This is a genomic window from Pseudomonas sp. TWI628 (assembly GCF_039673865.1).
In the GTDB taxonomy this organism is placed as follows: Bacteria; Pseudomonadota; Gammaproteobacteria; order Pseudomonadales; family Pseudomonadaceae; genus Aquipseudomonas.
In genome coordinates this window covers 56438-113350 of record NZ_JBDJMM010000017.1, presented here as the reverse complement: position 1 = coordinate 113350, position 56913 = coordinate 56438, and the positions used below count along the sequence as shown (strand labels likewise).

49 protein-coding genes, 2 tRNA genes, 1 pseudogene and 1 riboswitch (2 of these 53 only partly in view) are annotated in these 56913 nt (G+C 63.7%); of the genes and pseudogenes, 20 read left to right on the top strand and 32 right to left on the bottom strand.

All coding sequences use genetic code 11. The features are described from left to right. The 7 genes from ABE528_RS15235 to ABE528_RS15205 form a co-directional block, all read left to right on the top strand. Positions 1–644, top strand: partial view of an SDR family oxidoreductase gene (locus tag ABE528_RS15235; protein WP_152954240.1) — the 3' portion only. The gene continues 115 nt to the left of window position 1, outside the view; the window shows 644 of its 759 coding nt (coding positions 116–759); its start codon lies beyond the left edge, outside the window; its stop codon occupies positions 642–644. Between the two features lie 24 nt (positions 645–668). Next, complete coding sequence (locus ABE528_RS15230; RefSeq protein ID WP_346653380.1) at positions 669–1619, top strand: 2-hydroxyacid dehydrogenase; 951 nt, start codon at positions 669–671, stop codon at positions 1617–1619. Positions 1620–1883: 264 nt separating this feature from the next. Continuing rightward, positions 1884–2231, top strand: coding sequence for a hypothetical protein (locus tag ABE528_RS15225; RefSeq protein ID WP_152954242.1), 348 nt, complete (start codon positions 1884–1886; stop codon positions 2229–2231). Beyond that, positions 2228–3151 (top strand): hypothetical protein, encoded by a 924-nt coding sequence (locus ABE528_RS15220; protein WP_152954243.1) that lies wholly within the window; start codon positions 2228–2230, stop codon positions 3149–3151. The genes ABE528_RS15225 and ABE528_RS15220 overlap by 4 nt, the downstream gene beginning before the upstream one ends. Next, positions 3148–6333 carry a T6SS effector BTH_I2691 family protein gene (locus tag ABE528_RS15215; RefSeq protein WP_346653379.1) on the top strand — a complete coding sequence of 1062 codons (3186 nt, stop codon included), beginning with the start codon at positions 3148–3150 and terminating at the stop codon, positions 6331–6333. Before ABE528_RS15220 ends, ABE528_RS15215 begins: the two co-directional genes overlap by 4 nt. After that, complete coding sequence (locus ABE528_RS15210; protein ID WP_256669016.1) at positions 6333–7136, top strand: DUF6708 domain-containing protein; 804 nt, start codon at positions 6333–6335, stop codon at positions 7134–7136. Before ABE528_RS15215 ends, ABE528_RS15210 begins: the two co-directional genes overlap by 1 nt. Beyond that, on the top strand, positions 7133–7390 hold the full coding sequence (locus ABE528_RS15205; RefSeq protein WP_152954245.1) for a PAAR domain-containing protein: 258 nt from the start codon (positions 7133–7135) through the stop codon (positions 7388–7390). The genes ABE528_RS15210 and ABE528_RS15205 overlap by 4 nt, the downstream gene beginning before the upstream one ends. Before the next feature lie 124 nt (positions 7391–7514). Here ABE528_RS15205 and nirD read toward each other — a convergent pair whose 3' ends face one another. The 3 genes from nirD to ABE528_RS15190 form a co-directional block, all read right to left on the bottom strand. Beyond that, on the bottom strand, positions 7515–7877 hold the full coding sequence (nirD, locus tag ABE528_RS15200) for a nitrite reductase small subunit NirD (RefSeq protein WP_152954246.1): 363 nt from the start codon (positions 7875–7877) through the stop codon (positions 7515–7517). Beyond that, positions 7877–10426, bottom strand: coding sequence for a nitrite reductase large subunit NirB (gene nirB, locus ABE528_RS15195; RefSeq protein WP_346653378.1), 2550 nt, complete (start codon positions 10424–10426; stop codon positions 7877–7879). The genes nirD and nirB overlap by 1 nt, the downstream gene beginning before the upstream one ends. Before the next feature lie 304 nt (positions 10427–10730). Continuing rightward, positions 10731–14741, bottom strand: coding sequence for a bifunctional nitrate reductase/sulfite reductase flavoprotein subunit alpha (locus ABE528_RS15190; RefSeq protein ID WP_346653377.1), 4011 nt, complete (start codon positions 14739–14741; stop codon positions 10731–10733). A 337-nt stretch (positions 14742–15078) separates the two neighbouring features. On the opposite strand from ABE528_RS15190, the gene map reads away from it, so the two are divergent. Continuing rightward, complete coding sequence (gene map, locus ABE528_RS15185; protein WP_346653376.1) at positions 15079–15855, top strand: type I methionyl aminopeptidase; 777 nt, start codon at positions 15079–15081, stop codon at positions 15853–15855. A 79-nt stretch (positions 15856–15934) separates the two neighbouring features. Here map and ABE528_RS15180 read toward each other — a convergent pair. Both ABE528_RS15180 and ABE528_RS15175 read right to left on the bottom strand, forming a co-directional pair. Then, a tRNA-Asp gene (locus ABE528_RS15180) sits at positions 15935–16011 on the bottom strand. A 13-nt stretch (positions 16012–16024) separates the two neighbouring features. After that, positions 16025–16100: transfer RNA gene (locus ABE528_RS15175), tRNA-Val, on the bottom strand. A gap of 216 nt (positions 16101–16316) precedes the next feature. Between ABE528_RS15175 and rdgC the strand changes: the two genes are divergently transcribed. The 3 genes from rdgC (at position 16317) to sugE (ending at position 18749) form a co-directional block, all read left to right on the top strand. Beyond that, positions 16317–17237: a recombination-associated protein RdgC gene (gene rdgC, locus ABE528_RS15170; RefSeq protein WP_152954156.1), complete on the top strand. Its 921-nt coding sequence runs from the start codon at positions 16317–16319 to the stop codon at positions 17235–17237. Positions 17238–17370: 133 nt separating this feature from the next. Further along, positions 17371–18336, top strand: a complete 966-nt coding sequence (locus ABE528_RS15165; protein ID WP_152954155.1) for a bile acid:sodium symporter family protein — start codon at positions 17371–17373, stop codon at positions 18334–18336. A 95-nt stretch (positions 18337–18431) separates the two neighbouring features. After that, positions 18432–18749, top strand: coding sequence for a quaternary ammonium compound efflux SMR transporter SugE (gene sugE / locus ABE528_RS15160; RefSeq protein ID WP_346653375.1), 318 nt, complete (start codon positions 18432–18434; stop codon positions 18747–18749). A 10-nt stretch (positions 18750–18759) separates the two neighbouring features. Here sugE and ABE528_RS15155 read toward each other — a convergent pair whose 3' ends face one another. Further along, positions 18760–20637, bottom strand: a complete 1878-nt coding sequence (locus tag ABE528_RS15155; protein WP_152954153.1) for an MFS transporter — start codon at positions 20635–20637, stop codon at positions 18760–18762. Positions 20638–20903: 266 nt separating this feature from the next. On the opposite strand from ABE528_RS15155, the gene ABE528_RS15150 reads away from it, so the two are divergent. Next, positions 20904–22823, top strand: a complete 1920-nt coding sequence (locus tag ABE528_RS15150; RefSeq protein WP_346653374.1) for a methyl-accepting chemotaxis protein — start codon at positions 20904–20906, stop codon at positions 22821–22823. A 93-nt stretch (positions 22824–22916) separates the two neighbouring features. Here ABE528_RS15150 and ABE528_RS15145 read toward each other — a convergent pair whose 3' ends face one another. The 3 genes from ABE528_RS15145 to ABE528_RS15135 form a co-directional block, all read right to left on the bottom strand. Beyond that, complete coding sequence (locus tag ABE528_RS15145) at positions 22917–23750, bottom strand: amidohydrolase family protein (RefSeq protein ID WP_152954151.1); 834 nt, start codon at positions 23748–23750, stop codon at positions 22917–22919. A gap of 21 nt (positions 23751–23771) precedes the next feature. After that, positions 23772–25046 (bottom strand): MFS transporter, encoded by a 1275-nt coding sequence (locus tag ABE528_RS15140; protein ID WP_152954150.1) that lies wholly within the window; start codon positions 25044–25046, stop codon positions 23772–23774. 102 nt (positions 25047–25148) lie between these two features. Further along, positions 25149–25880, bottom strand: coding sequence for a GntR family transcriptional regulator (locus ABE528_RS15135; protein WP_152954149.1), 732 nt, complete (start codon positions 25878–25880; stop codon positions 25149–25151). A gap of 149 nt (positions 25881–26029) precedes the next feature. Between ABE528_RS15135 and ABE528_RS15130 the strand changes: the two genes are divergently transcribed. Then, complete coding sequence (locus ABE528_RS15130; RefSeq protein ID WP_346653372.1) at positions 26030–27208, top strand: MFS transporter; 1179 nt, start codon at positions 26030–26032, stop codon at positions 27206–27208. A 111-nt stretch (positions 27209–27319) separates the two neighbouring features. Further along, positions 27320–30796: a hybrid sensor histidine kinase/response regulator gene (locus ABE528_RS15125; RefSeq protein WP_152954147.1), complete on the top strand. Its 3477-nt coding sequence runs from the start codon at positions 27320–27322 to the stop codon at positions 30794–30796. Here ABE528_RS15125 and rmuC read toward each other — a convergent pair. Both rmuC and ABE528_RS15115 read right to left on the bottom strand, forming a co-directional pair. Next, a complete protein-coding gene (gene rmuC / locus ABE528_RS15120) occupies positions 30768–32141 on the bottom strand; it encodes a DNA recombination protein RmuC (protein WP_178120022.1) in 1374 nt (457 codons plus the stop codon). The two genes, ABE528_RS15125 and rmuC, sit on opposite strands and share 29 nt — an antisense overlap. 172 nt (positions 32142–32313) lie before the next feature. Next, a pseudogene (locus ABE528_RS15115) lies at positions 32314–32655 on the bottom strand (sel1 repeat family protein); the annotation flags it as partial. Between the two features lie 953 nt (positions 32656–33608). On the opposite strand from ABE528_RS15115, the gene ABE528_RS15110 reads away from it, so the two are divergent. The 3 genes from ABE528_RS15110 to ABE528_RS15100 all read left to right on the top strand — a co-directional run bounded on the left by ABE528_RS15110 (position 33609) and on the right by ABE528_RS15100 (position 35976). Next, complete coding sequence (locus ABE528_RS15110; protein WP_152954144.1) at positions 33609–33833, top strand: hypothetical protein; 225 nt, start codon at positions 33609–33611, stop codon at positions 33831–33833. A gap of 248 nt (positions 33834–34081) precedes the next feature. Beyond that, entirely contained in the window at positions 34082–34564 is a 483-nt protein-coding gene (locus ABE528_RS15105; protein WP_152954143.1) for a hypothetical protein, read from the top strand. 146 nt (positions 34565–34710) lie between these two features. Beyond that, complete coding sequence (locus ABE528_RS15100; RefSeq protein ID WP_152954142.1) at positions 34711–35976, top strand: outer membrane protein transport protein; 1266 nt, start codon at positions 34711–34713, stop codon at positions 35974–35976. A gap of 116 nt (positions 35977–36092) precedes the next feature. Here ABE528_RS15100 and ABE528_RS15095 read toward each other — a convergent pair whose 3' ends face one another. The 15 genes from ABE528_RS15095 to cobO all read right to left on the bottom strand — a co-directional run bounded on the left by ABE528_RS15095 (position 36093) and on the right by cobO (position 48598). Continuing rightward, the gene (locus ABE528_RS15095; RefSeq protein ID WP_346653371.1) at positions 36093–36644 is read right to left on the bottom strand and encodes a glutathione peroxidase; all 552 of its coding nucleotides are present in this window, start codon (positions 36642–36644) and stop codon (positions 36093–36095) included. 46 nt (positions 36645–36690) lie between these two features. Next, entirely contained in the window at positions 36691–36813 is a 123-nt protein-coding gene (locus tag ABE528_RS15090) for a hypothetical protein (RefSeq protein ID WP_256592168.1), read from the bottom strand. Next, positions 36810–38003: an MFS transporter gene (locus ABE528_RS15085; RefSeq protein WP_346653397.1), complete on the bottom strand. Its 1194-nt coding sequence runs from the start codon at positions 38001–38003 to the stop codon at positions 36810–36812. Before ABE528_RS15085 ends, ABE528_RS15090 begins: the two co-directional genes overlap by 4 nt. Positions 38004–38075: 72 nt before the next feature. Beyond that, the gene (locus tag ABE528_RS15080) at positions 38076–38480 is read right to left on the bottom strand and encodes a MarR family winged helix-turn-helix transcriptional regulator (RefSeq protein WP_152954139.1); all 405 of its coding nucleotides are present in this window, start codon (positions 38478–38480) and stop codon (positions 38076–38078) included. A 42-nt stretch (positions 38481–38522) separates the two neighbouring features. Further along, positions 38523–39635 carry a cellulase family glycosylhydrolase gene (locus ABE528_RS15075; RefSeq protein ID WP_346653396.1) on the bottom strand — a complete coding sequence of 371 codons (1113 nt, stop codon included), beginning with the start codon at positions 39633–39635 and terminating at the stop codon, positions 38523–38525. A gap of 212 nt (positions 39636–39847) precedes the next feature. Continuing rightward, entirely contained in the window at positions 39848–40576 is a 729-nt protein-coding gene (locus tag ABE528_RS15070) for an adenosylcobinamide-GDP ribazoletransferase (RefSeq protein ID WP_346653370.1), read from the bottom strand. A 1-nt stretch (position 40577) separates the two neighbouring features. Beyond that, a complete protein-coding gene (cobC, locus tag ABE528_RS15065) occupies positions 40578–41135 on the bottom strand; it encodes an alpha-ribazole phosphatase family protein (protein ID WP_152954136.1) in 558 nt (185 codons plus the stop codon). Further along, on the bottom strand, positions 41132–42187 hold the full coding sequence (gene cobT, locus ABE528_RS15060) for a nicotinate-nucleotide--dimethylbenzimidazole phosphoribosyltransferase (protein ID WP_152954135.1): 1056 nt from the start codon (positions 42185–42187) through the stop codon (positions 41132–41134). The genes cobC and cobT overlap by 4 nt, the downstream gene beginning before the upstream one ends. Continuing rightward, positions 42184–42705, bottom strand: a complete 522-nt coding sequence (gene cobU, locus ABE528_RS15055; protein WP_152954134.1) for a bifunctional adenosylcobinamide kinase/adenosylcobinamide-phosphate guanylyltransferase — start codon at positions 42703–42705, stop codon at positions 42184–42186. Before cobU ends, cobT begins: the two co-directional genes overlap by 4 nt. A gap of 1 nt (position 42706) precedes the next feature. Next, positions 42707–44161 carry a cobyric acid synthase gene (locus tag ABE528_RS15050; protein ID WP_346653369.1) on the bottom strand — a complete coding sequence of 485 codons (1455 nt, stop codon included), beginning with the start codon at positions 44159–44161 and terminating at the stop codon, positions 42707–42709. Further along, entirely contained in the window at positions 44158–45150 is a 993-nt protein-coding gene (gene cobD / locus ABE528_RS15045) for a threonine-phosphate decarboxylase CobD (protein ID WP_346653368.1), read from the bottom strand. The genes ABE528_RS15050 and cobD overlap by 4 nt, the downstream gene beginning before the upstream one ends. Then, positions 45143–46051, bottom strand: coding sequence for an adenosylcobinamide-phosphate synthase CbiB (gene cbiB, locus ABE528_RS15040; protein WP_152954131.1), 909 nt, complete (start codon positions 46049–46051; stop codon positions 45143–45145). Before cbiB ends, cobD begins: the two co-directional genes overlap by 8 nt. Continuing rightward, positions 46048–46698 (bottom strand): 5,6-dimethylbenzimidazole synthase, encoded by a 651-nt coding sequence (bluB, locus tag ABE528_RS15035; protein ID WP_152954130.1) that lies wholly within the window; start codon positions 46696–46698, stop codon positions 46048–46050. Before bluB ends, cbiB begins: the two co-directional genes overlap by 4 nt. Next, the gene (locus ABE528_RS15030; RefSeq protein WP_346653367.1) at positions 46695–47990 is read right to left on the bottom strand and encodes a cobyrinate a,c-diamide synthase; all 1296 of its coding nucleotides are present in this window, start codon (positions 47988–47990) and stop codon (positions 46695–46697) included. Before ABE528_RS15030 ends, bluB begins: the two co-directional genes overlap by 4 nt. After that, complete coding sequence (gene cobO, locus ABE528_RS15025; RefSeq protein WP_152954129.1) at positions 47987–48598, bottom strand: cob(I)yrinic acid a,c-diamide adenosyltransferase; 612 nt, start codon at positions 48596–48598, stop codon at positions 47987–47989. The genes ABE528_RS15030 and cobO overlap by 4 nt, the downstream gene beginning before the upstream one ends. Positions 48599–48716: 118 nt before the next feature. Continuing rightward, positions 48717–48938, bottom strand: a riboswitch (cobalamin riboswitch). Positions 48939–49104: 166 nt separating this feature from the next. Here cobO and ABE528_RS15020 point away from each other — a divergent pair. Then, the gene (locus ABE528_RS15020) at positions 49105–49683 is read left to right on the top strand and encodes a hypothetical protein (protein ID WP_152954128.1); all 579 of its coding nucleotides are present in this window, start codon (positions 49105–49107) and stop codon (positions 49681–49683) included. A 2-nt stretch (positions 49684–49685) separates the two neighbouring features. On the opposite strand, the gene ABE528_RS15015 is transcribed toward ABE528_RS15020, so the two are convergent. Further along, positions 49686–50744 carry a tartrate dehydrogenase gene (locus ABE528_RS15015; RefSeq protein ID WP_346653366.1) on the bottom strand — a complete coding sequence of 353 codons (1059 nt, stop codon included), beginning with the start codon at positions 50742–50744 and terminating at the stop codon, positions 49686–49688. 124 nt (positions 50745–50868) lie between these two features. On the opposite strand from ABE528_RS15015, the gene ABE528_RS15010 reads away from it, so the two are divergent. Next, positions 50869–51786: a LysR family transcriptional regulator gene (locus ABE528_RS15010; protein ID WP_346653365.1), complete on the top strand. Its 918-nt coding sequence runs from the start codon at positions 50869–50871 to the stop codon at positions 51784–51786. A 44-nt stretch (positions 51787–51830) separates the two neighbouring features. Here the strand turns inward: ABE528_RS15010 and ABE528_RS15005 are convergent, their stop codons facing one another. From ABE528_RS15005 to ABE528_RS14985, 5 genes are all read right to left on the bottom strand, one after another. Further along, on the bottom strand, positions 51831–52364 hold the full coding sequence (locus ABE528_RS15005; RefSeq protein ID WP_152954124.1) for an NlpC/P60 family protein: 534 nt from the start codon (positions 52362–52364) through the stop codon (positions 51831–51833). A gap of 135 nt (positions 52365–52499) precedes the next feature. After that, positions 52500–53138, bottom strand: coding sequence for a C40 family peptidase (locus ABE528_RS15000; protein ID WP_152954123.1), 639 nt, complete (start codon positions 53136–53138; stop codon positions 52500–52502). A 127-nt stretch (positions 53139–53265) separates the two neighbouring features. Further along, positions 53266–53973 carry a DnaA regulatory inactivator Hda gene (gene hda / locus ABE528_RS14995; protein WP_152954122.1) on the bottom strand — a complete coding sequence of 236 codons (708 nt, stop codon included), beginning with the start codon at positions 53971–53973 and terminating at the stop codon, positions 53266–53268. 153 nt (positions 53974–54126) lie between these two features. Further along, on the bottom strand, positions 54127–55200 hold the full coding sequence (locus ABE528_RS14990) for an AI-2E family transporter (protein ID WP_152954121.1): 1074 nt from the start codon (positions 55198–55200) through the stop codon (positions 54127–54129). 12 nt (positions 55201–55212) lie between these two features. Next, positions 55213–56283, bottom strand: a complete 1071-nt coding sequence (locus tag ABE528_RS14985) for a DUF2066 domain-containing protein (protein ID WP_346653364.1) — start codon at positions 56281–56283, stop codon at positions 55213–55215. A 446-nt stretch (positions 56284–56729) separates the two neighbouring features. Here ABE528_RS14985 and purM point away from each other — a divergent pair, with 446 nt between their 5' ends. Further along, positions 56730–56913, top strand: partial view of a phosphoribosylformylglycinamidine cyclo-ligase gene (purM, locus tag ABE528_RS14980; RefSeq protein ID WP_152954119.1) — the 5' portion only. 875 nt of this gene lie beyond the right edge of the window; only the first 184 of its 1059 coding nucleotides appear in the window; the start codon lies at positions 56730–56732; the stop codon falls past the right edge of the window.

Genomic DNA, 56913 nt, shown 5'->3' with positions numbered 1-56913 from the left:
CCGACCCCCTGCAAGCCGTCGTCGAACAGGCGCTGGCAGCGGGCGGTGAAGCCCTGGCCGTAGCCACCGACGTGCGCGATGAGCAGAGCGTCGCGCAGCTGTTCGCCACCATCGAGGAGGTGCATGGCCGCCTCGATGTGATCTTCAACAATGCCGGTATCAATGCCCCCGCCGTGCCGGTAGACGAGCTGCCGCTGGAGAACTGGCGCAACGTCATCGCCACCAACGTCGACGGCGTGTTCCTGTGCGCCCGCGCCGCCTTCGGCCTGATGCGCCGCCAGCAGCCGCAAGGCGGGCGGATCATCAACAACGGCTCGATCTCGGCGCACACCCCGCGCCCGTTCACCGCGCCCTACACCGCCAGCAAGCACGCGGTACTGGGCCTGACCAAGGCGCTGGCGCTGGATGGCCGCCCCTACAACATCGTCTGCAGCCAGGTGGATATCGGCAACGCCCTGACCGAGCTGTCCGAACGCATGACCCGTGGTGTGCGCCAGGCCAACGGCGAGATCGCCGCCGAACCGATGCTCGACGTGCGCCATGTGGCCGACGCGGTGCGCTACATCGCCGCGCTGCCACTGGATGCCAACGTACTGAACATGACCGTGATGGCCAGCAACATGCCGTTCGTTGGCCGTGGCTGAACCCTGTTCCTGATGGAGTGACCGATGAAACCTGAAGTCCTGCAACTGAGCCCGATCCTCATCCCGCAAATCCGTGAGCAGCTGGAACAGCTGTTCACCGTGCACCGCTACTACGAACAGGCCGACAAGGACGCCTATGTCAGCCAGCATGCCGACAACATCCGCGGGGTGATCACCGGTGGCCACACCGGCATCAGCCAGGCGCTGATGGCGCGCCTGCCCAACCTCGAAGTGATCGCTGTCAATGGCGTCGGCACCGATGCGGTGGACCTCGCCTATGCCCGCGATCGTGGCATTCAGGTGACCGCGACCATCGGCGCCCTCACCGAAGATGTCGCCGACCTCGCCATCGGCTTGTTGATTGGCTTGTGCCGGGGCATTTGCACCGGTGACCGCTTCGTCCGCGCCGGCCATTGGGCCACCAGCGCCACACCGCTGGCACCGTTGCCGCTGGCCCGCCAGGTGTCGGGCATGCGCGTGGGCATCGTTGGCATGGGCCGGGTCGGCCGCGCCGTAGCGCAGCGGGCGGCGGCGTTCGGTTGCCCGATTCGCTACACCGATTTGCAGGCGCTGGAAGTGCCTTATGGTTTCGAGGCGGATCTGCTGCAACTGGCCAAGGGCAGCGATGCGCTGATCCTGGCGGCGGCGGCCGACAAGGGCGAAGCGCTGGTCAACCGCGAGGTGCTGCAGGCGTTGGGAGCCCAGGGGTATCTGATCAACATCGCACGCGGCAAGCTGGTGGATGAGCCGGCGCTGATTGCCGCGCTGGAGGCCGGCGAGATCGCTGGCGCGGCGCTGGATGTGTTTGCCGATGAACCACGGGCGCCCGAGGCCTTGTTCGAGCGTGAGGATGTGGTGCTGCAACCGCATCGCGCCAGTGCCACGGTGCAGACCCGCACGCGCATGGGTGAGATGGTGGTGGCCAGCCTGGTGGATGTGTTTGCCGGGCGCAAGCCGCAGGGGTTGGTGGTCTGATTTGAAACTGGAATAAGAACGGCGAATGGCAAGCTGAATGCCACTCACCGTTCCACTTTTTGCCGCACAAACTTACATTAAGTTACTTCTAGCCAAAACATCTCAAAAGTCATTTGGCGAAAAATCCTACAAGGTTTTAGGAAGAGCGAAGCTCCTCTGAGAATTGATTCCTCGTTAGTGTTCAGGTGCAAATCATATGCATCTGTTCGCTAACCAACCGTTGGCCGGCATAGCCGTGCGATGACGGGTGAAAGAGGAACTTCAATGCTCAACAAGTTTGATTCAAACAGCAAGAAGCCGGCTACGGCAAATGCCACCCAAGAGATAAACGAGCACAATACCAGGCCCATCCTCAAACCCTCGGCATGGGGCTCCAGTCCCACATCTCACTCCCCAGACAGCCAATCCGAATTCGCTGAGCCGCATGAGAGCAACCCGGTCGCCCCTGACTTCAAACTACGCGGCACTTTCCAGAGCCCGTTGCTGAACAGCGCCGTGCCCATGGCGGTGACGTGCGGGATCTACAGCTACCGCCTGCAATTGCTGACCAACGAAGTGCTGGAGTCGCTCAAGCACAATGCCTGCGATGGGTGTGAGGAAAAAGGCCGATGAACAGTAAAGCCTTGGTCGAGCTCATCAACGAGCATCACCGCTCCGGGCAGCACAGCTATGTGCTGCTGGACCCGCTGGCAGCCCCGAAAGACAGCGAACATTCATTACTCAAAAACCTGAAGTCGGTATTGGGCGACTGTGCGATGACACGGGTGGTTAGGCCTAATATGCCCCATGCACCTGAATCGCATCCAGTGCTCGTGTGCCTTGGCTCACCAGGCAGCTTGCCTGACGCGGCGCTGCTGGAGCTGACAACAAAGGCTGCCGAACACGACATGCACCGGCGCAAGCGCCAGGTCTGTGGCTGGCTGCTCAGCGAAGCCGCGCCCTCTGCCATTGCATCTCACGTGACCGCGCTGTGCCGTTTGCCCGAAGCATCCGGAGCGACGTCGTTTCACCCTGTTTACGAACCGCTGCGACTGGAACTGCTGGCAGCGTTGTTCGAGCGTGCGGAACAGGGACCGTGGTGGCCGATCGAGCGCTGGGTGTTCGTGACCAGTGGCGGCAGCCTGGCGAGCCTGAGAGGTCAGCCTCGCAACCGGCGTAGTCTGCCTGCGGGCGCCATCGGTGTGCAGCAGGACGCCGCGCTGATCGAGGCCGTGTTAGCGATATGGAAAGCGTCCCTCCTGTTTACCAGTGCTACCAAAGTCTCAACGTTGCCTCCTTTCGCTGCTGTGCGTGCCTCCAATCACATCAATAGTGCGCGCGGGCTCGGCTTGAGCGCTGAGCAGGACATCCAGGCACTTGCCCTGCATCTGCTTTGCCTGCACCCACAGCTGCACACCCTCCAGGCCGTGCGCGACATGATCGATGCGGCCATTCATCGGCAATGCCCGCTGAGCGCCCAGCTGGCGCGCTACTCCGATTCGAACTGGCAGCGCCTGGTTGCCACCCTCCCCTGTCACGAGGCCTACCCATGAGCTTCAGCCAGAACATTGCCAACCTGATCACCGAAACCGACTTCCTCCTCACCCCCTGCAAAGCCTGCCAGCGCCAGGGCCTGCCCATCCTCCCCCTGCGCCACGCCGTGGTTCCCGATACCCGCCCCGGCAGCGACCCCGCAACGCAAACCCGGAGGGGCCTGCGCACGTTACGCAGTGGTTACCTCTATGTGCTGCTCGACCAGCGCATCTGGCACGCCTACGAGGTCACCGCGCAAGGCCACTTGCGCCGCATCAATCCCTACGAGCCTAATCCTGGCCCACCAGCGTCGCTGCCCGAGCGCTGCGTGCATGAGGACCACGACATCCCCTCGTCCTTCCTCAACATCGACACCGAGACTTACGGCTCGGCCTGGCTGGCGTTCTCCAGTGATCCCTGGCCGGTCAGCGTGCTGCAGGCTTACAAGAGCGGCCAGTATCCTGCGCATCGCTTCGAGGGCCTGGACCTGATCCAGGCGCGCAAGCACCCCGAACTGCTGGGCCTGGCCATGACCCCGGATAACCTCCAGGTTGACCGCCAGGTGTTCGAATACGCCCAGCAACTGAACGGCCCGTTCGACAGCGCCCATGGCTTTCACAGCCGTTTCCTGCGCAAGACCGCCCTGCGCGGTTACCTGGTCAATGCCATGGCCCGGTACCAGCTGGAAAACGGCGTGCTGGCGGTGGTGCTCGACGATACCGTCGGCCTGATCCAGGAGTACAACCACCAGCGCCTGAACTGGGTGGTCAAGCGCCAGGCCTGGCGCGAAGACCCGCTGCGCGCCTATCAGCTGCAGACGTCGCAGATCCTGCAGATCATCCGAGCTACCCAGCGCGAATGGGCGGCGCAGAAAGTGTTCACGTTCGAAGCACAGACCGGTGATGGGCCGCCTGTGTTCGCCGATCCCGAAAAGCAGCGCCAGCCGGTGGTCGAGATGCGCCAGCAAGAGAGCGACGAAAAGCTCGAGGAGCGCTATGACGAACCCCGGCGTGCGGCGTTCCAGGCGGAGTATGAACAAGAGGAAGCCCGCTTCCAGGCCTACATCGACCGGCATGCCAGCACCTACGCGCAACTCTGTGAGAGCGCTGCCTTCGCCCTCATCGAAAGGCACGACTACGACGGCCGGGACCGCGAGTCGGGCATCGCCTACAGCAAGACCATCGCCGCCTGCCTGGCTGGTGGCATCACTGAAGCGCCGTCCATCAATCCTGAGCCAGCTTCCAACACCAGCGAAGCATTGTGGCTGAACTGGCTTCAGGACCCGAATAGCCCACCCTACCGGGCGCTCCTTCTTCGCGACGGGCCACTGATGGCAGCGCTGCTGCCAAGCTTTTCGTCGACCGAACCGACCAACTGGAACGACAGCGAAAAGTTCTACAGCGCCTTGAGCAAGTTCATCTCCAGTGAAGACGCCGGCCTGAAGATGCGTGATTCGCTCAAGCAGGCCATCACTGAACTGCAGGGCGCAGTCAACGCCGCCAGCATGCGCCTGCAAGTGCACCTCAACCCCGGCATTCAGCAGGCCGTACGGCATCTGAACAGTGCCGGCCAACGGGTTTACAACGGCGTGCACCTGATCGAACTGCAGGTGCAGATGAAGTTGGGTGAGTACTACGCCCTACAGAGCGCGCACCTGCGTGAACTGCAGAACAGGGCCAGCGAGAAACTGGCCAAGGCGCGGGAAGGCATGATGCTGTCTCTCGACGAACTGCAAGCCGGCGTACAGAACGGAGCGCGCAAGGTCAAACCGATCATCCAGACCGGGCTGCTGAGCCTGGCCGTGCTCGACCCGAAAGTGGCGCACCAGGTAATCCCGGTCAGCGTCTGGGTCGAAGGCACGGCGTATGAACTGCATGAGCGGTTGGCAAGGGAGGTCAAACTGAACGTCAACCAGTTGAACGATGCCGCGAAGATGGCGCTAGTGGAACTCAAGGTAGCAACGGGGACGCTGGAGCTGGATGCGCGAAAAAAACTGGATGGCATGAAGATCAGCGCTGGGCAGGCTTCTCAGTTGCTGCGTGATAGTTTCAGCGGACTACGAGGAACGGGAAAAGGCTCGGAGGTGCTGCTCTCGCTGGGCGGCCTTTATTTACTAAACGACAGCGCTGGCAAGAACCTGAAAAAAGCAGAAGAAGAGATTGGCTCTAAGTCCCCCGAAGCCTTGGTAGCGTTGTATGGCTCAATGATAGGTATCGCTGGCAGCGGCATAGAATTAATTGGACTTTTCATACCACACAGAGCAAGTACAACCAATAACTTGGCCACTGGCCGTACAATTGCAAAATTCGGAGCCATGATTAACGCTGCCGCAGGTCTTTTCGAGTCGATTTATCTTATGATGGCTACAAAACGCAAACATGGTGATGGTGATAGCAAAGCTGCTTTGGGATACGGACTCGCTGCAGCCTTAACCATTGGAGGAGTCGCCAGTGGGATACGAGCTGTATTTAGCCCGCTGTTAATTGGTGCAGTAGGCGCGACTATTATGCTTAGCGCAATTACATACAAGATCACCAAGTGGGCTGAAAAAATGGAATCAACACGACTGGAGCAATGGGCCAAACGCTGCTTTTTCGGAATCGCTAACGAGTCACCACGAATTCATTGGAATTCACCAAACCATGCCGACATCGCCTTTGCTGAGTTAAACGCAGCCACCTTGGACCTAACCGGCGGGTTAGCATTCAAAACTGAAAGAGCAGATCCTGCAACCAGTTCAAAAATAGGCGGACTTGTTAACCTAGAAACGAAGCGAAGCATAAAATTTCAGTTCACGCTTCCGTATTTCTCAGAATTGAGCTCCAGCTATCATTGGGCACTTGTATTTCATCGCCATGGAGATGGCTTGCCACCCAACTATATAGGTGGCGAGGTTATCGCAACGGATCGATTTTCGCCACCACCAGTGAGATCCAGAACCTCTATATTTTCCGCAATGACAACTTCAAAAAAAACCAAAACGCCTGATTATCTTGCGGATACTTTGAAGGTAACCCAAAAGCGCCGCAAAGTAACCCAGAGCGAAGAAGAATACAATTTCGAGGTCTTCGGCGGGACTATAGAACTCACACCAGATATTGGAAGACACAACATCACAAGTGCTTCACTATTGATAGCTTACTGGCCAGACCGAAACATACCCGATGCGTATGCCGAAATTGCATTGCAGGGTGAAGCATAATGACCCAACGACATCGCGCCATTGGCTGGAAGTATGATCTCCCAGCCACAAACGCTCCTAGCCTCTTGAACCTAGACATAGCTAATCTGGATCCGCCACCAAACCGTATCGACGACATTACAATTGAAATATCCAGGCCCCCTATGGAGCTCAGAGGATTCTCCTTCATAATGGGATCCCTAACATTAATAGCAACATCTGGCGTCACAGCAGCGTCATTATATTATAGTTTTTTTGTAGCAACCAAAACCGACATATCATTCGTAGCGATATTCTTAGCAGCCTGCATCGCAGCCTTCATCTTATTGACTCCATACATCCGCATGGACATTGAGCAGCCTCGAAATGAGCCAGTTCGCTTTAATAGGAAGCGTCGAAAGGTCTACTTCTACCAATACAGAACGGACCTATTGCATCCCTTCAGCATAAAGCGCTGGGGAGTAAAGCCCATCGCGTACGACTGGGATGATCTTACTGCTGAAGCTTACCGCTTGTATGCACCCATGGGATATGGCGGATTAATGGAGAAAGTCATGATATCCGTTTGCAAGCCTGGTACAAACGAAGTAATAGACCGCGTACTCTTTGCTGACAACATAGAGACTGGCGAACAATACTGGGCAATCGTCAGGCACTTCATGCAGAAGGGGCCCGAAGCCCTCCCCGATTTCGTCCACCCACCTTGGGACTGGAATGAGGGCATTTATTCCAATCCTTTCGATCAACGCGCTCCCAAGGTCCAGTGGCCCACCGAAATGGACCTGGAATCCCGCACCGCCCCCGCCCCAGGAGAACAACCATGAAACCTGTGGTGCTCGTCGGCCACTCCCATGCCTGCCCGATCCACGGCAAAGGCGTCGTGGAAACCGGCAGCCCCAACTACACCTTCAACGGCAAGGCCGTGGCCAGGGTCGGTGACCGGACAAGTTGCGGGGCAGTGATCGTCAGCGGCTCGGCGGGCTACCAGATCGAAGGCAAGGCCGTGGCGCGCCAGGGAGATCGAACTGACCATGGTGGGTATCTGGAGGAAGGCGATATTGGCTGGCAACTTGAATGATCTGGCGGGCCATACATAAAGGGGGCCGCTTTGCGGCCCATCGACGCGGCTCGTCGCCACCACAAGCGCGGCTCTCACAGGTCCTCCATCGTTTTCAAAAAGCGGTGGAGGACCTCCCGATACATCAGGCCACCGCCAGCTCCACCGCCTCCCCATTCATCCGCACCGGCCACACCCGCAGCCGCTGCCCGGCATCCTCCAGGCACGCCCCGCTCTGCAGGCTGAAGTGCTGCTTGTACAACGGCGCCGCCACCACCAATTCCCCTTGCAAGCTACCGACCAGCCCTCGCCCGATGATATTGGCCCCCGAGCGCGGATCGCGGTTGTCCACCGCATACAGGCTCTGCTCCAGTTCGGGCAGGTAGAAAAGCGCCACCTGCGCGCCATCCAGCCACACCACCACGCCAGAGTCGGCCACCAGGTCATCGGCCTGGCACACCGCCTTCCAGCTCTCTTGGGGTTTCACAGCAGCATTGGACAGGTTCATCAGACAGCCTCCTCGACGGTTGGGATCAGGTGCAGCGGTGCAGCCGGCCGGCGTTGTTCGCGCTCGCGCACGAAGTGCACGTCCGGGTCGGCGCGCTTGTCGTTGACGAAGGTGCGGAAGCGCTTGAGCTTCTCGGGGTCGTTGAGGGCGTTGGCCCATTCGCATTCATACTGGTCGACCACATGCTGCATCTGCGCCTCCAGCTCGGCCGCCAGGCCCAGGCTGTCATCAAGGATCACCTGCTTGAGGTAGTCCAGGCCGCCTTCCAGGCTTTCGCGCCAGACCGAGGTGCGCTGCAGCTTGTCGGCGGTGCGGATGTAGAACATCAGCACGCGGTCGATCTGGCGCACCAGGGTTTCGTCGTCCAGGTCGGTGGCGAACAGCTCGGCGTGGCGCGGGCGCATGCCGCCGTTGCCGCAGATGTACAGGTTCCAGCCTTTGTCGGTGGCGATCACGCCGATGTCCTTGCTCTGCGCCTCGGCGCACTCGCGGGTGCAGCCGGATACCGCAAACTTGAGCTTGTGCGGGCTGCGCAGGCCCTTGTAGCGGTCCTCCAGGCGCAGGGCCATGCCGACGCTGTCCTGCACGCCGTAGCGGCACCAGGTGCTACCCACGCACGACTTCACCGTGCGCGTCGACTTGCCGTAGGCGTGGCCGGTTTCGAAACCGGCTTCGATCAGCTCGCCCCAGATCAGCGGCAGCTCGTGCAGCTGGGCGCCGAACAGGTCGATGCGCTGGCCGCCGGTGATCTTGGTGTAGAGGTCGTACTTTTTCGCCACCTGGCCGATCACGATCAGCTTGTCGGGGGTGATCTCGCCGCCGGGAATGCGTGGCACCACCGAATAGGTGCCATTCTTCTGCATGTTGGCCATGAAGGTGTCGTTGGTGTCCTGCAGCGGCACCAGCGCCGGGTCCGTGATCGGCTGGTTCCAGCACGAGGCAAGGATCGAGCCCACCGCCGGCTTGCAGATGTCGCAGCCGACATGGCCCTTGCCGTGGCGTTCGAGCAGTTCGTTGAAGCTACGGATACCCTCGACCCGCACCAGCCCGTAGAGCTCCTGACGGGTGTAGGCGAAGTGCTCGCACAGGCTCTTGTCGACGGTCACCCCACGGGCGGTGAGTTCGTGCTCGAACACCTGCTTGAGCAGTGCCGCGCAACCGCCGCAGCCGGTGGCGGCCTTGGTGCAGCCTTTGACCGCAGCGAGGTCGCCGCAGCCACTGTCGATGGCCGCACACACCGCGCCCTTGCTGACGTTATGGCACGAGCAGATGGTTGCGCTGTCGGGCAGCGCATCGGCGCCGAGCGCAGGCGCGCCGCCACTCTGCGGCAGGATCAGTGCTGCCGGGTCGGCCGGCAGGGCGATGCCGTTCTGGGCGTACTGCAGCAGGGTGTCGTAGTAGCTGTTGTCGCCCACCAGCACCGCGCCGAGCACGTGCTTGCCGCTGGCATCCACCACCAGCCGGCGGTAGGCGCTGTTGGCCTCGTCGATGAAGCGGTAGCTACGCGAACCCGGCGTGGCGCCGTGGGCATCGCCGATGGAGCCGACATCCACGCCCAACAGCTTGAGCTTGGTCGACATGTCGGCACCGGTGAATTCGCTGGCAGCTTCGCCCATCAGCAGCGCTGCCAGGTTGCGCGCCATGCTGTAGCCCGGGGCGACCAGGCCGAACACGCTGCCATTCCACGAGGCGCATTCACCGATGGCGAAGATGCGCGGGTCGCTGCTACGACAGTGGTTATCGATTACCACGCCACCGCGAGCGGCGATCTGCAGGCCGCTGGCACGGCCCAAAGCGTCTTGCGGGCGGATACCGGCGGAGAACACGATCAGGTCGGTTTCCAGGTGTTCGCCGCCGTCGAAATTCATGCGGTAGCGGTAGGCTTCACCCGCGCTGATCGACTGGGTGGCGCGCGACAGGTGCACGCCGACGCCCAGCGCTTCGATTTGCGCCTTGAGCGCGGCGCCGCCCTCGCCGTCCAGTTGCACCGGCATCAGCCGTGGGGCGAATTCCACCACGTGGGCTTCCAGGCCGAGGCACTTCAGGGCGTTGGCGGCTTCCAGGCCGAGCAGGCCGCCACCGACCACCACGCCACGGCGCGCGTGGCCGGCAGCGGCGCGAATGGCATCGAGGTCGTCGAGGGTGCGGTAGACCAGGCGGGCATTGCCGCTGGAGCCTTCGATTGGTGGCACGAACGGGTAGGAGCCGGTAGCCAGGATCAGCTGGTCGTAGCCGTAGCGCCCCTCGGCAGTCACCACCTCGCAGCGTTCGCGGTCGACTTCCAGCACCGCTTCGCCCAGGTGCAGGTGCACGCCGCTGTCGCCGTAGTAGGCCTGCCCGCACAGGGCCAAGGTCTCGGCGCAGCTGCCGGCGAAATACTCCGACAGGTGCACGCGGTCGTAGGCACGTTGAGGTTCTTCGCCGAACACGTGCAGCTCGAAGCGCTCAAGGGCGCCGCGTTCGACCAGTTGCTCGACGCAATGGTGGCCGACCATGCCGTTGCCGACGATGACCAGTCGCTCTCGTTGCCCGCTCGCTGTTGCCTTCATAAGCCGATCCTCGATCAAAAAAAAAGCGCCTGGAGCCGAAGCTCCAGGCGCCTTTGCCTGTATTCATCACGGTGGGTGGCCCGGGTTGATCGCCGTTGATCAGTGGGCTTTGTTGTATCAGGGTTAAAGCAGGGACTGTGCCAATCCAGTTTCCTGTAAAGGCCTCTTCGCGGGTAAAACCGCTCCCACAAGGGCCTCCACTGCCTTCAACTTTGCACAGTACCTGTGGGAGCGGGTTCACCCGCGAAGAGGCCGGCACAACAAATGCACATTTCAAGTGCAGAGCTCACCATCCTGGAGCACATCAGTACACATCGCGCCGATAGCGCTTGGCCTTGCCCAACGCCTCGACATAGGCCTCCGCATCCACCCCGCCATGCACGGCAATCACCTCACGCAACGCCGCATCGACATCCTTGGCCATGCGCTGGGCATCACCACAGACATAGAAGTACGCGCCCGCCTCCAGCCACTGCCACAACTGCGCGCCCTGCTCGAGCATGCGCTGCTGCACATAGACCTTCTCGGCCTGGTCCCGCGAGAACGCCGTGTCCAGGCGCAAATGCCCGCTCGCCTGCCAGGCCTCCAGCTGTGCCTGGTAATAAAAGTCCGTGGCCGCAAACTGCTCGCCGAAGAACAGCCAGTTACCGCCGGTGGCACCGCGTGCCTCGCGCTCTTCGAGGAAGGCACGGAACGGCGCGATGCCGGTGCCGGGGCCGACCATGATCACTGGCAGATTGTCGTCCTCAGGCAGGCGAAAGTGCTTCGACACTTGCGGGAAGATTGCCACCCTCAACGCCTGCGCACGGTCCGCAAGGAACGTTGAACACACCCCTTTGCGCTCGCCATAGCGCACGGTGGCGACGGTGAGGTGGACCTGGTCCGGATGCGCCAACGGGCTGGAGCTGATCGAATACAGACGCGGCTGCAACGGCTTGAGCAGGTCGAGCCAGGTAGCCAGCGGCAACTGCTGAGGGAACGCACGCAGCACATCGACCAGTTGCCGGCCCCACAGCCAATCCTGCAGTTCGGCCTTGCACTCGGGCTGCAGCAGACGCCGCAGGTCGGCGGCATGGGCGCTGAACACCTGCAGTTGCTGCGGGTTGACCTTGGCGATTTCCAGGTGCGTTTCCAGGGCCTCGGCCAGTGGCATCGCCTGCTGCCCCTTCAACGCAACCCATTCCTTGCCATCGAGCTGCATCAGCGCCAGCAGCTCCTCGACCAACGCCGGGCAGTTGCGCGGCCATACGCCCAAGGCATCGCCGGCGGCATAGGTGAAACCGCTGCCGGACAGGCCAAACACCAGCTGGCGGGTTTCCTTGTTGGCACCCGGGCCGTTGAGCAGGTGATTTTCCAGCAGCGGGGCCGACCACGGTTGCTGCTTGCTGTAGCTCGCGACCGGCGCCGGTGCACTGACCGGTGCTGGCGAGCCGGTGCTGCCGAGCTCCGGCAGCAGGGCTTCGAGCCACCCGGCGAAGGCCTCATCGAAATCCGGTTCGCAATCGACCCGCTGCAGCAAACGGCGCCCTCCCAGTTCGGCCAGGCGCTGGTCGAGCTTGCGGCCAAAGCCGCAGAACTGGTCGTAGCTGGAGTCCCCCAAGGCCAGCACGGCATAGGGCAGCTCCGCGCAGCAAGCGCCCTCCTCGCCTTGCAGCGCCTGCCAGAACGCCGTGGCGCTGTCGGGCGCGTCACCGTCACCGAAGGTGCTGGTAATCAGCACCACACTGGCGGCGCCTTGCAGCTGGCTGGGGCTTACCGCGTCCATGCAACTGAGCTGCACGTCGAGACCAGCGCCGCGCAGGCGCTGGGCACAACGTTCGGCAAGCGCTTCGCCATTGCCCGTCTGCGAGGCCCACAGCACCTGGTGGCGCGGCGCGGCGATGGCCGGGGCAGCGGCTGGCTGCGCAAACAAGCCCGCCAGCAAACCATCGACAAACAGCCGCCGTGAAGCAGCCAATGGCGCGCTGGCCGGCAGGCTGGGTACGCCCTCGGCACGCGCCTGATCAAGGCCGAGCAGGAAGCCCTGCAGGTAATGACGCTCGTCATCGGCCAGCACCGGGGCTGGCAAAGTGTCCAGGCCAAGCAGGCGGGACAGGGTCGCGGTCGGCATGCGGGCAGGCTCCGGCAGAGGGGTGTTCAGCTCAAGGGCATCGATGCGCTCGCCAGCGACCCGCTCCAGGGCCACGGCGCAATGCTTGAACGCCGGCTGCAGCGACAGCGGGTCGACCGCATCGCAGGTCACGGCATTGATCGCCAATTGCTCGCCGACCAGGTCATTCCAGTGGAACGGGGCAAAGCAGTTGCCGGGCATGACCCGGTCGCTGATGCGCGCCGGCAACAGCGCCTGGCCGCGACGTGAGCGGATGGCGACCTGATCCTTGTCGGCGATGCCCAGGCGCGCAGCATCATCAGGGTGGATTTCAATGAAGGGCCCGGGCTCCAGCTTGTTCAGCGCCGGCACCTTGCCGGTCTTGGTCAGGGTGTGCCACTGGTGCTGCACGCGGCCGGTGTTGAGCACCAGCGGGTAGTCGGCGTCTGGCAGCTCGGGCGCCGGCAGCCAGGGCCGGGCGAAGAAGCGCGCCTTGCCACTGGCGGTAGGGAACGCCAGGGCAGGCGCATGGCCCTCGGCATCGCGCAACAGGTGCTGGCTGCTGCCGTCGTTCAGGTAACGCAGCGGGCTGCGGTCGTCATCGCGACCCGGCGCGCTGGGCCATTGCCGTGGGCTGAGGCGCAATTGCTGATAGCCGATGCCGCGCAAGTCGTAGCCGGTGGCCGGGTTCCAGAAGCGCCGGATCTCGTCGTACACCGCCTCAGCGTCGGGATAATCGAACGCCTCGGCGTAGCCCATGGCGCAGGCAACCCGAGCGATGATCTGCCAGTCCGCCAGGCTTTGGCCGGGCGCCTGGACCGCCTGCGGCATCAACGTCAGGTTGCGCTCGCTGTTGATCATCACACCCTCGCCTTCGGCCCACAGCGCGGCGGGCAGGAGAATATCGGCGTAGCGGTTGGTCTCGGTGTCGAGGAAGGCGTCCTGGGTGATCACCAGTTCGGCCTGGCGCAGGCCGTCGATCACCTGCTGACGGTTGGCGACGCTGGCCACCGGGTTGCTGCAGATCACCCAGCAGGCTTTCACCTCGCCCGCCTTCATCTGCTCGAACAGCGCGATCGTGCCCTCGCCGCCTTCGCTGCGCAGGCTGCCCGGTTGCAAGTGCCATTGCTCCTCGACGAAGGCGCGGTCTGCCGCCACCAGCGCAGAGCGCTGGCCCGGCAGGCCCGGGCCCATGTAGCCCATCTCGCGGCCGCCCATGGCATTGGGCTGGCCGGTCAGCGAAAACGGCCCGCTGCCGGGGCGGCAGATGGCGCCCGTAGCCAGGTGCAAGTTGCACAGGGCGTTGCTGTGCCAAGTGCCGTGGACGCTCTGGTTGAGGCCCATGGTCCAGCAACTCATCCACTCCCCGGCCGTGCCGATCCATTCGGCTGCCTGGCGGATGTCGGCTTCGCTCAGGCCGGTGATGGCGGCCACGCGCTCCGGGTTGTAATCGTCGAGGAAGGCCGGCAGTTCGTCCCAACCCTCGGTGTGACAGGCGATGAACGCGGGGTCGGTGTGGCCGTTGTGGTGCAGCACGTGCAGCAGGCCATTGAGCAGGGCCATGTCAGTGCCAGGGCGCACTTGCAGGAACAGGTCGGCCTTGTCGGCCGTGGCAGTGCGCCGCGGGTCGACGACGATCAGCCGGGCACCGGCCTTGACCCGGTCGAGCAGGCGCAGGAACAGGATCGGGTGGCAGTCGGCCATGTTCGCGCCGATCACCAGGAACACCTTGGCGCGTTCGAAATCCTGGTAGCTGCCGGGGGGGCCATCGGCCCCGAGCGACAGCTTGTAGCCGCTGCCAGCACTGGCCATGCACAGCCGCGAGTTGGACTCGATATGCCGGGTACGGATAAAGCCCTTGGCCAGCTTGTTGGCCAGGTACTGGGCCTCCAGCGACATCTGCCCGGACACATACAGCGCCACCGCGTCCGGGCCATGCTGGTCGATGATGCCGCGCAGGCGCTCACCGGCCTGGGCAATGGCCTGGTCCATGCTGCTGCGCGCCGGCTGCTGGCTGCGTTGCTGGCGGACGTAGGCGTCCTCCATGCGCCCGGCGGCGGTCAGTGGCAGGTGTGCGGTGAGGCCCTTGGTGCACAGGCGGCCGAAGTTGCTCGGGTGCTGCTTGTCGCCGCTGATCTTGCTGACCTTGCCGTCGGCAACGCTCATGACGATGCCGCAACCGACGCCACAGTAGGGGCAGACGCTGCGTACTTCGCGGGTGGTCATGGGCGGTCTCCCCTTTCAGGCATGCAAAAAGGCGCCGGCTGCCCGGGCTTGCAAAGCAAGCGGGGCAACACGGCGCCTTTGTCGTGAGTGGTGGGGCTGTCGACGTTGATAGCCCTGGATAAAGGTCATTGAGCAATTAGTGGGCCAGCTGTACCAGCCCTTTCGCGGGTGAACCCGCTCGCACAGAATCGCCGCAGGCTTGAAGGCAGTGCAGGACCGGTGGGAGCGGGTTCACCCGCGAAGAGGCCAGCACAGGCAGCGCACCACGCGGTGGCAAGCGAGCTACCCATGGCGCTATGCTGGGGCAATTTCCAGCAAGAGCTACAGCCCGCATTCCATGTCCAAGGTGATCCTCAAGACCCCCGCCCAACTCGAACTGATGCGCAACGCCGGCCGGCTGTTGGCCCAGGTGTTCGCCGAACTCGACCGCTTCATCCGCCCCGGCGTGACCACGATGCAGATCAACGACCGCGCCGAGGCCTTCATCATCGACACCCTCAAGGCCCGCCCGGCCAGCAAGGGCCAGTACGGCTTCCCCTACTCGCTCAACACCTCGGTGGACCATGTGGTCTGCCATGGCATCCCCAAGGTCGATGAAGTGCTCAAGGAAGGCTCGATCATCAACGTCGACATCACCCTCGAACAGGGTAGCTACATTGCCGACTCGTCGAAGATGTACAGCATCGGGCCAATCAGCGAAGACGCCCAGCGGTTGGTCGACACCACTTACGATGCGCTGTGGAAAGGCATCGAACAGGTACGTCCCGGGGCGACGCTGGGGGATATCGGCCATGCCATCCAGGCCCATGCCGAAGCGGCTGGCTACAGCGTGGTACGCGAGTACTGCGGCCATGGCATCGGCCAGCAGATGCACGAAGGGCCCGAGGTGCTGCATTTCGGCCTGCGTGGCATGGGCATGAAGTTGCAGCCGGGGATGGTGTTTACCATCGAACCGATGATCAACCAGGGTGGGCGCGGGACGCGGACGCTGAAGGATGGCTGGACGGTGATTACCCGGGACCACTGCCTGTCGGCGCAGTGGGAGCATACGGTGGCGGTGACCGAGGATGGGGTCGAGGTGCTGACGTTGCGCGAGGAAGAGCGCAGCCATTAAGGCCAGAAACGAAAAAAGCGACCCTGGGGTCGCTTTTTTTGTGGCTTCCGGGTGTTCAGTGGGCCCTGGAAGCGGAATATGGCGCAGCGGACGGGACTCGAACCCGCGACCCCCGGCGTGACAGGCCGGTATTCTAACCGACTGAACTACCGCTGCGCTATACATCGAGTGGTGGGTGATGACGGGATCGAACCGCCGACCCTCTGCTTGTAAGGCAGATGCTCTCCCGGCTGAGCTAATCACCCTTCGTCTCGGTGTGGCGCGCATTCTACGGACGGCCTGCCACCCTGGCAAGCACTTTTTTAAATTTTCTCAAAAAAAATTCCAAGCCTTTCAAAGACCTAGGGCAGCCGGGGCTTTTCTTCCCTTATAGGGCACTGCTGGCCCTCTGACAGGGTTGGCCTTGGAGCACTGCTCGGAGAATAATGCCCGCCTTATGCATTAAGGAGAGATTGCCCCCCATGTGGTTCAAGAACCTGCTGTCCTACCGCCTGACCCAGGAAGTACCGTTCGAGCCTGAAGCGCTGGAAGCTGCGCTGGCCACCAAGCCAGCCCGCTCGTGCGCCAGCCAGGAGCTGACCACCTACGGTTTCATCGCGCCATTCGGCAAGGGTGAAGACGCTCCCCTGGTGCACGTCAGCGGCGAGTTCCTGCTGATTGCCGCGCGCAAGGAAGAACGTATCCTGCCGAGCAGCGTGGTCAACGATGCGGTGAAGGAAAAGGTCGAAGAGATCGAGACCGAGCAAATGCGCAAGGTCTACAAGAAGGAGCGCGACCAGATCAAGGACGAGATCATCCAGGCCTTCCTGCCACGCGCGTTTATCCGCCGCTCGATGATCTTCGCCGCCATCGCCCCGCGCCTTGGCATGATCCTGGTCAACTCGGCCAGCGCCAAGCGCGCCGAAGACCTGCTGTCGACCCTGCGTGAAGTGATGGGCTCGCTGCCGGTGCGCCCGGCCACGGTGAAGATCGCACCGACCGCGACCATGACCGACTGGGTCAAGTCGCAACAGGCTGCCGAAGGTTTCTATGTGCTGGACGAATGCGAGCTGCGTGACACCGCCGAAGACGGCGGCATCGTCCGTTGCAAGCGCCAGGACCTGACCAGCGAGGAAATCCAGCTGCACCTGAGCACCGGCAAGGTAGTCACTCAGCTGGCCTTGGCCTGGCAGGACAAGCTGTCGTTCGTGCTCGACGACAAGATGGTGATCAAGCGCCTGAAGTTCGAAGAGCTGCTGCAGGAGCAGGCCGAACAGGACGGTGGCGACGAAGCCGCGCAGCAGTTCGATGCCAGCTTCCAGCTGATGATGATGACCTTTGCCGAGTTCCTGCCGGCGCTGTTCGAAGTGCTCGGTGGCGAAGAGATTCCGCAAGGGGTCTAAAAGCAGCTGCAAGCTTCGAGCTGTAAGCTACAAGAACAATCAAAAGCGATAGTGCGGTGCCCCATGCGGCACCGTACTGCTTTCACTTGCAGCTTGAAGCTTGCCACTTGAAGCTGAAACCGGAGGTTTCCCAATGCGCGCCCTCGCCGCCCTCAGCCGCTTCGTCGGCAACACCTTCGCCCTGTGGGTGCTGGTGTTCGCCGTGCTGGCCTTCTTGATGCCCCAGTGGTTCATCGCCCTCAAGGTGGCTATCGTGCCGCTGCTGGGCCTGGTGATGTTCGGCATGGGCCTGACCCTCAAGCTCGACGATTTTGCCGCCCTCGCCCGCCAGCCCTGGCGCGTGGCCCTGGGCGTGGTGGCGCACTTCGTGATCATGCCGGGCATGGCCTGGCTGCTGTGCCAGCTGTTCCACCTGCCGGCGGAAATCGCCGTGGGCGTGATCCTGGTCGGCTGCTGCCCGAGCGGCACGGCGTCTAACGTGATGGTCTGGCTGTCCAAGGGCGACCTGGCGCTGGCGGTGGCGATCGCCGCGGTAACCACCCTGCTCGCCCCACTGCTGACCCCGGCGCTGATCTGGTTCCTGGCTTCAGCCTGGCTGCCGGTGTCCTTCATGGACATGTTCTGGTCGATCCTGCAGCTGGTGATGCTGCCCATCGTGCTCGGCGTAGTGGCCCAGCGCTTGCTGGGTGCGCGGGTGCAGATGGCGGTGCAGGTGCTGCCACTGGTGTCGGTGGTGAGCATCGTGATGATCGTCTGCGCGGTGGTGGCGGCCAGCCAGGCCAAGATCGCCGAATCGGGGTTGCTGATCATGGCGGTGGTGGTGCTGCACAACACCTTTGGCTATCTGCTGGGCTACCTCACCGGCCGGCTCTGCAAGCTGCCGCTGGCCCAGCGCAAGTCGCTGGCACTGGAGGTGGGGATGCAGAACTCGGGGCTCGGGGCGGCGCTGGCGGCGGCGCATTTTTCGCCGCTGGCGGCGGTACCGAGCGCGCTGTTCAGCGTCTGGCACAACATTTCCGGGGCGCTGCTGTCGACCTGGTTCCGCAGGATGGAGGATTCATCGGCCGCCATTGAAGAGGTTGAGCCGGCCAGGCAATGATGTGTACCCTGATGGCCACTGTGAGGACGACCTCACGACGCACCGCGTGACCATCCCGGGGACGGCCCCATCATTCACAACGATGGAGACGCATCATGTCCTGGATCATCCTGTTCTTTGCCGGCCTGTTCGAGGTCGGCTGGGCCGTCGGCCTGAAATACACCGACGGCTTCAGCAAACCCCTCCCGACCGTACTCACCGTCGCTGCCATGGCCATCAGCCTGGGCCTGCTGGGCCTGGCCATGAAGGAACTGCCGTTGGGCACTGCCTATGCCATCTGGACCGGCGTCGGCGCCGTCGGCACGGTGATCGCCGGGATCATCCTGTTCGGCGAGTCGGTGGCCCTGGTGCGGCTGGCCAGCGTGGCGCTGATCATTACCGGCCTGATAGGCCTGAAAGTCAGCGCCAGCTGATTCCCCTTCCTTAACGCAGGCCGCCGCGCAGGCGGCTGACCTGCTCACGCAAGGTCTCTGGCTGCGCCGCCTCCACCGGGATGGCGGCGCCCGCCACGATGGTCACCTTTGACCACAGGCGCTTGAAGAAGCCCTTGGCCGGATCGCGGCTGAAGAAGCTCCCCCACAGGCCCTGCAACGCCAGCGGAATTACCGGCACCGGGGTTTCTTCAAGGATGCGGCTGACGCCCCCCTTGAACACATCGATCTCGCCATCGCCGGTCAGTTTGCCCTCCGGGAAGATGCACACCAACTCACCGTCCGCCAGGTACTCGGCGATACGCGCGAAGGCTCGCTCGTAGGTGGCCTGGTCTTCGTTGCGCCCGGCAATCGGAATGGCGCCCGCCGTGCGGAACACGAAGTTGAGCACCGGCAGGTTGTAGATCTTGTAGTACATGACGAAGCGGATCGGCCGGCGGATCGCCCCGCCCAGCAGCAACGCATCGACGAACGACACGTGGTTGCACACCAGCAGCGCCGCGCCTTCATCGGGGATGCGTTCGAGGTCGCGGTGCTGCACACGGTACATCGAATGGCTGAGCAGCCAGATCAGGAAGCGCATGGTGAACTCGGGCACGATCCTGAAGATGTAGGCGTTGACCAGCACGTTGAGCAGCGACACCACCAGGAACAGCTGCGGGATGCTCAGCTTGAGCACACTCAGCAGGACAATGGTGAAGATCGCCGAGACCACCATGAACAGGGCATTGAGGATGTTGTTGGAGGCGATCACCCGGGCCCGTTGGTCTTCAGCGGTGCGCGCCTGGATCAGGGCGTACAGCGGCACGATGTAGAAGCCGCCGAACACACCGAGGCCGACGATCGACATCAGGATCCACCAGGCCTGGTGCATGCCCAGCAGCGCCAGCCAGTCGTGCGGCTGGTCACCAGCTGGCACGTCACCCGAGTGCCACCACCAGAGCAGGCCGAACAGGGTCAGGCCGAACGAGCCGAACGGTACCAGGCCGATTTCCACCTTGCGCCCACTGAGGCGTTCGCACAGCAGCGAACCGAGGGCGATGCCCACCGAGAACAGGGTCAGTACCAGGGTCACTGCGGTCTCGTCGCCGTGCAGCCACTCCTGGGCGTAAGTCGGGATCTGCGTCAGGTAGATGGCGCCGACGAACCAGAACCACGAGTTGCCGACGATCGAGCGCGACACCGCCGGGGTCTGCCCCAGGCCCATGCGCAGGATCACCCACGACTGCTTGAAGATGTTCCAGTCCAGCGTCATCTGCGGTGATGCCGCTGCGGCCCTCGGGATCCAGCGGCTGGCCAGGTAGCCCAGCACGGCAGTGCCGACCACGCCACCGGCCACCACCGTGGCGTAACTGTCGTGGGCCATCATCACCCCGGCGCCAATGGTGCCGACCAGGATGGCGAGGAAAGTGCCCATCTCCACCAGGCCGTTACCACCGACCAGCTCTTCTTCACGCAGGGCTTGGGGCAGGATCGAGTACTTCACCGGGCCGAACAGCGCCGAGTGGGTGCCCATGCCGAACAGCGCCAGCAGCATCAGCGTGAGGTGGTTGGTGACGAAGCCGATGGCGCCAACCGCCATGATGACGATCTCGGCCAGCTTGATCGCGCGGATCAGCGCGTCCTTGGCGAACTTCTCGCCAAACTGCCCGCCCAGCGCCGAGAACAGGAAGAACGGCAGGATGAACAGCAGCGCGCAGAGGTTGACCCAGATCGAACGGTCACCGTCGCCCAGGCTGAGCTTGAACAGGATCGCCAGGATCAGCGACTGCTTGAACAGGTTGTCGTTGAAGGCACCCAGCAACTGGGTGACGAAGAACGGCAGGAAACGCCGCTTGCCGAGCAAGGTGAATTGCGAGGGGTGACTCATCGTCCTTGTTCCTGAGTGTCTTTTGTCATTGGAGGCACGCGAAGCGCTGCGAGCCACAAATCTGCATGGGAAAGCCTGTGCCTGGCAAGAAACACGGGGCAACACCGGAACCCGCTCACAATTTGATATCACAGTGACATTAATTTCAGCCCAATCACTGTTCAGATTTTGTTACATGTGCCGATAATTCATATAGATGACTATATCTGACAGAAGGAACAGACCTCAGGTCTCCTCCAACGCATAAGAAAAGGAGCTCGGCAGTAATGTTTACCTGGTTTGGCGACCTCAAGATCGCCCACAAACTCTTACTCGGTTTCGGCCTGGTGCTGTGCCTGACACTGGTGCAGTCGCTGATCAGCTGGGACGGCCTGGGCAGCCTGGTACGGCGCAGCGAGGTAGTCAGCGATGTATCGCGCCTCAACGACGCCCTCGGCGACCTGCGCGAAGCGCGCTTGCGTCATGCCATGGCCAATGGCGCCCCAGCCGAGAGCAAGCAACTGCAGGCTGCGCTGGACGCCTTCAAGCCGACGCTGGCCAAGCTGCGCGAGGTGATGGTCAAGGCGCAGAGCCATGCGCTGATCAATGCCGCCGATCAGGCCTTGCAGGGCTACAGCGGCAACCAGGCCGCCAGTTTCCGCGCCTATGAGAAGATGCGCGCCGCACAGAAGGAGATGGGCGAACTGGCCACCCAGTCGTTTGCCAGCATCGAGCAGATTCGCAACCAGGTACGCGCCTTGCCCGATGCCGAGCAGCGCTTCGTGCGCATTGAGGCCATCAACCAGATCCGCGAAAACCTGATCCTGCTGCGCTATCACGTTCGCGGCTACACCGGAAACACCAACGCCGAGACCGAGAAGCTGATGAACGCCCAGATCGCCAGCACGGTGAACGACCTGCCTGGGCTGGTCGCCCGCTTCAACGGCAATTTCCCGCAGCATTTCCAGCAACTGGAGCAACAGGTGCACGCCTATGCGAAGGCCGTCGAGGCGTTCCGTGGCGAGGTCAGCAACCTGGTGGGCTACCGCGCCGCCATGGCCAACGACATCGAGACCCTTAATGGTGTCATCGGTCAACTGCTGGACGACCAGGCCGTGTGGGTCGCCAAGGACAGCCATTTCGCCCGCACCCTGCAGATCGCCGCTACCCTGCTCGCCTTGCTGCTCGGTGCCCTGGCTGCCATGGGTATTGCCCGGCAGATCAGCCAGCCGCTGCGCCAGGCACTGAAAACCATGGAACAGGTGGCTGCCGGTGACCTCAGCGAACAACCGGCCAGCCGCCGCCGCGACGAAGTCGGCCAACTGCAGAACGCCCTGCAGGGCATGACCCGCAACCTGCGCGAGCTGATTGCCCAGGTGCGCGATGGCATTTCGCAGATTGCCAGCGCTACCGAGGAGCTTTCGGCAATCACCGAGCAGACCAGTGCCGGTGCCAACAACCAGAAGGTGGAAACCGACCAGGTGGCCACGGCCATGCAGGAAATGGCCGCCACCGTGCACGAGGTAGCGCGCAATGCCGGCGAGGCCTCCGTGGCCGCCAGCGCCACCGACGAGGAAGCCCGCGAAGGTGACAGCGTGGTCAACCGCGCCGTGGCCCAGATCAGCCGCCTGGCCAGCCAGGTGGATGCCACGGGCGAGGCCATGGGGGCGCTGCGCACCGAGAGCCAGCGTATCGGCAAGGTCATGGACGTGATCAAGGCCGTGGCCGAACAGACCAACTTGCTCGCGCTCAATGCCGCCATCGAAGCGGCCCGAGCCGGTGAAGCAGGCCGTGGCTTTGCCGTGGTGGCCGATGAAGTGCGCAGCCTGGCACAGCGCACCCAGGCATCGACACTGGAGATCGAATCGGCAATCGGCAGCCTTGAGGAAGGCACTCGCTCGGTGAGCGAATTGATGGAGCAGAGCCAGAGCCTGACCGAAAGCAGCGTGGCACTGGTGCGTGAGGCCGGGGTAGCGCTGGAGGGGATTACCCAGCGCGTGTCGGGGATCCAGCTGATGAACCAGCAGATTGCGGCGGCTTCGGAACAGCAGAGCGCGGTGGCTGAAGAGATCAGCCGCAGTGTGGTGACGGTGCGGGATATTTCCGAGCAGACGGCTGAAGCCAGCCTGCAGACTTCGGCGTCCAGCGTCGAGCTGGCGCGGTTGGGTGGGCAGTTGCAGCAGATGATCAGCCGGTTCCGCTTCTGATCGACAAAAATGCCCTGCTGCCGGTGTCGGCAGCGGGGCATCTTTTAGAGTGACTTCGCCTGCACCCGCGAAGGGGCCGGTAAAAGCCCCCGATCATTCAAACCCGAACAGCGCCTGCGCGGTATCCGCCAGCAGCGCCCGGCGCAATTCAGCCGAGCAGCCCAAGGCTTCGAACTGCTCGACAACCCTGGCAAAGCTCACCACTGACTCATGCTGGGTATGCGGCCAATCGCTGCCCCACATCAGCCGCTCGGCACCATAATGGGCTTCAAGCGCACACAGGGCCTGACGTGCAAACGCCAGGTTCTGCTCCGGCGTGCCTTCCAGCCGGTAGATACCCGACACCTTGACCCACACCTTGCCCTTGCCACCCAGCGTCAGCAGCTCGGCAAACCCCGGCTGCCCAAGCCCCAGGCGGGCATCGGGCCGACCGAAATGGTCGACCACAATGTTCAGCCCATAAGGCTCCAGGGCCCGCACTAGCGCAGGAATGTCCGCGACATGGCGGTGCAGTTCCAGGTGCCAGCCCTGTTCGCCAACACGCTCCAGCATCGGTCGCCATTCGGCCCCCGTCAGGTCTGGCAGGTTCTGCCCCATGAGGTTCAGGCGCACGCCCCTGACCCCAAGCCGATGCATCTCCTGCAATGTCTCGCGCTCGACGTCCCGATCAAGCATCACCACCCCGCGCAACTGCCCCGGCACGGTCTGCAGGGCGCTGAGCAGGTAGCGGTTGTCAGTGCCCAGGAAACTGGGCTGCACCAACACGCCATGGCTGAAACCATGGGCCAGCAGCTGGCCCAGGTAGTCACCCAATGGCGCATCGTAGCTGGGCGCGTAACGCCGCTCGCTGGCCAGGTTCAGCCCACGGCTGAACACGTGGGCATGGCTGTCGATGGCGGTCAGGTGTGAAACGGGAACGTCGGGCATGGTCATCACAGGACAGTCAGGTTACTTGGCGACAGCGCCAGCCATTTCCGGCGCTGGCGTGGCCTCAAGGTTGCGGCCACGGGTTTCCGGCAGGCACAGCGCGGCGAGCATGGCCACGCCGTATGCGATGCCGGCATCGATACCGATCGCGCTACCCAGCGACATGGATTCGCTCATGTGGCCGACCAGGAACGGGAACACCGCCGACAGCACGCGGCCGAAGTTGTAGCAGAAGCCGACCCCGGCACCGCGCACGTCGGCCGGGTACAGCTCATTGAAGAACGCCCCCAGGCTGGCCGGGATGCCGGCGGCAAAGAAGCCCAGCGGGAAGCCGAGGAACAGCATCTGGGTATTGCTCAGCGGGAAGAACACATAGGCCTGCACCGTGAGCACGCAGCACAGCGCGAACAGCAGGATGTTCTTGCGCCGGCCGATGCGGTCGATCAGCAGGCCGCTGACCACGCAACCACACCAGAAGGCGAAGATGATCACCGCCAGGTAGCCACCGGAGTTCAGTACCGACAGGTTGCGTTCGGTCTTGAGGAAGGTCGGCAGCCAGGTCATCACCGCGTGGTAACCGCCGTGGGCGCCCAGGCCCAGCAGGCCGCCGAGCAGGGTCACGCGCAGCAGCTCTGGGCGGAAGATGCCGGACATCGACTTGAAGAAGCTGCCGGGAATGGCCTTCTCCTTCTGCAGGCGCTGGAAGCTGTCCGGCTCTGGCACGTTGCGGCGTACCCAGATAATCAGCAGCGACGGCAGCAGGCCGACGAAGAACATCACCCGCCAGGCGTACTCGGCCGGCACCAGCGAATAGATCAGGGTGAACAGCCCCACTGCCAGGCCCCAGCCCACGGCCCAGGCGCTCTGCACGGTGCCCATGACCTTGCCGCGGTATTTCGGGTTGATGGTCTCGGCCATCAGCACCGCACCGGCCGCCCACTCGCCACCGATGCCGAAGCCCTGCATGGCCTTGACGAACAGCAACGGGTAGAAGCCGGTGACGAACGCCGAAAGGAAGGTGAAGAAGGAGAACCAGAGGATCATCCACTGCAGGGTGCGCACGCGGCCATAACGGTCCGACAGGGTGCCGCCGAGCCAACCACCGATCGCCGAGGTAACCAGGGTCAGGCCGCTGATCAGGCCGGCATCGCCCTTGGTCAGGGAGAACGCGGCGATCAGCGCGGGGATGGCCAGGCCGAACATCTGCACTTCCAGCGCATCGAGCGACCAGCCACCGAAACAGGCCCAGAACGTCTTGCGTTCCCGTGAAGTGATCTGGCGGTACCAGCTGAACATGATTGTTATCCTTCTAGTCGTGTGTGTTACGGGCAGGCGAAGCCACTGCGCCGTGGCAGAACGGCGCAGACGGGTAACGGGCGAAGCGGCCGGCTTAACGGCTCAGCGAATCTCGACGCGGTAGCGGAAGTGCTGCGCGTGGCCGCGCGAGCGGCGCCATTCCAGCGGTTTGCCGGCGTAATCGCGGGCCAGGCGCTCGATCACCACCACCGGGCTGTCGACCGGCAGTTGCAACAGGCGGCCATGGGCTGCGTCGACCGCTTCGGCGGTCAGGGTCTCTTCGGCGTAGGCGACCACCTGGCCGCACAGCTCCTCGTAGATGGGGTAGAGCAGCGGGCCTTTGCTATCCAGCTCGACGTCGAGCAGTGGCTGGAAGGTCTGGCGCGGCAGCCAGATTTCCTCGGCAAGCACCGGCTGGGCGCCGAGCAGACGGGTACGGACAATGCGGATGACCTCGGCTTCGACGGCCAGGCCCAAGGCCTGGGCAACGGCCGAAGGTGCCAATACCGGCTCGATCGAGAGGATGCGGCTTTCCGGCATCAGCCGCTCGCCGGTGGCGCTTTCGAAGCGGAAGAAGCGGAACAGCGAAGACTGGAACTGCGGGCGGCGGATGAAGGTGCCGCGGCCCTGCTGACGCTCCAGCACGCCTTCGGCGACCAGCACGTCGACGGCCTTGCGCACGGTGCCGACGGACATGTCGAACTCGGTGGCCAGGGCGGCTTCGGTGGGAATGGCCTCGCCCGGACGCCAGCGGTTGTTGGCGATCTGCTCGATCAGGTGATCGCGCAGTTGCTGATAGCGTGGTAGTCGAGCATCACCTGACAGTGGGTGCATGGGTCGGCTCTCGTCTTGTTATGTAAACATATATATGAATTTTCCGAGAGTATTCCCCGTGGGGTACGGGCTGTCAATCCTCCGCTGGTCGCCGTCGCTGGCCTCGCTTATCCTCAAGCATCGGAAATCCCCACAACAAGGACGTGGTAATGCTCGCCGCCCTGAAAGGCTATCCCGCCAGCGTCCGCCTGTTACTGGCCACCACGTTCACGCTGACTGTCGCCCGTGCCCTCACCCTGCCCTACCTGGTGGTTTACCTGGCCGACAACTTCCAGTTGTCGGTCGGCCAGATCGGCCTGCTGATCGGTGGCGCGCTGATCGTGGCCTCGCTGCTGAGTCTCTACGGCGGGCATCTGGTCGACACCGTGCGCAACCACACCCTGGTCAGCGCCAGCACGCTGGCCTTCGCCCTCGCCTTCGTGGCGGCCATCGCCAGCCGTTCGGTGTGGCTGTTCTTCACCTGCCTGGTGCTGATCAACCTGGCCCTGGCGGTGGTCGACATCGCCGCCAAGGCCGGCTTCTGCGCGCTGCTGCCGGTGGATCAACGGGCCGAGGTGTTCGCCATCAAGTACACCCTGAGCAACGTCGGCTATGCCGTCGGCCCGCTGCTCGGCGTGGCCATGCTGGAGCTGGACGATCACCTGCCGTTCGTTGCCTCTGCGCTGACCGGCCTGGGCATGTGCCTGGCCTACTGGCGGCTCGGCGACCGTGGCCTGCAGGCCAGCGCACAGGAGCAGCCGGGCGCCGGGTTCACTCAGGTGGCGCTGGGGCTGGCGCGTGACCGTCGGCTGGTGTGCTTCACCTTGGGCGGGGTACTGAGTGCGGTGGTGTTCGGCCAGTTCACCGCCTATCTGTCGCAGTACCTGGTGGTGACCAGCAGCGCCAGCGAGGCGGCGCGGCTGGTCGGCTACCTGGTGACCACCAACGCCGTCACGGTGATCGCCCTGCAGTACCTGATCGGTCGGCGCATCGGCCGCCAGCAGCTGATGCCCTGGCTGCTGGCCGGCATGGCGCTGTTCATTGCCGGGTTGCTGGGTTTTGCGGTGGCCGGGTCGCCCTTGGCCTGGTGCCTGGCAATGCTGGTGTTCACCCTCGGTGAGATCATCGTGATCCCTGCCGAGTACATGTTCATCGACCTGATCGCCCCTGAGCACCTGCGCGGGGTGTATTACGGGGCGCAGAACCTGTCCAACCTCGGGGCGGCGCTGGGGCCGGTGATGGTGGGCTTCGCCCTGGGGCGGTGGTGGCCGGGGCTGATCTTCTACCTGCTGGTGATGTCGGTGATACTGGCAGGGGTGTTCTACTGGCTGGGCACCCGCAGAGCTTGATGCTGCCTGCGACGACTCACCGCTGCGACCATCGTCGGCGCTGACGAACCGCCGCCCGCGTGCCAGACTGATTGATCGGGACCGCGTTATCTTTTTTGCTCCGGAGTCTTCATGTCGTTGTCCAGCGGGCTGATCGCCGTGGTCGCCCTGGCCTATATGGCCGTCATGTTCGCCATCGCCTTCTACGGCGACCGTCGCAGCACGCCGTTGCCGCCGCGCCTGCGTGCCTGGGTGTACAGCCTGTCGCTGGCGGTGTACTGCACCAGCTGGACGTTCTTCGGCGCGGTCGGCCAGGCGGCCGAACAGCTCTGGGCGTTCCTGCCGATCTACCTCGGGCCGATCCTGCTGCTGATCTTCGCGCCGTGGGTGCTGCAGAAGATGGTGCTGATCAGCAAGCAGCAAAACATCACCTCGATCGCCGACTTCATTGCCGCCCGCTACGGCAAGTCGCAGTCCCTGGCCGTGGTGGTGGCGCTGATCTGCCTGGTCGGCGTGCTGCCCTATATTGCCCTGCAGCTCAAGGGCATCGTACTCGGCGTCAACCTGCTGATCGGCGCCAACGCCGACGCCACCGGCACCCGCGTGCAGGACACCGCACTGGTGGTATCGCTGGTGCTGGCACTGTTCGCCATCGTCTTCGGCACACGCAGCCTGGATGTCACCGAGCACCACCGCGGCATGGTCCTGGCGATTGCCTTCGAGTCGCTGATCAAGCTGTTGGCATTCCTCGCCGTGGGCGTGTTCGTGGTGTTCAACCTGTACGACGGCTTCGACGACCTGTTTACCCAGGCGCGCCAGTCGGTGCAGCTGGACAACTACTGGCAGGAAACCATCAACTGGCCGTCGATGGTGGTACAGACCGCCGTGGCGATGATGGCGATCATCTGCCTGCCGCGGCAGTTCCACGTCACCGTGGTGGAGAACATCGAAGCCCAGGACATGCGCCTGGCGCGCTGGGTGTTCCCGCTGTACCTGGCCCTGGCTGCGCTGTTCGTGGTGCCGATCGCCCTGGCTGGGCAGATGCTGCTGCCGGGTACGGTGATATCCGATTCCTTCGTCATCAGCCTGCCGTTGGCCGAAGCGCACCCTAGCCTGGCCCTGCTGGCCTTCATCGGCGGTGCTTCGGCCGCCACCGGCATGGTCATCGTCGAGGCCGTGGCGCTGTCGACCATGGTCTCCAACGACATGCTGCTGCCCTGGCTGCTGCGCCGCAACAACGCCGAGCGGCCGTTCGAAGCGTTCCGCCACTGGATGCTGTCGGTGCGCCGGGTGACCATCGTGGTGATCCTGCTGCTGGCCTATGTCAGCTACCGCCTGCTCGGCTCCACCGCGAGCCTGGCGACCATCGGCCAGATCGCCTTTGCCGCCGTCACCCAACTGACCCCGGCCATGCTCGGCGCGCTGTACTGGAAGCAGGCCAACCGCCGTGGCGTGTTCGCCGGCCTGGCAGCGGGCATCTTCCTGTGGTTCTACACCCTGGTGCTGCCGATCATCGCCCATAGCCTGGGCCTGTCGCTGGGGCTGTTCCCGGGCCTCGCGTGGCTGCACGGCAACCCACTCAACCTGCCGATCAGCCCCTTGACCCAGGGCGTGGTGCTGTCGCTGGCGGGCAACTTCACCCTGTTCGTGTGGGTGTCGATGCTGTCGCGCACCCGCGTGTCGGAACACTGGCAGGCCGGCCGCTTCATCGGCCAGCAGACCAGCGCCCGGCCCAGCAGCAAACCGTTGCTGGCGGTGCAGATCGAAGACCTGCTCACCCTCGCCTCGCGCTTCGTTGGCGAGGAGCGCGCACGACAAAGCTTCATCCGCTTCGCCTATCGCCAGGGCAAAGGGTTCAACCCCAACCAGAACGCCGACGGCGACTGGATCGAGCACACCGAACGCCTGCTTGCCGGCGTGCTCGGCACCTCCTCGACCCGTGCCGTGGTCAAGGCCGCCATCGAAGGCCGCGACATGCAGCTTGAGGACGTGGTGCGCATCGCCGATGAAGCCAGCGAGGTGCTGCAGTTCAACCGTGCTTTGCTGCAGGGCGCCATCGAGAACATCAACCAGGGCATCAGCGTGGTCGACCAGAACCTGCATCTGGTGGCGTGGAACCGCCGCTACCTGGAGTTGTTCAACTACCCCGAGGGGCTGATCAGCGTCGGCCGGCCGATCGCCGATATCATCCGCTACAACGCCGAGCGCGGCCTGTGCGGCCCGGGCGAGGCGCAAGTCCATGTGGCGCGACGCCTGCACTGGATGCGCCAGGGCCGTGCCCACTCTTCAGAGCGGCTGTTCCCCAACGGCCGGGTAATCGAACTGATCGGCAACCCGATGCCCGGCGGCGGCTTTGTCATGAGCTTCACCGACATCACCCCATTCCGCGAGGCCGAACAGGCGCTGCGCGACGCCAATGAACGCCTGGAGCAGCGCGTGGCCGAACGTACCCACGAGCTGTCGCAACTCAACCAGGCGCTGTCGGAAGCCAAGAGCCAGGCCGAAGCGGTAAGCAAGTCCAAGACCCGCTTCCTGGCTGCGGTCAGCCACGACCTGATGCAGCCGCTGAACGCCGCAAGGCTGTTCTCCGCGGCCTTGTCGCAGCAGGCCGAAGGCATGAACGAAGAGGCCCAGCAGCTGGTGCAGCACATGGACAGCTCGCTGCGCTCGGCCGAAGAGCTGATCAGCGACCTGCTGGACATCTCGCGCCTGGAAAACGGCAAGATCACCCCCGACGCCAAACCCTTCGCCCTCAACGAACTGTTCGACACCCTTGGCGCCGAGTTCAAGGTGCTGGCCGCCGAAAAGGGCCTGGAGTTCCGCCTGCGCGGCAGCCGCCTGCGAGTCGACAGCGACATGAAGCTGCTGCGCCGGGTGCTGCAGAACTTCCTTACCAATGCCCTGCGCTACGGCAAGAGCCCGATCCTGCTAGGCGTACGCCGCCAGGGCGAACACCTGTGGCTGGAAGTGTGGGACCGTGGCCCGGGGATTGCCGACGACAAGCTGCAGGTGATTTTCCAGGAATTCAAGCGCCTGGACAGCCACCAGACCCGCGCCGAAAAAGGCCTGGGCCTGGGCCTGGCGATTGCCGACGGCCTGTGCCGGGTGCTTGGCCACACGCTGGAAGTGCGCTCCTGGCCCGGCAAGGGCACGGTGTTCCGCGTCAAGGTACCGATTGCCCATCAGGCCGCGGCAGCACCGAGCGCCCCGGTGGAAACCGCGAGCCAGCCGTTGGCCGGCTTGCAGGTGCTGTGCGTGGACAACGAAGACAGCATCCTGATCGGCATGAACAGCCTGCTCAGCCGCTGGGGCTGCCAGGTGTGGACCGCACGCAACCGCGCCGAATGCGAAGCGCTGCTGGCCAAGGGCATGCGCCCGCACCTGGCGCTGGTGGACTTCCACCTGGATGACGGCGAAACCGGCACCGGGCTGATGGGCTGGTTACGTGCGCGCCTGGGCGAGCCGGTGCCCGGCGTGGTGATCAGCGCCGACGGCAGCAAGGAAACCCTGGCTACCGTGCATGGCGCAGGCCTGGATTACCTGGCCAAACCGGTGAAACCGGCGGCCTTGCGCGCCCTGCTCAATCGCCATCTGAGCCTGGTTCAGTAACCGCCTCGTCGGCCAGCGCCTCGTCTGACAGTGCCCGCTCCAGCAGCTCGGCCGGCAGGCTCTTGCTGGCACGCGCACCGAGCAGCTTGAGCTGTTCGCTGCGGCTGACCAGGTTGCCGCGCCCTTCGCACAGTTTGTTACGGGCTGCGGCGTAGGCCTTGTCGACCTGCTGCAGGCGGTTGCCGAGTTCGTCCAGGTCCTGGATGAACAGCACGAACTTGTCGTACAGCCAACCGGCGCGCTCGGCGATCTCGCGGGCGTTCTGGCCCTGACGTTCCTGCTTCCACAAGCTGTCGATGACCCGCAGGGTGGCCAGCAAGGTGGTCGGGCTGACGATCACGATCTGCCGGTCGAAGGCTTCCTGGAACAGGTTGGGCTCGGCCTGCAAGGCTGCCGAGAAAGCCGCCTCGATCGGCACGAACAGCAGCACGAAATCCAGGCTGTGCAGGCCTTCGAGACGGTTGTAATCCTTGCTCGACAGGCCTTTGACATGGTTACGCAGCGACTGCACGTGCTGCTTGAGCGCGGCTTCGTCATTGCTGCCGACAAATTGCTGGTAGGCGGTGAGGCTGACCTTGGCATCGACCACTACTTGCTTGTCGCCGGGCAGCATGATCAGCACGTCAGGCTGGAAGCGCTCGCCGTCGGCGCTCTTCAGGCTGACCTGGGTCTGGTATTCGCGGCCTTTCTCCAGGCCAGCATGTTCCAGCACCCGCTCGAGGATCAGCTCGCCCCAGTTGCCCTGGGTTTTCTGGCCCTTGAGTGCCTGGGTAAGGTTGGTGGCTTCGTCGGACAGGCGCAGGTTGAGTTGCTGCAGGCGCTCCAGCTCCTTGCCCAGCGAGAAGCGCTCGCGGGCTTCCTGCTGGTAGCTTTCCTCGACGCGCTTTTCGAACGCCTGGATGCGCTCCTTGAGCGGGTCGAGCAACTGGCCCAGGTGCTGCTGGCTGGTCTGGGCGAAGCGTTGCTCGCGCTCGTCGAAGATTTTCGTGGCCAGGTCGGCGAACTGGGCGCGCAGGGTGTCACGGGCCTCCTGAAGGTCTTCCAGGCGCTGCTGGTGGCTGTCCTGTTGTTCGCGCAGCTCGGCTTCCAGGCGCGCGGTCTGGGCCTCCAGGCGACGCAGTTCGGCTTCGCGATTGGCGCGTTCGAGGTGCCAGGCGTGAGCCGCATCACGGGCATTGTCGCGGTCGATCTGCAGCAGCTCCAGTTCACGGCCTTGGGCGGCCAGTTGAGTCTGCTTGACGGTGTTGGCTTCGCTGAGGTCGCTGACCTCGTCGCGGCTGGCGTCCAGTTGCGCCTGCAGGCCGGCCTGAGCCAGTTGCGCACTGTTCAGGCGCTCCTCGAGCAGGGCCAGCTCGCCCTGCCGCGCGCCGTGACGGCGCTGCACCTGCATGACCCACCCCAGGCAAGGCAAGGCCCCTGCCACCAAGCCCAGCAGAATGCTGGTCATATCCACTGTCATGCTTACCCCGATCACACTAATGCGCGTTGAGTGCAGCTTATCAGTCTGCCCGGTCGGGCGCCTGTTCCGGCGCATCGGCCTGGAACAGCCGCGCGTACTCCAGCTGCGCCCGCAGGTCCCCGGCCCGCGCCGCCTGACGCAGCAGCTCGTGGCCGATGCGGCGGTCCCGGGCATTGCCGCAATCACGGCAGAGCATCTGCCCCAGCCGGCTCTGCGCAACTACCACGCCTTCACGCGCAGGCTGCTTGAGCAGGCGCCCGGCGAGGTGCTTGACCTGCTGCTTGTCACCCAGGCGCGGGCTGTCGAGCAGCCAGAGGGCCACTTTCAGGGAAAAGCGTTTGGGCGCAGGGGCTGATGAGGCAACAACGGGGCTAGCGAGGGATTTACCGCGAAACTTCATGACCGACAGGGATGGCAACTCGAAAGGCGCGCCACTCTACTCCTTTTTTTTGTGCATGGCCTGTCGATTTCCGGAGGACTGAAATTTTTTTCGATGATTTTTTCTTGACGTTTCCGAGTGGATGACTGGCTGCTCGGTTGGTGCCTGTCGATTGTCGGACAGATCTCTGATTTGCTGGCACGCCCGTCCTAGAGCAAGCGCTCGGGACAATCCACAGTTCCTGTGGATAACTCGGTGGACAACCCCTCCAATGAGCCCGCAAACCCCCGTGAAATGGGGCTTACAGTCAAACTGACGATTTTTTCACCAGCAAAAATTAGTGTTTTTTTTCATTGACTTAAGGTGCCAGTCAAGTCATTGGCGAGCCTGAACCGGGCTGTTGCCGGGCTGTTACAAGTCACGCCTCGAATGTGAACAAGTGCACCGAAAGCCTGCGTTTGGATGCACGAAATTGGCACATCGGGCCGGTTGGAGGCCAGTTGCCCCCTCTTCCCATCAGGCGAAAGACGCGCCATACTGCGCGGCTAGCCTGAACAAACGTACAAAGCTTGCAAAGGCGTCACATTTTCGGTAAGGTGCGCCTCGTTAGTACCAAGCTGAAAGTCAATTCTGGCCAGAAGCGTCCTTGCAGCCCATCGCTCTCCCGAACGATCGCTGCTGAAACCAGGACCGGCCCCCTCGATGATTCACTCGCCAGCCATGCGCTGCTCAAGCACGAATCAAACGGAAGATTGATCAGGATTCCACCCCGATGGCCTAGAACCTTGGCCCCGGCGTGCTGCCTGCCTTCTGAAGTACCTACCAGTCAGCCCAAGCGCCCACACATTGATTGCGCTCTCTCTGGCTGCCCTGTTCCAGTCAGGTTCGTTCGTCCCTTAATAAAGGCGTCACTGGAACGTTTCTATCATGCACGGATCATAACCCCGTGTTTAAAGCAGGAACCTCCAAATAACATGCAAACTCATCATCAAATTCAGGCTGCCATTGGCACCCTCTCCCAAGCCTTCTCGCCGTTGAAGTGCCTTATCGTTGCCCCACGCAAGGGCAGCTTCAGTTTCACCCTGGTGGACGAGCACGGCATCGCCTGCCACACCGAACGCCTGTACCCCGAACAGTACAGCCGCTCGGAACCTCTGCAGGCGGTAATCGCCCGCACCCGTCAATCGCTCACCGCGTGAGTGGCGAATATCGGGGTATTCAAAGGCTGAATGGCACCTGCCACGGGCTGCCTGATCGTTCTTGGCCTAATTGCCGCAAGGCATATAGCGCAGGGCAGCAGGCAGCAATCGATTTAAAAACAGCCCTTTACACCACGATTATCACACTACACTTCAACTCGAGCGGTCCTTACCGCTTCCGGCGGGCCTGACCAATTACCAGCTGCCAAGCTCCAGCGCCCGTCGGCCCTTTACTGCTCGAGGGCATCATGGGTATCGCGGCGAGTGAATTGTGTCAGTATGTGATCCGACCAACCCTGGTCTACCTGAATCGTCATTGCGCCAGCGCCGAGGCCCTTCTGTTGGGTATTGCGGCCTGCCAATCGGCACTCGGTTCAGCCTTGCACGACCGCCGCGGCCACGGCCTCTACCGCATTGGCGAAAGTCGTCACCAGGCCGTCTGGGACCACTTTCTTGCCCGTGACCCGGAGCTGGCCAGCCTGGTACGCGGCCTGGCCAGCCAGCACGCCTTCCTTGGCGGGCCGCACCTGGAGCTCACGGTGAACTTGCGCTACTCCACCGCCATCGCCTGGATGCTCATTGAAGAGCAGGCCACGCCGCTGCCAGCGGCCGACGACCTGCTCGGCCTGGCACGTATCTGGCGGCAGATTTTCCACCCTCAAGGTCGCCTGCGCGACTTCACCCAGGCCTGGCAATTGTGCATTGAGCAGAAATTGCCACAGGCATCTTAAGAAGCGTCCTACGCCATTACCGGAAAAAAGGGAATTTTGGTCGGATTGTCCTACAAAACCGCTCTATCTCCTGTGATATGGGCTATAGCGCGGCGCGTGATTTGTTGGTAGCTTTTCGCCCCGGAGATCACAAGGAGTTTCTAATAATGAAAAAAGCAATGCTCAAAACCTCCCTCGGCGTAGCCGTTGCCCTGGCATCCAGCCAACTGTTCGCTGCCGGCTTCGCACTTAACGAACAAAGCATCAGCAGCATGGGTACCGGCTTTGCTGGTCGTTCTTCTTCTGCCGAAGACGCGAGCACCGTGTATGGCAACCCTGCCGGCATGTCGCGCCTCAAACGCCAGGAAGTGACCGTGGGCGGAGCAGCAGTAATCGCCAAGACTGACATTTCGGGCCCGGGCAGCCGCCCACTGCCAGGCGAAACCGACGGTGACATGGTGCCTACCGTTGGCGTCCCAATGGGCTACTACGTGAAACCGATCGATGAGCACTGGAGCGTCGGCTTTGGTGTTTACGTCCCATACGGCCTGGTGACCGATTATGGCAGCGGTGACGCCGCTCGCTATTGGGGCAAGAAGAGCCACGTCGAGGTCATCACCTTCCAACCTACCGTCAGCTACGCCTTCAACGACAAGGTGTCGATCGGTTTCGGCCCGACCATCAACCGTATCAAGGGCGAACTGGGCTCGAACACCATCAACCCGCGCTCTCCAGGCGTGAACGATGGCGAAGTGAAGATCAAGGGTGACGACACTGCCGTTGGTTACAACATCGGGATCCTGGTGCAGGCCACCGACCGCACCCGCGTCGGCCTGACCTACCACTCCATGGTCGACTACAAACTGGAAGGCGACACCAAGATCAACAACGCCCTGATCGGGCCTTTCAGCGGCAGCAAGTTCGATGCCACCCTGAAGATCAAGACGCCTGAGTCGGTGGACTTCTCGGTCACCCACGAACTGGACGACCAGTGGACCCTGTATGCAGGCAGCACCTGGACCCGCTGGAGCCGCCTGGAGAACATCACTGTCAACAACGACGTCCCGGCACCGCTGAGAGCCCAGTTTGGTACCATTACCGAAGAGCAGAACTGGCATGATACGTGGGCTCACGCCATTGGCGCCTCCTACAAGGTGAACAAGGAGTGGGTTCTGCGTACCGGCTTCTCCGTCGACCAGTCGCCAACCAACAACACTGACCGCTCGCCGCGCATTCCTACGGGTGATCGCAAGGCGATCAGTATTGGCGCTGGCTGGAGCCCAAGCGACGACATGACCATCGACGTGGCCTACTCCTACCTGTGGGAAGAGGACACCAAGGTCAACCTGGCAAGCCCAACCAAGGGTCGCTACCAGGCCAAGTACGAGAACAGCGCACACGGTATCGGTGCCTCGCTCACCTACCGCTTCTGATTCGTACAGCAGCATGAATAAACCGCCCTCGTGGCGGTTTTTCATGCCAGCACTTGCCAGCTGTCGCCCAACGGCTCACGCAGGTAGTCCATTGGTGCGCCCTAACGACGCCCCATCTACGGGTGCGAGGCTATCGCCTTCTCGATCGCCGCCCTGAAGGCGGGATCATCAGGCTTGGTCAGGCTCGAAAAGTTGCCAATCACCTTGCCCTGGCGATCCACCACGTACTTGTAGAAATTCCACTTCGGCGCACTGCTCTGATGCGCCAGCTCGGCAAACAGCGGTATCGCATCCTGGCCGCGAACCGCCTGGGTCTTGGTCATGGTGAAGGTCACACCGTAGTTGGCGTAACAAACCTTGGCCGTCTTCTCACTGTCGGCGTCTTCCTGCTTGAAGTCGTTGGACGGCACACCGAGCATTTCCAGGCCCTGCTCGTGGTACTCCTTGTAGGTCGCTTCCAGCCCTTCGAGCTGCGGCGCAAAACCGCAATAGCTGGCCGTATTGACCACCACCAGCGGCTTGCCGCCGAAGCGCTGGCACAGATCGACCTGCTCCTTGCCACGCAATTCAGGCAAGCTGCCCTGCAACAGCGCCGGGCAATCGGCAGCCCAACTGGAACTGGCGGCCAGCAGAACCAGCAACGGCATCGTCAACCATTGGGCACGCATGATTCATTCCTCCTGCAAGACAATCCTTGAACTTGCAGGGTAGCGCTTAACAAACGCTCATGCCCAGTTGCATCAACGCCATCCCACCCCGCTGCCAACCCCACCACACCAGCGCCAGCAACAATGCCGCAGCCGCCAGCAGCAGCCCGCGGGCCAGATAGCGGTTCATGCCGCCTGTACCTGCAAGCGGGCGACCGGCCGTTCACGCACCGGCCAGTTGAGCGCCGCTGCCAGCACGCTGAGCAAGATCGAGATCTGCCAGACCAGGTCATAGTTGCCGGTCTGGTCATACACCACGCCACCCAGCCAGCCACCGAGGAAAGCGCCCAACTGGTGGAACAGGAAGACGATGCCGCCGAGCATCGAAAGGTTGCGCACGCCGAATACCGTGGCCACGGTGCCATTGGTCAAAGGCACCGTGGAAAGCCACAACAGCCCCATGGCGATACCGAACAGGTAGGCGCTGACCTGAGTCACCGGCACCCACAGGAACAGCGCAATCACCACGGCACGCAGCAAATACAACGCAGTAAGCAGGCGTGGCTTGGACATGCGCCCACCCAGCCAGCCAGCGGTGTAGGTACCAACGATGTTGAACAGCCCGACCAGCGCCAGCACCGTGGTACCGGTGGTCGCCGGCAGGTGCTGGTCGACCAGGTAGGCCGGCAGGTGCACGCCAATGAACACCACCTGAAAGCCACAGACAAAGAAGCCCAGGGCAAGCAGCCAGAAACCGGAGTGCGAGCACGCTTCGCGCAGCGCCTCGCCCAGCGTCTGCTCCGCACCATGACTGGGCAGCGGGCGCTCACGCAGCAGGCCGACAAAGGGCACGATCAGCGCCACCAGCAAACCAAGCACCAACAGCGCCGACGACCACCCCAGCCATTCGATCAGGCCGAGGGTACCGGGGAGCATCGCAAACTGGCCGAAGGAACCGGCAGCACTGGCGATACCCATGGCCATGCTGCGTTTTTCCGCTGGCACAGCGCGGCCGACCACACCGAGGATGACCGAGAACGAGGTGCCAGACAGGCCGATACCGATCAGCAGGCCCGCGCTGAGTGACAGCGACCAGGCCGAATCGGCGGTACTCATCAACAGCAGGCCAGCGGCATAGAGAATGCCACCGATAATCACCACCCGCGCCGCACCCAGGCGGTCAGCCAGCGCACCGGCAAACGGCTGCGCCAGGCCCCAGATCAGGTTCTGCAGGGCGATGGCAAAGGCAAACACTTCACGGCCCCAGCCAAAGTCGGCACTCATCGGCGCCAGAAACAGGCCGAAACCGTGCCGCACACCCAGGGATAGCGCCAGGATAAACGCGGCCCCCACAAGTACCCACCCGCTGGTTCGCCACACCGAAGTCATTGTCGTTATCTCCAGCACATCGCAAGGTTGTACGGGTATATACCCGCTTCTAGTCGTAATGATTCAGGCAAGCCGCTCCAGCAAACGCACAAGCTCGTCACGCTGCCCATCACCCAACTGCTCGACCAGCATCGATTGCGCCCGCTCCCAGGCAGGATGGGCCGCTTGCAAACGTGCAGCTCCCGCCTCGGTCAGCAACACCATGCGGTTGCGCTGGTCATCGCCATCAGCGAGGGCTACCAGGCCTTCGGCCTCCAGCACGCGCAGGTTACGGCCCAAGGTACTGCGCTCCAGGCCCATGGCCTCGGCCAGCGTGGTGATACTGGGGCGATCGAGCCGCTGCAGGTGACGCAACAGGGAAAACTGGGCGACATTGATGCCGAAGCCGGCAAGGGCCTCGTCGTAATGCCGGCTCACCCCGCGGGCGGCGCGACGCAGATGGGTGCAGATGCATTCACTGGTCAACATGAATACGTGTATATACCCGCACCCGGGGTGTTGCAAGAAGTTTCAGTCTGCCAAACGTCGCCGAATCGGCTCGAACTCAACTGTGGCCTTGCGTGCCAACGGGTCGGGAGCACCTTGCTCGATCGCTTGCCAATACCGCCACGGCACCTTTGCCGATCCCAGTTCGTAGTCCATGCCATCCCAGTTGTCTTCGCGGAAGCTGTAGAACGCCCAGTGCAACCGATGCCGGTCCATGACCGAGAGGACATCTTCCAGATACTCGCTGCAACCGGGCAGCCGGCGCATGCACCCGAACTCCCCCACGACCAGCCGGGAACGTGGCAGCTTCATGCGCTCCATCCAGGCTAACGGCAGCTCCAGAAACTGACGAACCCGTTCGGCATCCCATTGCTGGATTTCACCCGCGAACGGCACCAAACCGGGGTAATCGATTGGGACCTTGCGCGACAGGTTCGGCGCACTGGTGGCCGAATAGGGCTCATACATGTGCACGCTGTAGAGCACGCGATCATCCTGCAAGGGCACTTGCCAGTAACCAAAGGCGTCGGCGCTGGCGTACCAGCCGGCGTCGACCATTATCGGGGTCTTGGCATCCACTTCGCGTATCGCCGCTATCAATTGCGTGTAGAGCGCAGGCAGGTCACGCGCCCCACTCCGTGCCTGGGCATACCATTGCTGCATGCGCTCAGCCGAAGCGTGCTCCGCCAGACCGCCAAATTTCTCGGGGGCAGGCTCGTTGACCAGGTTGTAGGCGGCGATGGCTGGGTGGTCTTTCAGCTCCTGGGCCAGATCTCGCCAGAAGTTGGCCGCTTGCCGGGCGTATCCATTGCCTTGCCACAGACGGTCATCGAACTGCCCCTGGTTGTTTTGCGACCAGCGCATGCCCGGCAGCGATAGCGGCGCAATGACCACCTTGAGCCCTGCCCTGTGGGCGCGATCCAGGGTCTCGCGCAGCTGCTTGAGGTCGGCGGCGGCCAGTTGCTCATACCGGTCCGCATTGCCCAACAGAAAGTCACGCTGCGCCGGCTTCCACTTGTCGTAGGACAGCCGTACCCAGCTCGCGCCGTATGCACTCAATGCATCGAAGTAGGCCTGGTCCGGCGGCAAACGATTGAAGCTGTTGCCGCCGTGGCGCGGGGTGTTCCAGAAGTCGATCAGGTCGGCTGCCGTAACGGCGCCGTTGACGGCGACCAGCAACAAGGCCAGCAGGAGTCGTCGCATTGTCCATGCCTTCGCGATGGAAGAGAAACCGCGAGCATAGACAGCTGCAGAAAATGCGTCATTTCCTGAATTTTTTCAGCGATTTTCCGAAAATTGACAGCAAAATTAATCCGTAAGGAATTTCGCCAGGCACTGTAGGACTATTCCTAAATCGCCAAGCCCAACAACACAGTCAGTTCGAGAATCTCCAGCATTGCGCCTGCGGTATCACCCGTGGTCCCACCCAGACGCTTGCACATCAAACGGCGCAACCCGAAGAACACAGTGATCGCCGCCAGCATTGGCAAAATCGCGTGGGTCCCCCCCACCAGCAAGCACAGCAGCAGGCTGGCCAGCAGAACCCACACGGCCGTACGCCGCGGCAAGTGCTCGGCCAGCGCCTGCCCCAGGCCCACGCGACGCACGTATGGCGTGCCGAGAAACAACCCGAGCATCGCCGCCCGCCCCACCACCGGCGCCAGCAGCAAGGCCATGCCCGCGCCCTGCTCCACCAGCACCCACAAAGCGCAGAACTTCAGCAGCAACACCAGCACCAGAGTGACCACGGCAATCGGCCCGCTGCGCGGATCTTTCATGATCTGCAGCGTTCGCTCGCGGTCACCGAAGCCACCCAGCCAGGCATCGGCACTGTCGGCCAGGCCATCCAGATGCAACGCGCCACTGAGCAACACCCACAGTGTCAGCAACAGGGCCGCGTGCAACGGCGCCGCCGCACCTTGCAGCAGGTGGCTGGCCAGCCACAGCAACAGGCCGAACAGCAACCCTACCAGCGGGTAGCACAACAACGATCGGCCCATTTCACGTGGTTCGGGCATCCCCGGCAAACGCACCGGCAAGCTGCTGAGGAACTGCAGGGCAATCCAGAACGGCAACATGTCAAAGCACCTCGAGCATCGCGCCATCTTCGTCCACCGCCAGGCGCATCAGGGCGCCATGGCCAACCTCGACCTGCAGCAACTGCGCTCTCGGCAGCCCGCGAGCACGTGCCAGCAGCAGCCGCATGACGCCGCCATGGGTAACCAGCAGCACGCGCTTGCCGGCATGCTGCTGACGCAGGCGCCCGACGGCAGCCAGAACTCGCTCGGCAAAGGCAGCGACGGGCTCCCCAGCGGGCGGTGTGTAGCTGTACGGGTCGGCCCAGAAACGCCCAAGCTCGTCTGCTTGCGTTTGCATGATCTGCAGGGCATTGCGCCCTTCCCACTCGCCAAAGTGCAACTCTTGCAAATCGGCTTCGAGCTGAACCGGCATGCCCAACTGCTCGGCAAACCGCGCACAGCGCTGCAATGGCGAGCTGACCAGCACATCCCAGGGGCCTGCACCTGCCAGCGCTTCACGCATCTGGCCCCAGCCTTTGTCGGTCAAGGCATCGTCCAGGCTGCCACGCAGGCCGCCGCCCTGCTCGGTTTCACCGTGGCGCAGCAGGTCGAGGATCATGCCGGGCGGTCCGCCACCGCTGCTTCGGCGAAGGTCGCCATTTGCCCGTGCAGGGCGCAGGCCAGGCGCATCAGCGGCACCGCCAGGGCGGCTCCACTGCCCTCGCCCAGGCGCAGGCCCAGCGCCAGCAAGGGCTGGGCCTGCAGTGCCGCGAGCAGGGCCTTGTGCCCAGGCTCGGCGCCCTGGTGAGCGAACAGCAGCCAGTCTCGGCTCTGCGGATTGAGGCGCACCGCCAGCAATGCCGCGACGCTGCAGATGAAACCATCCACCAGCACGGCAATACCTTGCTGGGCGCAGGCCAGATAGGCACCGGTCAGTGCAGCGATCTCGAAGCCGCCGACACAGGCCAGCGCCTGCAGCGGCTGGTCGGCGCGCAGGCCGTGCAGCATCAGGGCGCGCTCGATCACTTCGGCCTTGTGGCGAACACCGGCGCTGTCCAGGCCGGTACCCGGCCCGCTCAGCTCACGTGCCGGGCAGGCCAGCAAGGTACTGGCCAGCGCGGCAGCGGCAGAGGTGTTGCCGATGCCCATCTCGCCACCGATGAACAGCTGCGCGCCAGCGGCCGCAGCACGCAAGGCGCTGTCACGCCCCGCCTGCAAGGCTGCCTGCAGTTGGGCATCGGTCATTGCCGGCTGGCGGGCGAAGTTGGCGGTGCCAGCGCCGAGGCGCAAGTGCAGCACCCCTGGCAGTTCCAAATCAGGGTCGATGGTGCCCAGGTCGACCACTTCAAGGCTGGCCTGCAGTTGGCGCGCCAGCACGCTGATCGCCGCACCACCACCGACGAAGTTGCGCAGCATCTGCCCGGTGACTGCCTGCGGGTAGGCCGAAATACCTTCTTCAACCACGCCATGGTCGCCCGCGAAAATGGTGATAGCGACCTGATCCAGAGTCGGCCGCTCGCGGCCTTGCAGGCCAGCCAGTTGCACGGCCAGGCCTTCCAGCTGACCGAGCGAACCGGCAGGTTTGGTCAGCTGCTGCTGACGGGCGCGTGCCTGGTCCATGGCGGCGTTGTCGAGGGGTTGGCAGGCATCACGCCACCAGGCTTGGTTCATAGAGCGGGTCCTTTGAGCATGAGAGGTAGGCCGGCCACGGTCAGCACCACGCGCTGGCAGCGTTCGGCAACGGCCTGGTGCAGCCAGCCGGCCAGGTCGACGTAACGGCGGGTCAGCTCGCCCATGGGTACCACGCCCAGACCGGTTTCGTTGCTGACCAGGATGATTGTGCCGGGCAAATGCGCCAGGCAGTCGAGCAGCGCATCGCGCTCAGCGGCCAGCCGCTGCGGGTCTTCGAGCATCAGCAGGTTGGTCAGCCACAAGGTCAGGCAGTCCACCAGCAGGCAACGGCCTTCAGCAGCTTCTGCACGCAGCACGGCAGCCAGGGCCAGGGGCTCTTCGATCAGCCCCCAGTCGTCGGGCCGACGCTGGCGGTGCAGGCGCACGCGCTCGTTCATTTCACCATCGAGCGGCTCGCTGGTGGCGATGTAGGTGACCGGCAGGCCGCTGTCGCTGGCCAGTTGCTCGGCCAGGCGGCTCTTGCCCGAGCGGGCGCCGCCGAGGATCAGGTTGCGCATGTCAGGCGACTCCACAAAGCGTTCGCAGGAAGGCGGTGTCCAGGTGCTTTTCCACCAGGTCGGCCAGGCGCTCGATGTCACGCTCGCGCAGGGCCTCGTAGTCGATGGTCTGCGCATGCTCCAGCCCCGCCCAGCGCAGCAGCGCGGCACACGACTGGCTGCCCTCGAACAGGCCATGAAGGTAGGTGGCGAGGACCTGGCCATCGGCACTGACAGCACCGTCACAACGGCCATCGGCGAGCTGCACGGCGGGCTGCTCCAGGGCAGGCCCGGCGGTGACGCCAGCATGAATTTCATAGCCGGCGACCGGCGCATCTTCAAGGCTCAGGGTCCCGGCAACGTTGCGCAGTTGCTTGTCGGCTTCGAGCACCGTCTGGTAATCGAACAGGCCGAGGCCAGGGCTGGAACCGGCGGCGCCCTCCAGGCCGAGCGGGTCGTGCACTTCGCGGCCGAGCATTTGCAGGCCACCACAAATCCCGATCAGCTTGCCGCCATAGCGCAGGTGCCGCTCGATGGCCTTGTCCCAGCCACGCTCGCGCAGTTGCGCCAGGTCGCCGCGCACGCTCTTGGAGCCGGGCAGGATGATCAGGTCGGCGGCCGGAATCGGCTGGCCTGGGCCGATGAACTGCAAGTCGACTTGCGGGTGCAGGCGCAGCGGATCGAAGTCGGTGTGGTTGCTGATGCGCGGCAACACCGGGACGATCACCTTGAGCACGCGCTCCTGCTTGGCGCCCTGGCGGGTGTCGATGCCATCCTCGGCTTCCAGGTGCAGGTCGGTGACATACGGCAGCACGCCCAGCACGGGTTTGCCGGTGCGTTGCTCCAGCCAGTCCAGGCCCGGCTGCAGCAGCGCGATGTCGCCGCGGAAGCGGTTGATGACGAAGCCCTTGACCCGCGCCTGCTCGCTCGGTGACAGCAGTTCGAGGGTGCCGACCAGGTGAGCGAACACCCCACCTCGGTTGATGTCGGCCACCAGGATCACCGGGCAGTCGACCGCCTCGGCAAAGCCCATGTTGGCGATGTCACCGGCACGCAGGTTGATTTCGGCCGGCGACCCTGCCCCCTCTACCATCACCACCGGGTAGGCGCCACTGAGGCGCTGGTGCGAGGCCAGCACCGCCTGCATGGCGATGACTTTGTAGTCGTGATAAGCCACCGCGTTCATGCTGGTGACGGCACGACCGTGGATGATCACCTGGGCGCCCGTGTCGCTGTTGGGCTTGAGCAGCACCGGGTTCATGTCGGTGTGCGGTGCCAGGCGGCAGGCTTGGGCCTGCACCGCCTGGGCGCGGCCGATTTCGCCACCGTCGGCGGTGACCGCGCTGTTGAGCGCCATGTTCTGCGGTTTGAACGGCACCACGCCAACGCCCTGGCGCAACAGCCAGCGGCACAAGGCGGTGACCAGCGTGCTTTTGCCGGCATCGGAGGTGGTGCCTTGCACCATGAGGGTGGTCATGCCGTTTCCTTCTGGTAATCAGTCAGGGCCTGGGCGAGGCGCTGCTCGTCGGCGGCAGTTGCCGGCAGGCCAAGGCGCACGGCAGCCGGCTGCTCGAACAGGCGCACGAGGATGCCGCGGCGGGCGAGAAAGTCATGCAGCTGGGCTGCGCGCTCGCTGCGCACGTACTGGAACAGGTCGCAGCCGCCGCTAGGCGCCAGGCCGCAACCCTGCAGTAGCGTAGCCAAGCGGTAGCTGGCCTGGGCGCAGCGTTCGATCTGGGCCTGATGCGCCGCGTGGTCGGCAAAGCAGGCTTGCGCCAGCACCCGGGTCGGACCACTGACGGTCCACGGCCCGAGCCATTCGGCTAGGCGCCGCAACAATGAGGGTTCAGCCACTACACAGCCCAGCCGCACACCGGCCAGGCCGAAGAACTTGCCGAACGAACGCAGCACGATCAGGCCTGGGTGTTCGGCACAATCCGCCACGCTGTGTTCCGGTGAGTTGTCCATGAACGCTTCGTCCACCAGCAGCCAGCCTCCGCGCTCTGCGAGCCGCGCATGCCAGGCCAGCAGCCGTTCACGCGGCACCCGCCGCCCGGTCGGGTTGTTCGGATTGACCAGCACCAGCACGTCGAGCTGATCGAGCTGTGCCTCGACCTGGCTTTCATCCAGCTCGATCAGCTGATGCCCCGCCCGCTGCCAGGCATGCGGGTGCTCGGCGTAGCACGGCGTCAGCACCCCCACGCGCCCCAGCGGGCGCAACAGGGGCAAGGCCTGGATGGCCGCCTGGGAACCTGCCACCGGCAACAGTTGCCGCACACCGTAATAGTGTCGCGCGGCGTCTTCGAGACCGTCGTCGGTTTCCGGCAGGCGTGCCCAGGCATCCAGCGCAATGGGCGGAATCGGGTAAGGCCAAGGGGCAATGCCACTGGACAGGTCCAGCCAGTTTTCACGGGCGATTGCGTATTGCCGCACTGCCCGCAGCAGGCGGCCACCGTGTTCAAGCATTCAGATAGGCTCCCACGCAGATCAGCAGCACCCACAACCAGACGCCACGCTGCACCAGGCTCCAGCCGCGCTCGATGGCCTCGGCATCGGCCATCGGCCCGTCACCCAGGCGCGGGCGCTCGTGCAGTTCGCCGTGGTACACCGCCGGGCCACCCAGTTCGACACCCAGCGCACCGGCACCGGAGGCCATCACCGGCCCGGCGTTGGGGCTGTCCCACAGCGGCGCCTGCTTGCGCCAGCAGGCCAGGGCCAGGCGGGTCTTGCCCAGCAGTGCGTAGGTCAGCGCCACGAGCCTGGCGGGAATGTAGTTCAGCACGTCGTCGATGCGTGCGGCGCACCAGCCGAAGCGCTCGAAGCGTTCGTTGCGGTAACCCCACATCGCATCCAGGGTGTTGCTCAGGCGGTACAGCACCACCCCCGGCGCACCGGCCACGACGAACCAGAACAGCGCGGCGAACACCGCATCGCTGCCGTTTTCCAGCACCGACTCGGTGGCTGCGCGGGCCACGGCTGGCTCGTCCAGTTCGCGGGTTTCCCGGCTGACCAGATAGCCGACACGGCGCCGCGCCTCTTGCAGATCACCTTGGCGCAAAGCATTGGCCACCGGCAGCACATGCTCGCCGAGGCTGCGCAAACCGAGCGCGCAATAGAGCGCCAGGGCGTCCACCAGCCAGCCGACATAGGGCAGCCAGGACAGGATCAGTGCCACCAGGGTCAGCGGTACCACGGCCAGGAACCAGGCACTCACGCCATGGCTGCGCCAGCCGCGCCCACCGGCATTCAGGCGGCGCTCCAGGCTCGACGCCAGGTTGCCGAAGCCCACCAGCGGGTGCCGGCGCTCAGGCTCGCCCAGCAGCGCATCGAGGGCCACTCCGGCCACAGTCAGCAAGGCCACGCTCATGGGCGTTCTCCCCATTGGTTCTCGAACAGCATTTCACTCAAGGGGCGTTGTTGCGCCCAGTTTTCCTGTACCAGCATCGGCTGCGCGTAGAATTCGCTGACCGGCCCCAGGCACAACACTGCCACCGGCTTTGCGCCGGCGGGCATGCCCAGCAGCGCGGCCAGGGCTTGCGGGTCGAACAGCGACACCCAACCCAACCCCAGGCCCTCGGCACGGGCGACCAGCCACAGGTTCTGAATGGCGCAGGCCAATGAGGCCAGGTCCATTTCCGGCAAGGTGCGGCGGCCGAAGATGTGCGGCTCGCGGTTGTCCATCAACGCCGCTACCAGCACTTCGGCGCAGTCGCTGATGCCCTCGACCTTGAGTTTCATGAAGTCATCGGAGCGCTCACCCAGGGCTTCGGCGGTGCGCACCCGCTCCTCTTCGACCAGGCCCTGAATGCGCCCGCGCAGCTCACGCTGAGTGATGCGGATGAAGCGCCAAGGCTGCATCAGGCCAACACTGGGCGCCTGGTGCGCGGCAGCCAGCAGGCGGCCGAGCAGCTCCGGCGCGACCGCGCCACCGGCAAAGTGGCGCATGTCGCGGCGCTCACCGATGGCGCGGTAGATCGCGGCGCGCTCGGCGGCGCTGTAGGCGTGATCGCTCATGGTCGCAACAGCGCCGCCGCCGCATCGGGGTTGGACGGGAAGTAGAAGTGCACATAGGAGGCGGTCAGCCTGCCCAGCCGATACACCGCTTCGTTGCCGCGCCCGCCGTTGGGGCTCAGGCCCCGGGCGATCGGCTCCAGGCCGGTGCTGGTCAGCGAATGGTGGTAGGTGTGCCCGCGCAGGGTGCCTTCCGGCAGTTCCACGGCCTGCAGGGCCAGGGCCGCCAGGCGCTTTTGCATGCTCGCCTCGCCCGGCAGCAGGCCGAGCAGTTCGGCACGCTCGCCAGCGACATCGGTCAGCGCATCGAGCAGGTACAGCATGCCGCCGCACTCGGCCAGCAACGGCTTGCCCTGGGCGTGATGGGCACGGATCGCCTCGCACATCGGCGTATTGGCAGCCAGTGCCTGGTGATGCAGTTCCGGATAACCCCCTGGCAGATACAGGCTGTCCACTACCGGCAGGTCACGATCATGCAAAGGGGAGAAAAACGACAGATGCGCGCCCAGGTCGCGCAACAGATCAAGGTTCGCGCCGTAGGTGAAGGCGAACGCTTCGTCACGTGCCACGCCGATGCGCACACCGCTCAGCGACCCAGCACACGGCTGCGGTTCAGGCGCGGCAAACGCTACCGGCGGCGGCAAGGCGGCATCGCAGCTGGCGCCGAGGGCTTCGGCAGCGGCATCAAGGCGGGCATCCAGGTCGTTCAGTTCGCTGGCCTGGACCAGACCCAAGTGGCGACTGGGCAGCTCGATACCGCGCTCACGCGACAGGCCGCCATACCAGCGCAGGCCTTCGGTCAAGCTGCCTTCGAGCAGTTGCGCATGGCGCAGGCTGCCGACACGGTTGGCCAGTACGCCCGCGAACGGCAGGTCGGCTTGGTAGCGCGCCAGCCCGAGGGCCAGGGCGCCGAAGGTCTGGGCCATGGCGGTACCGTCGATCACCGCCAGCACCGGCACGCCGAAATGACGCGCCAGGTCAGCGCTGGACGGGGTGCCATCGAACAGGCCCATTACCCCTTCGATCAGGATCAGGTCGGCTTCTTCTGCGGCTTGCCACAGCAGGCGACGGCTTTCCTCGGCACCGATCATCCACAGGTCGAGCTGGTACACCGGCGCGCCGCTGGCCCGCTCCAGAATCATAGGGTCAAGGAAATCAGGGCCACACTTGAACACCCGCACCTTACGCCCAAGGTTGCGGTGCAGGCGGGCCAAGGCTGCGGTCACGGTGGTCTTGCCCTGGCCGGAGGCGGGGGCGGCGATCAGCACCGCCGGGCAGCTGCGCGTTTCACTCACAGTTCGACGCCCTTCTGTGCGCGGATACCGGCCTGGAAGGCGTGCTTGAGCATACCCATCTCGGTGACGGTGTCGGCCAGTTCGATCATCTCGGGCTTGGCTGCACGGCCGGTGACGATCACATGCTGCATCGGTGGCCGAGCCTGAATGTCGCTCAGCACCTGGTCGAGGTCGAGGTAGCCGTGCTTGAGGGCGATGTTCAGCTCGTCGAGCACCACGAACTGCACGCTCGGGTCTTGCAGCAACTGGCGTGAGACCGCCCAGGCGGCTTCGGCGGCGGCGATGTCGCGCTGGCGGTCCTGGGTCTCCCAGGTGAAGCCCTCGCCCATCACGTGATAGCGCACCTGCTCGGGGAAGCGCCGGAAGAACAGCTCTTCACCAGTGCTGTTGCGGCCCTTGATGAACTGCACCACGCCGCACTGCATGCCATGGCCCAAAGCGCGGGCCAGCATGCCGAAGGCCGAGCTGCTCTTGCCCTTGCCGTTGCCGGTGAGCACCAGCAGCAGGCCACACTCGTTGGGGGAATTGGCAATGCGCTCGTCGATGACCGCCTTCTTGCGCTGCATGCGCGCCAGGTGGCGTTCGTCGCGTTCGGTGGATTCGCTCATGAAGGGTTCTCCGCAGGCTGGCGCCACATGAAATGCGACGACAGGTAATAGGCGGGCAGACGGAGAACGCGCAGGAGCCATGGCCGCAGCCACGGTGCACCGCGCATCACCCTCCGTGATGCCGTTGGCAGTTCCAGGCCGGTCTCCGGGCTCGTGAGCGGGCAATCGGCCCTGGCCTGCGCGCCTTCCCGGGTATTCGTACCCAGTGGCCCTGCGCGGCCGCTACTCACCTACCGTTGCGGGGGCAGCGCCGGAATCGCGCCATGCTGGCGACCACCGGCTTCCCAGTTTCACCCTGCCCAGTCGGGGCTGGCAGGGCACCTGAAACACGCCGCGAAGGTTAGAGGGTTGCACTGGGAGCGTCAATCGAACGGGGCCTTTTACTTCGGCAGAACTGGCCAGGGTCAATGGCCGATCCGCCAGCTTGTGCCACACTGAGCGCAGTGATATCACATAGCCATCACTTTGCACTGAACGCGATCACAACGATAACAGGAGTGCGTAGCATGCAAGGCCAGATCATCAACAACCCGCACCTGGAGTTTCTGCAACCGGTACTGGAGCGCTGGGTAGACTGCATCGACCGCTTCAACCAGTTCAATGGTGATGCCGAGGCCCCCTACTGGCACGGCACCGCCGCCAACATCGGCATACTCGCCGCAGCCGCCTGGCAGGCCGAACTGGCAGCACTGCCGCAGTTTGCCAGCAAGAAGCAACGTGACGAGGGCGAGCAGGAGAGGCGCTGCGACCTGTCGATCTGCAGCGCCGACGAGGCGCTTTACCTGAGCGTGAGCCAGCGCTGGCCAAAAATCGCCCAGCTGGACATGGAAGCAGCCCTGCAGGAAACCGCCACCCTCGCCCGCCAAGTGGCCTACCCCAGCCAGCTGAAGGCCGGTGCACTGTTCGTCACACCCTGGAAGGCAGGCCAGCATGCCAGCCCGGAAGAACTGCAAGACTTGGTCGATGACCTGCAGAAGCACACAGCCTGTGCCATTGCCTGGTACTTCCCTTATGCCTATCGCAAGCTGCACAACGAGCTGGGCCAGTATTTCCCTGGGGTGGCACTGCTGCTGAAGCAGGCCTGAGTTTAACGGCGGATCAGCGCCAGCACCGCATCGGTCACCTCACGCGTGGTGGCCTTGCCGCCCAGGTCCGGCGTGTGCAGGCCGCTTTCGGTCACTGCTTCGATGGCCGCCATCAACTCACGCGCAGCGGCGGCCTCGCCCAGGTGCTCAAGCATCATTACCGCGGTCCAGAAAGTCGCGACCGGGTTGGCCACGCCCTTGCCGGTGATGTCGAAGGCCGAGCCGTGGATCGGTTCGAACATCGACGGGAATTCGCGGTTCGGGTTGAGGTTGGCAGTGGGCGCGATGCCCAGGCTGCCAGACAGCGCAGCGGCCAGGTCCGAGAGGATGTCGGCATGCAGGTTGGTCGCTACCACCACATCCAGCTGTTCGGGCTTGAGCACCATGGTGGTGGTCACGGCGTCCACCAGTTCACGGGTGGTGCGCACGTCCGGGTAATCCTGGGCCACCTCCGCGAACACCTCATCCCACAGCACCATGCCGTGGCGCTGGGCGTTGGATTTGGTCACCAGGGTAAGGTGCTTCGCCGGGCGGGTGCGGGCCAGTTCGAAGGCGAAGCGGTGGATGCGTTCCACGCCCACGCGGGTGAAGGTCGAAACCTCGGTTGCCACTTCGATCGGCAGGCCCTGATGCACCCGGCCACCGCTGCCGGAATACTCGCCTTCGGAGTTCTCGCGCACGATCACCCAGTCGATTGCCTTGCCCTTGGCCAGCGGGCTGGTCACGCCAGGCAGCACGCGCGCCGGGCGCACGTTGGCGTACTGGTCAAAGCCCTGGCAGATCGGCAGGCGCAAGCCCCACAGAGAGACATGGTCGGGTACTTCCTGGCTGCCAACGGCGCCGAAGAAGATGGCGTCGAAGGCCTTGAGCGACTCCAGGCCACCCTCGGGAATGTACTGGCCCTCACGCAGGTAGCGTTCCGAGCCCCAGTCGAAGTGCTCGAAATCGATGCCAAAGGTACCGCGCCTGGCAGCCAGGGCCCGCAGCACTTCCACACCCGCCGCAATCACTTCGACGCCGATGCCGTCACCCGGGATGGCGGCGATCTTGTAGTTGTTCATGTCTCGACTCCCATGCTTATGGTGGCCCGCCAGGCTTGTGCCAACGGGGATGGGGCGAGTATATGTAGTGAAATCAGGGCAGCAGTTAACCCTGGATTACCTCTTAAGTAACCATGGGTTAATGATGAATCCGACACAGGACTTGGGCTTCTTCCACCTGCTGGCCAAGCAAGGCAGCCTGGCCGCCACAGCGCGTGAGCTGGGCGTGACACCACCGGCGGTGAGCAAGCGCCTGGCTGCGCTGGAAGCGCGCCTGGGCATCCGCCTGGTCAACCGCACTACCCGTTCCATGAGCCTGACCGCCGAGGGCGAGCTGTACTTCGCCCATGCTGCGCGGATCCTCGCCCAGGTGGATGAAGTGGAGCAACTGATCGGCCAGCACCGCGCCGAACCCAAGGGGCTGATCCGAGTCAACGCGTCATTGGGCTTTGGCCGCCGCTACATTGGCCCGGCACTGGCTGATTTCTATGCCCGCCATCCGGACATCGAGGTGCAACTGGAGATCAGCGACCATCCGCTGGACCTGGCCAGTCATGGCTTCGATCTGGGCATCCGTTTCGGCAGTTTGCCGGATGCGTCCTTCCACGCCCGCAAGATCGCCTCCAACCGCCGATTGCTGTGTGCCTCACCGCTGTATCTGGAAAAACACGGCACGCCGCAGAAGCTTGCAGACTTGTCCCAGCACAACTGCATTTTCCTGCGCCAGAACGAATCGCCCTACGGCGTGTGGACTTTTACCAACGGCGGACGCACCCAGAACATCAAGGTCCGAGGTGCACTGAGCTGCAATGATGGCGAAGTGGCGCTGAACTGGGCACTGCAGGGCCACGGCATCCTCCTGCGCGCCGAGTGGGACATCGCCCGCTACGTGCGCAGCGGGCGCCTGCGCCTGTTGCTGGAAGACCAGACGCCTACCCGCGCCGATGTCTACGCCGTGTACCCACAGCAATTGCACCTTTCAGCACGGGTTCGACGCCTGATCGACTTTCTCATCGAACGCTTCGAGCGCATCGACCATCTCGAACTGGAGAATGCCAACTAGATCGCACCGCATCCAGCGCATTCAGGCTGCGGTTCGCCGCGCAATCAGCGGTTCTGCGCGAGGTTCCCTTGCGGGATGACCCGCTTGGCCTGCAGGTAGGCTTTGGACCAATAGCTGTTGGACAGGTAATCCAGGCGTACCGTACCGCCCGTGCGGGGCGCATGCACGAAGCGCCCTTCTCCTACATAGATGCCGGCATGGCTAACCTGCGAACCACCACCGGTGGCGAAGAACACCAGGTCACCCGACTGCAATGAGTTGATGTCCACGGTGGGTGCGCGCATGACGATCATCTCGCGCGTCGAGCGCGGCAGGCTGATACCCGCCGCATCGCGGTACACATAGCCGATCAAGCCGCTGCAATCGAAGCCGGAGTCCGGTGTGTTGCCACCCCAACGATACGGAGTGCCAACCAGACCGATCGCGCGGATCAGCACGTCGTCGGCGAGCGGCGAGCCTTCTGGCTGGTTGTAGGTGAACTGTGGCTGCACCACAGGAGCCGGCGCCGGGGCACGACTGGAGCAGGCGGCAAGCAATGCCACCAGGGAAAGGAATGCGAAGCGCGCCATCATCGCCATGGCCAGAACTTCCTGTCTGAGACCGAACGGCCGCAGCCGAAAAGAGTTGAGAATTTAGATTAGACGCTTTCTGTAAATGCGCACGGCGGCGAGCTTTTCAGCTACGCCGCCGCGGCAGGATATATCATTTTGATATCAGTTGCGCGCGATATTGGTAGTCGGCGCCATGGCCAAGGCACGCTTGGCTTCGATGAAGGTCTTGCTCCAGTAGCGGTCACCGAGGCTGTCGATGCGCACACCACCGCTGCGGCGGCTGCTGGAGTGGATGAACTGGTTGTCACCCAGGTAGATGCCAGCATGGCTGACACGGCCACGGCCATTGGTGCTGAAGAACAGCAGGTCGCCTGGCTTGAGCTTGTTGCGAGCCACCTTCGGCGCATCGACGTTGATCATTTCGCGGGTCGAGCGCGGCAGGTTCATGCCGGCCTCTTCGCGGAACAGGTAGCCGATGAAACCGCTGCAGTCGAAACCGGAGGCTTCCGAGGTACCGCCGAAGCGGTAGCGGGTGCCGATCAGCGCCATGCCGCGCTCAAGGATGCTGTCTGCCAGCACCGGGAGCTGATACGGCTTGCTGCTGGAGAAGGCCTCCAGGTCATCTTCAGTGGCCTGTTCTTCTTCGCCGAAAACGGACGAAGGCGAAGCCTTGGCCTTGTTGACCGATTGCGAGGCAATCGGGGTGTGATCCTGGGGCTGGGAATCCGGGCCGTGGGCCGCGCAGCCAATAAGCAGGGTCACGAGTGCGAGGGGCACGAGGGGTGCGAAGCGCTTCAGCATGGGCACGACCGTGTCTGTAATCCTTTAGAAGGGTGAAACTATGCCCTCTATCATGGCCATTTGCAAATTTTATCGAAAAAGATGTGACTTTTTCGTTTTTCGCCTCAGAGCCCAGTGTTTACGGGCGTTACCAGCCGAGGGTTTCCTTCAGGAAGGGGATGGTCAGCTTGCGCTGGGCCTGCAGGGAGGCCTGGTCGAGGCGTTCGAGCAGGTCGAACAGCGCGCTCATGCTGCGCGTCCCGCGCGTAAGGATGAAATGGCCGACTTCGTCGGTCAGGTGCAGACCACGGCGTGAGGCGCGCAGTTGCAGGGCGCGCAGCTTGTCTTCATCGGACAGGCCACGCATCTGGAAGACCAGGGCCAGGGTCAACCGTGATTTGAGGTCAGGCAGCTTGATCGGCAGCTCACGAGGTGAAGCGGAAGCCGCCAGCAGCAGGCGGCGGCCGCTGTCGCGCAGGCGGTTGAACAGGTGGAACATCGCCTCTTCCCAATCCGCCTTGCCGGCGATCACGTGCAGGTCATCGATGCACACCAGCTCGTATTGGGCCAGGTAATCGAGCAGTTCCACGCCGCGCTCGAGCAATTGCGCCAGTGGCAGGTATACCGCCGGTTCGCCGCGTTGCTGCAAGCGATGGGTGGCGGCCTGCAGCAGGTGGCTGCGGCCAACGCCCTGCTTGCCCCACAGGTAGATGAGGCTCTCGGTCCAGCCGGCGTCGGCTTCGCACAGCCGCTCGACATAGCCCAACGCCGCAGCATTGGCGCCCGGATAGTAGTTGATGAAGGTGGCGTCATCGCGCAGGCGCACACCCAGGGGCAACTGGATCGGTGGTTTCATGCTCGCGGGCGGTCGGCAGGACCGCAGGGGGCCTTTGGTGAACAATGTGCAAAGTCTATACCCGCATTGCAGGGCGCACAATCATGCAGGCGGATAGCACAAAGAAAATCAACGAGTTGCGCCACTTTGGGGCGACGCAACCCGGCACGCAGGTCACAAATCCGGGTCGACATCCCCGGCATACATGTCCGATTCCTTGTACAGGTCATGCACATGCCGCAGCAGTACCATGATCACCGCCGCCACCGGCAACGCCAGCAACACCCCGGTGAAGCCGAACAGTTCGCCACCGGCGAGGATGGCGAAGATCACCGCCACCGGGTGCAGGCCGATGCGGTCACCGACCAGCAGCGGGGTCAGCACCATGCCCTCCAGCGCCTGCCCGACCATGAACACGGCGACGATGCCGAGCATCGGATACAGGTCACCGCCAAACTGGAACAGCCCGGCCACCAACGCAGCACCGATGCCAATGATGAAGCCCATGTAAGGCACGATGGCCGCCAGCCCCGCAAGCATGCCGATCAGCAGGCCCAGTTCGAGCCCGACCAGCATCAGGCCGGCAGAGTAGATGACGCCAAGCGCGAGCATCACCATCAGCTGCCCGCGAACGAACGCACCCAGTACTTCATGGCATTCGCCCGCCAGGCTCACCACCTGGGGCTCGCGCTGGCGCGGCAACAGGCCCCTCAGCTTGGCCATCATCAGGTCCCAGTCGCGCAACAGATAGAAGCCCACCACCGGGATCAGCACCATGTTGGCCAACCAGGCGATCAGTGCCAGGCTCGACGCGGTGGCGTGGGACAGCAACATGCCGACGATGTCGGTGGTCTGGCCCATGTGTGCGCCAATGGCAGCCTTGATCTTGTCGAACTTCCAGAACCCGTCGGCCAGGCCCAGGCGCCCCTGCACCCAAGGCAGCGCCACATGCTCGAGCCAGTCGAGCATCTGCGGCGCCAGCTCGTACAGGCGCAGCAACTGTTTGGCCAGCAGCGGCACCAACACCAGCAGCAAGGCCATCAGCACCAGCGTGAAAAGGCCGAACACCACCACCACACCCCAGGTACGCGACAGGCCCATGCGCTCCAGGCGGTCGACCAGCGGGTCGGCCAGGTAGGCCAGCAGGATGCCTACCAGGAAGGGTGTGAGAATGTTGTGCAGGCTATAAAGAAGCACGGCGATCAGCAGCGCAGCACCCCAACCGATCCAGCGACGCATGTCAGTCATCGATCGCGCCCCTTACCAATGAAATCGCAGGCCGTCGAACGGTTTGGCGGCGACAGGTGCGGGCGTGCCTGGCTGGCCAGCTGCTGCGCCTGGGGGCGCAGCAGGTGTGACCGGGGTCGGCGGTGCCTGCTCGGGTGGCACTTCCTGCAATTTGGCCAGGCCCAGCTGGGCACGCAACTGCTCGCGGCTGCCGGTGACCGCATAGGTCAAGGTTGCGCCTTCGGCCAGTTGCAGGCGCGGGCCATAAGGCTCGAGTACACGGCTCAGCTCTGCATAGCGCTGCAGGTTCATGCCTTGCACCTGCAACTGCAGCTGGCTGCTGGCACCGGCCTTGATCACATAGCGCGGCGCCAGGCGGCTGCTGACCGCCAGCATGACAGCGTCTGCCAAGGCCGCCTGGTCAGCGGCCTCAACGTTGCCCTGCTCGCGCTGGTCGCCCTGCCACAGCTGCCATTTACCTTGCCACTTGCCATCGGTTTCATGGGCGTGCACGGCCAACATGGCATCGGCGCCGTAGCGTTCCGAGGCTTGCCGCAAGGGCGCCGGGTCAGTGCCTTCGAGTTGCTTGGCATTGGCTACCAGTTGCTCCTGCAGATCGGCCAGCGGCAGGCGCAGCGGCAGGCCACGGTGCTGGGCCGCTCGGCGCAGCGGCTGGGCGCTGGCCTGGCCGTCACCGACCAGGTTGCTGCCTTCGGCGCTGTCGTTGAGCCACCAGCCGAGGATGGAGGGCCGGTTACTGCCCCACAGCGCCAGGCCGGCCTTGCGCAAGGCACGTTCGGTACTGCCGGGGTCGAACTCGACCAGCACCGACTCCGGTGGCCCGGCCTCGGTGCCGACCTGGTTGATGACCTGTTGCGGGTCCTTGCGCAAGTCGGCCAGCGCCGGGTTCTGCGCCGCCTTGGGGTCGCCGGTCAGGCGCAGCACCAAGGTATCGAAGGCCTTGACTGTGGCTGCGGAGCGGGCTTCGGCGCCCTGCCCTTCGAGCGGCTCGCGCACCTGGTACAGGCCGGAGACATTTTCAGCCAGGGCGGTGGCTGAGATCAGGGCCAGGCAACTGGCTGCCAGAATGTTGGATAAACGCATGGAGGATTCCTGTCCACTTGCCGCAATGCCTATACCTTATACACGGGGGCACCAGGTAACCAGTCGCGAGGGGTGAAAGATTGATTGCCGGGGAGATGTGCTGGGACTGACAGGTGTTCGCCGCAACAGGTTCAGCGCCGGTGAGCTCGAGCGTCGCCCGCGCGGCACATCGCGGATAAACCGCTCCTGCGTCTGTTTCGGGCCAGTTCCTTCTGTGACGTCACCGCGCTCGATCTACCAGGCGATACACCTCTGGCGGCAGACATCTCAACTTTTTACCCATTTCATGCCCTGCCCGTCGGCCTGAGGATGGCCGCTGCACGGCAACCCTGATAAAATCGCGCGCCTTCACAGACCACTGACGTTTCAGGCAGCCGCCGCTTCATAGCCGGCCTTGGCCGTCATGGTCGTTTTTACGAATCCCTCCCTCTTAAAGGCCTGGATCAATGAGCAAGCAACCCTCCCTGAGCTACAAGGACGCCGGTGTAGACATCGACGCCGGCGAAGCACTGGTCGAACGCATCAAGGGCGTGGCAAAACGCACCGCACGCCCTGAAGTCATGGGTGGCCTGGGCGGCTTCGGCGCCCTCTGCGAGATCCCGGCCGGCTACAAGCAGCCGGTGCTGGTCT

Coding starts and splice junctions, on each gene's coding strand:
- ABE528_RS15010 (WP_346653365.1), top strand. CDS start 50,869: ATGAATCCGACACAGGACTTGGGCTTCTTCCACCTGCTGGCCAAGCAA.
- sugE (WP_346653375.1), top strand. CDS start 18,432: ATGTCCTGGATCATCCTGTTCTTTGCCGGCCTGTTCGAGGTCGGCTGG.
- hda (WP_152954122.1), bottom strand. CDS start 53,973: ATGAAACCACCGATCCAGTTGCCCCTGGGTGTGCGCCTGCGCGATGAC.
- ABE528_RS15150 (WP_346653374.1), top strand. CDS start 20,904: ATGTTTACCTGGTTTGGCGACCTCAAGATCGCCCACAAACTCTTACTC.
- ABE528_RS15110 (WP_152954144.1), top strand. CDS start 33,609: ATGCAAACTCATCATCAAATTCAGGCTGCCATTGGCACCCTCTCCCAA.
- cobD (WP_346653368.1), bottom strand. CDS start 45,150: ATGCTTGAACACGGTGGCCGCCTGCTGCGGGCAGTGCGGCAATACGCA.
- ABE528_RS15145 (WP_152954151.1), bottom strand. CDS start 23,750: ATGCCCGACGTTCCCGTTTCACACCTGACCGCCATCGACAGCCATGCC.
- ABE528_RS15210 (WP_256669016.1), top strand. CDS start 6,333: ATGACCCAACGACATCGCGCCATTGGCTGGAAGTATGATCTCCCAGCC.
- ABE528_RS15070 (WP_346653370.1), bottom strand. CDS start 40,576: ATGTTGCCGTTCTGGATTGCCCTGCAGTTCCTCAGCAGCTTGCCGGTG.
- ABE528_RS15080 (WP_152954139.1), bottom strand. CDS start 38,480: ATGTTGACCAGTGAATGCATCTGCACCCATCTGCGTCGCGCCGCCCGC.
- ABE528_RS14990 (WP_152954121.1), bottom strand. CDS start 55,200: ATGACTGACATGCGTCGCTGGATCGGTTGGGGTGCTGCGCTGCTGATC.
- ABE528_RS14985 (WP_346653364.1), bottom strand. CDS start 56,283: ATGCGTTTATCCAACATTCTGGCAGCCAGTTGCCTGGCCCTGATCTCA.
- ABE528_RS15165 (WP_152954155.1), top strand. CDS start 17,371: ATGCGCGCCCTCGCCGCCCTCAGCCGCTTCGTCGGCAACACCTTCGCC.
- ABE528_RS15005 (WP_152954124.1), bottom strand. CDS start 52,364: ATGGCGATGATGGCGCGCTTCGCATTCCTTTCCCTGGTGGCATTGCTT.
- ABE528_RS15155 (WP_152954153.1), bottom strand. CDS start 20,637: ATGAGTCACCCCTCGCAATTCACCTTGCTCGGCAAGCGGCGTTTCCTG.
- cbiB (WP_152954131.1), bottom strand. CDS start 46,051: ATGAGCGTGGCCTTGCTGACTGTGGCCGGAGTGGCCCTCGATGCGCTG.
- ABE528_RS15215 (WP_346653379.1), top strand. CDS start 3,148: ATGAGCTTCAGCCAGAACATTGCCAACCTGATCACCGAAACCGACTTC.
- ABE528_RS15125 (WP_152954147.1), top strand. CDS start 27,320: ATGTCGTTGTCCAGCGGGCTGATCGCCGTGGTCGCCCTGGCCTATATG.
- cobO (WP_152954129.1), bottom strand. CDS start 48,598: ATGAGCGAATCCACCGAACGCGACGAACGCCACCTGGCGCGCATGCAG.
- ABE528_RS15100 (WP_152954142.1), top strand. CDS start 34,711: ATGAAAAAAGCAATGCTCAAAACCTCCCTCGGCGTAGCCGTTGCCCTG.
- ABE528_RS15230 (WP_346653380.1), top strand. CDS start 669: ATGAAACCTGAAGTCCTGCAACTGAGCCCGATCCTCATCCCGCAAATC.
- ABE528_RS15220 (WP_152954243.1), top strand. CDS start 2,228: ATGAACAGTAAAGCCTTGGTCGAGCTCATCAACGAGCATCACCGCTCC.
- nirD (WP_152954246.1), bottom strand. CDS start 7,877: ATGAACCTGTCCAATGCTGCTGTGAAACCCCAAGAGAGCTGGAAGGCG.
- ABE528_RS15020 (WP_152954128.1), top strand. CDS start 49,105: ATGCAAGGCCAGATCATCAACAACCCGCACCTGGAGTTTCTGCAACCG.
- ABE528_RS15140 (WP_152954150.1), bottom strand. CDS start 25,046: ATGTTCAGCTGGTACCGCCAGATCACTTCACGGGAACGCAAGACGTTC.
- ABE528_RS15205 (WP_152954245.1), top strand. CDS start 7,133: ATGAAACCTGTGGTGCTCGTCGGCCACTCCCATGCCTGCCCGATCCAC.
- ABE528_RS15225 (WP_152954242.1), top strand. CDS start 1,884: ATGCTCAACAAGTTTGATTCAAACAGCAAGAAGCCGGCTACGGCAAAT.
- map (WP_346653376.1), top strand. CDS start 15,079: ATGTCCAAGGTGATCCTCAAGACCCCCGCCCAACTCGAACTGATGCGC.
- cobT (WP_152954135.1), bottom strand. CDS start 42,187: ATGAACCAAGCCTGGTGGCGTGATGCCTGCCAACCCCTCGACAACGCC.
- bluB (WP_152954130.1), bottom strand. CDS start 46,698: ATGAGCGATCACGCCTACAGCGCCGCCGAGCGCGCCGCGATCTACCGC.
- ABE528_RS15050 (WP_346653369.1), bottom strand. CDS start 44,161: ATGACCACCCTCATGGTGCAAGGCACCACCTCCGATGCCGGCAAAAGC.
- ABE528_RS15095 (WP_346653371.1), bottom strand. CDS start 36,644: ATGCGTGCCCAATGGTTGACGATGCCGTTGCTGGTTCTGCTGGCCGCC.
- ABE528_RS15090 (WP_256592168.1), bottom strand. CDS start 36,813: ATGAACCGCTATCTGGCCCGCGGGCTGCTGCTGGCGGCTGCGGCATTG.
- ABE528_RS15190 (WP_346653377.1), bottom strand. CDS start 14,741: ATGACCACCCGCGAAGTACGCAGCGTCTGCCCCTACTGTGGCGTCGGT.
- ABE528_RS15000 (WP_152954123.1), bottom strand. CDS start 53,138: ATGCTGAAGCGCTTCGCACCCCTCGTGCCCCTCGCACTCGTGACCCTG.
- cobU (WP_152954134.1), bottom strand. CDS start 42,705: ATGCGCAACCTGATCCTCGGCGGCGCCCGCTCGGGCAAGAGCCGCCTG.
- ABE528_RS15105 (WP_152954143.1), top strand. CDS start 34,082: ATGGGTATCGCGGCGAGTGAATTGTGTCAGTATGTGATCCGACCAACC.
- rdgC (WP_152954156.1), top strand. CDS start 16,317: ATGTGGTTCAAGAACCTGCTGTCCTACCGCCTGACCCAGGAAGTACCG.
- ABE528_RS15135 (WP_152954149.1), bottom strand. CDS start 25,880: ATGCACCCACTGTCAGGTGATGCTCGACTACCACGCTATCAGCAACTG.
- ABE528_RS15015 (WP_346653366.1), bottom strand. CDS start 50,744: ATGAACAACTACAAGATCGCCGCCATCCCGGGTGACGGCATCGGCGTC.
- cobC (WP_152954136.1), bottom strand. CDS start 41,135: ATGATCCTCGACCTGCTGCGCCACGGTGAAACCGAGCAGGGCGGCGGC.
- nirB (WP_346653378.1), bottom strand. CDS start 10,426: ATGAAGGCAACAGCGAGCGGGCAACGAGAGCGACTGGTCATCGTCGGC.
- ABE528_RS15130 (WP_346653372.1), top strand. CDS start 26,030: ATGCTCGCCGCCCTGAAAGGCTATCCCGCCAGCGTCCGCCTGTTACTG.